The following is a 57,671-nucleotide window of genomic DNA, read 5'->3' on the forward strand; positions in this document are numbered from 1 at the left end:
TTTCGGTGGTCATAGCGTGAGGGAAACGCCCGGTTACTTTCCGAACCCGGAAGCTAAGCCTTATTGCGCCGATGGTACTGCGAGGGGGACCTCGTGGGAGAGTAGGACGCCGCCGAACAATCATTGAGAGCCGTGGGCCCCGATTTTGGATCGGGGCCCACGGCTTTTTCGCGTTCCGTCACCCGGAGTTCACGTCCACACACCACCATGCCGGGCATGGGGAACGAACTGAGAGACGCCGGCGTCGCCGCCGGGGACGAGGTGATCCTCCCGGGGTTCGGCGGGGACCAGGCCGCCGAGCAGGTACGCCGCCTGGGCGCGGTACCCGTCGTCGTCGACATCGATCCGCACACCTACTGCATCGATCCGGAGAGCGTCGCAGGCGCGTTGACCTCACGCACCTGCGCTGTCGCCGCCGTCGACCTGTTCGGCCACCCGGCGCCCACGGCCCGGCTGGAGTCGGTCGTCGCCGACCACCGGGCCCGGCTCGTGCCCGTCGGCCGCGACGCCGCCGAGAGCGCCGGACCCACACCGCTCGAACTCGCCGCACGCCGCCGGAACGCGTCCCATCTGAACGCCCGCCTCCGCGGCGTCGTCACCCCCGTCACGGCTCGCGGCGCCCAGCACGCCTACACCACGTACGTCGTGCGCGTTCCGGGGAACGGGCGGCCGGACCGCGACGCCTACCTGCACGCCCTGCGGGCCAAGGGGGTGGAGTGCCACGTACCGGTGAAGGCGCCGGTGCATCGGACGCCGGGATTCCCTCCGGGCGTACGTCTGCCCGTGGCGGAGGAGGTGGCCGACACGTGTCTCGCCCTGCCCCTGCACGCCTCCCTGACGAAGCGTGAGCTCCATCGCATCGTCGCGGCCTGCAACGCGCTGGGCGGCTTGCTGCTGGATCCCGCCTGCTGACTCCAGCCGATCTCCGCGGCCCTCCTCCTGGTGCGGAGCACCCGGTGCCGTCAGGTATGATCGACGACGTCGACGCGCCCCAATAGCTCAGTCGGCAGAGCGTCTCCATGGTAAGGAGAAGGTCAACGGTTCGATTCCGTTTTGGGGCTCCACGACGAAGGGCCTTCACCGCGCGCGGTGAAGGCCCTTCGTCGTACTGGAGCGTCGGCGGCGCTCCCGCCCGTCAGCCGGGAGCGCGCATGGTCAGGATCGCCATGTCGTCCGAGAGCGGCACGCTGGCGAAGTGCTCGACGGTGCGCATGATGCGCGCCGCCACGGCGCCGGCCGTCAGTCCCGTGCACGTGGAGAGCGCGTCGGCGAGGCCGTCGTCACCGAGCATGCGGGTGCCCTCCCGACGTTCCGTCACCCCGTCGGTGACGCACAGCATCACGTCTCCCGGCTCCAGCACGACGTGCTGCTCGTACAGTTCCAGGTCTTCCATGACGCCGAGCAGCGGCTGCGGTTCGGCCGCCGGTTCGACCGTGCCGTCCGGCCGCAGGCGGAGCGGCAGCGGATGGCCCGCGCACACCACCTCGAGCCGGGCGCCGCCGTCCGGCTGCGGCCACAACTCGCCGTACAGCAGGGTGAGGAAGCGGCTGCGGGCGCCCTCGTCGAGGATCGCGGCGTTGAGACGTTCCAGCACGGCCGGGCCGGCGAAGCCCTCGCGGGCGAGGAGGCGCAGCGCATGCCGCGCGAGGCCGGTGACGGCGGCGGCCTCCGGGCCGGTGCCGCAGACGTCGCCGATGGCGAAGCCGTATCCGCCGTCGCGGATCTCGAACAGGTCGTAGAAGTCGCCGCCGACTTCGTTGCCCTCGCCCGCGGCGCGGTAGATGACCTCGACCTCCATGCCGGGGACCTCGGGGAGACCCGGGGGGAGCAGGCTGCGCTGCAGGGACTGGCTGATCGCGGTCCGCTCGGAGTAGAGGCGCGCGTTGTCCAGTGCGAGCGCGGCGCGGCGGGACAGATCCTCCGCCAGCTCGATGATCTCCTGGCGGAACCGCTCGTCGGTCGGCTTGCCGAGGACGAGCATGCCGATGACCCGGTTGCGGGCGACCAGCGGCATCACCACGGTCTCACCGCCCACGGCGGCGGCGGTGGCGAGCCCGGAGCCCGGGGCGGGGTCGTCGTCCACGCCGAGCGTCGCGCTGCGCAGCGAGGTGCGCAGCGCGGAGCCGTGCGCGGTGTCGGTGGGGGCGGTCCAGAGCCGGGCGCCGGGCGCGGGCACCGGGTCCGGGGGATCGACCTTGCCGAGGAGAGCCTTGAGGCTGTCGATGCGCTCCTCGTCCTCGTGCAGCACGTAGGAGAGTGCGGGTTCCGAGCCCGGTTCGGCCACCGTGTAGACGGCGCACCAGGACGCCAGAGTGGGCACGGTCATCTGTGCCATCAGGGCGAGCGTCTGGTTGCGGTCCAGGGTGCCGGCCAGCAGGTCGGAGGCCTCCACGAGGAAGGACAACGAACCCCGGCGCAGCCGTTCCAGTTCGGTCAGCCGGGCGCGTTCCACGGCGAGGGCGATGCGGTCGGCGGCGAACTGGAGACGCAGCGCCTCCTCGTTGGTGTACCGGCCGGGTGACTCGGTGGCGACACCCAGCGAGCCGGTGAGTCGGCCCTCGACCTTGAGCGGGACGATGACCACCGACCGCATGCCGGTGCCCTCCAGCAGCGGCACGGCGCCGGGGACGACCGTCAGGTCCTCGTGCACCGAGGGCATCCGGGCCGAGCCGTAGCGGCCGCTGCCCGCCTCGACGGGGACGCGGGCGAACCGCTGCCGCGCGGAGGGCAGGCCGGTCGAGGCGCGCACCTCGAGTTCGGTCTCGTCGTCGGTGGCCAGCAGCAGGTAGGCGGCGTCACCGTCGAGCATGTCGCGGGCGCGCTCCACGGTGCGCTGGAGCAGGCCGTCCAGGTCGTCCGGGGCAGGCGAGCCGATGAACACCTCGAACGGGTCCGCGGTCTGGCCCTCCCGCCCGTTCTGGCGGTCGCCGTCCCCGCCGTGTCCGCGCGGCGGGGACTGGAGCACGGCCCGTTCGTGGTCCCGCACGAGCAGGCACACGGTGGACGGTTCGCCGTCGCTGTCGCGCACGCGCAGGTGCGAGGCGTAGACGGCGACCGTCCGGCCGTCGGTGTCCCGCATGCCGTACGACCCCTCCCAGCGGGAGAGCTGGAGGGCCTCGGCGATGCCGGTGCCCGTGCCGGGGGTGTGCGGCCACGCGGCCAGGTCGGTGAGCGGCTTGCCCACGACCTGTTCGGCGGTGTAGCCGAAGAGTTCCGTCGCGTCCTCGTTCCAGGAGCCGACGGCTCCGCCGCGGTCGACCTGGATGACCGCGACGTGTACGCGGTGTGCGGCGACCGGCAGGGCGGCGTCGGGGAGGGCGGGGCCGGCGGCGCGGGTGCCGACGGGACGCTCCGGCAGGTCGAGGCGGAACCAGACGCGCTTGTCGGCCGCCGTGTAGTCGACGCCCCAGCGGGAGGCGAGCGCGGCGCACAGCAGCAGGCCGCGACCGCCCTCGCGGTCGGGGTTGCCGTGCGGCTGGCCGGCGTCGTGCAGCGGCAGCTCCCGCTCGGGGTAGTGGTCGACGACCTCGACGCGCACGGTGTCCTCCTCACGGAGGCAGATCACCTCGGCGGAGGTGCCGGCGTGGATGACGGCGTTGGTGACCAGCTCGCTGGTGAGGACGACCGCGTCGTCCACGATCTCTCCGAGGCCCCAGCCCTGGAGGGTGTCCCGTACGAAGCCGCGGGCCACCGCGACGGATCGGCCGACGGGCTCGAAGGTGGCCGCGGCTCGTGCGGTGATCACTGCTCTCCCTGAAGGTTTCTGTTCGCTGCCCGTGTCCGCGGGTGTGCGCTGCGCACCGATCGCCGCCGTCCGCCCCTGCTCGGCGCTCTGCTCTGGCATTCCCCGAGGCCCCTCCGTTGCCTTCCACTCACTCCACCGCCCCGGCCCGGTGCTGCGGGGCGTTGGACAGCCGGATGCCAGGTTACTTACGTTCACAGGGTGCGCGGGTGCCGGTCGGGGGTGTTTCCCCCCTACTCGGCGCCCGGGCCCGGTGGTGTGCCATGCTGCCGAACTGTTATCGCCTCGTTCCGGCAGGGTGAAACACTGGGAAGGTTCGGAGCACCAGCCCGTTTCGGCGGTCGACCCTCGGGAGGGACACGGTGGAGTCTGGCGCAGCGGCGCGTGGCACCAGCACACGCGCGAAAGGCGGACGCACACGGAAGAGCGGGACGCTCGAGGTGGACGCCGCGGCTGTCAACAGACTGTTGACCGCGTTGACCGCCATGCGGGACGGAAACTTCCGCAAGCGTCTCACCGTCACCGGGGACGGTCCGATGGCGGAGATCGCCGCCGTCTTCAACGAGGTGGCGGACCGCAACCTGCACCTCACCAGCGAGCTGGCTCGTGTCCGCCGGGTGGTGGGCCGTGAGGGCAAGCTCACCGAGCGGCTGGAGAGCGGCGCTTTCGAGGGAGCCTGGGGCTCGGCCGTCGACGCGTCGAACGCCCTGGTCGACGACCTGGTGCGTCCGGTGTCCGAGGTGGGCCGGGTGCTGACGGCGGTGGCCGAGGGCGACCTGGAGCAGCGGATGGACCTGCGGGTCCAGGGCTCCGACGGCCCGGCGCAGCCGCTGCGCGGCGAGTTCCTCAAGGTCGGCAAGACGGTGAACGGGCTGGTCGACCAGCTCTCGGCGTTCACCGACGAGGTCACCCGGGTGGCCAGCGAGGTGGGCACCGAGGGCAAACTGGGCGGCCAGGCGAAGGTGCGCGGCATGTCGGGGTCCTGGAAGGACCTCACCGACTCCGTCAACACGATGGCGTCCCGGCTCACCGCGCAGGTGCGGGACATCGCGCTGGTGACGACGGCGGTGGCGAAGGGCGACCTGTCGCGGAAGGTCACGGTGCACGTGGCCGGCGAGATGCTCGAGCTGAAGAACACCGTGAACACGATGGTGGACCAGCTGTCCTCGTTCCAGTCCGAGGTGACCCGGGTGGCCCGCGAAGTGGGCACCGAAGGTGAGCTGGGCGGCCAGGCGCGCGTGCAGGGCGTCGCGGGCGTGTGGAAGGACCTCACCGACTCGGTGAACCTGATGGCGGGCAACCTGACCTCCCAGGTCCGCGAGATCGCCCAGGTGACGACGGCGGTGGCGAACGGCGACCTGTCGCAGAAGATCACCGTGAACGCGCGGGGCGAGGTCGCGCAGCTCGCCGAGACGATCAACGCCATGACCGAGACGCTGCGGACGTTCGCGGACGAGGTCACGCGTGCGGCGAGCGAGGTCGGCACGGAGGGCGTGCTCGGCGGTCAGGCGCAGGTGCCGGGCGCGGCGGGGATCTGGAAGGACCTCACCGACTCGGTGAACAGCGCGTTCCGCAACCTGACCGCGCAGGTGCGGGACATCGCGCAGGTGACGACGGCGGTGGCGAACGGCGACCTGTCGCAGAAGGTCACCGTGGACGTCTCCGGCGAGATGCAGGAGCTGAAGAACACCGTCAACACGATGGTCGACCAGCTTCGCTCGTTCGGTGACGAGGTGACCCGTGTCGCCCGGGAGATCGGCGTCGAGGGCGAGCTGGGCGGTCAGGCCCGTGTGCCGGGCGCGGCGGGCACCTGGAAGGACCTCACCGACTCGGTGAACACCGCCTTCCGCAACCTCACCGGCCAGGTGCGGAACATCGCGCAGGTGACGACGGCGGTGGCGAACGGCGACCTGTCGCAGAAGGTCACCGTGGACGTCTCCGGCGAGATGCTCCAGCTGAAGAACACCGTGAACACGATGGTGGACCAGCTGTCCTCGTTCGCGGAGCAGGTCACCCGGATGGCCCGCGACGTGGGCACGGAGGGCCGGCTGGGTGGTCAGGCCCGGGTGGACGGGGTCTCCGGCACCTGGAAGGATCTGACGGACTCGGTCAACTTCATGGCGGGCAACCTGACCTCGCAGGTGCGCCAGATCGCGCAGGTGACCACGGCGGTCGCGCGGGGTGACCTGTCGCAGAAGATCGAGGTCGACGCCCGCGGCGAGATCCTGGAGCTGAAGAACACCATCAACACGATGGTCGACCAGCTGTCCGCGTTCGCCGACCAGGTGACCCGCGTGGCGCGTGAGGTGGGCACCGAGGGCCGGCTCGGCGGCCAGGCGCAGGTGCCGGGCGTCGCCGGGGTGTGGCGCGACCTGACGGACTCCGTGAACGGCATGGCGTCCAACCTCACCGGTCAGGTGCGGAACATCTCGCAGGTCGCCACGGCCGTGGCGCGGGGTGACCTGTCGCAGAAGATCGACGTCGACGCCCGCGGCGAGATCCTGGAGCTGAAGACGACCATCAACACGATGGTCGACCAGCTCTCCTCCTTCGCGGAGCAGGTGACGCGGGTGGCGCGCGAGGTGGGCACCGAGGGCATCCTCGGCGGCCAGGCGGAGGTCAAGGGCGTCTCCGGCACCTGGAAGGACCTCACCCAGTCGGTGAACTTCATGGCGAACAACCTGACCTCCCAGGTCCGGAACATCGCCGAGGTCACCACCGCCGTGGCGCAGGGCGACCTGTCGAAGAAGATCACCGTCGACGCCAAGGGGGAGATTCTCGCCCTGGTGACGACCGTGAACACGATGGTCGACCAGCTGTCGTCGTTCGCGGAGCAGGTCACGCGGGTGGCGCGCGAGGTGGGCACCGAGGGCATCCTCGGCGGCCAGGCCCGCGTGCGGGACGTCTCCGGCATCTGGAAGGACCTCACCGACAACGTCAACCTGATGGCGAACAACCTCACCGGCCAGGTGCGGAACATCTCGCAGGTCGCCACGGCGGTCGCCAACGGCGACCTGACCAAGAAGGTCACCGTCGAGGCCAGTGGCGAGGTCGCGCAGCTCGCCGACACCGTCAACACGATGGTGACGACGCTGTCGTCGTTCGCCGACCAGGTGACGCGGGTGGCCCGAGAGGTGGGCACGGACGGCGTCCTGGGCGGCCAGGCCCGGGTGGCCGGTGTGGCCGGTACCTGGAAGGACCTCACCGAGTCGGTGAACTCGATGGCGTCCAACCTGACCGGTCAGGTGCGCAACATCGCCATGGTCACCACCGCCATCGCCAAGGGCGATCTCACCAAGAAGATCGACATCGAGGCGAACGGCGAGATCCTGGAGCTCAAGACGACCATCAACACGATGGTCGACCAGCTGTCGCTGTTCGCGGAGCAGGTGACGCGGGTGGCCCGCGAGGTGGGCACCGAGGGGCAGCTCGGCGGCCAGGCGCGCGTGCGGGACGTGGCCGGCACCTGGCAGGACCTCACCGAATCGGTGAACGAGATGGCGGGGAACCTGACCCGTCAGGTGCGCGCGATCGCGGAGGTCGCCACCGCGGTGACCCGCGGCGACCACAACGTGCGCATCGACGTGGACGCCGCCGGGGAGATCCTGGAGCTCCAGGGCTACATCAACACCATGATCACCAACCTGCGCGAGACCACCCTGGCCAACACCGACCAGGACTGGCTCAAGGGCAACCTGGCCCGGATCTCCGCGCTGATGCAGGGCCGTCGCGACCTGAAGGACGTCGCCGGTCTGATCATGTCCGAGCTGACCCCGGTGGTCTCCGCGCAGCACGGCGCGTTCTTCGTCGCGGTGCCCGGCAGCGACCCGGAGGACGCCCGGATCGGCGCCGACCGCATCGGCGCCGGCGACATCGGCGCCTCGGAAGGCGGCCAGGCCTCCTACGAGCTGCGGATGCTGGGCGGCTACGGCTATTCCATGGGCGGCATGCCCACCACCTTCGGGCCGGGCGAGTCGCTCATCGGCACCGCCGCCGAGGAGAAGCGCACCATCCTGGTGGAGAACGCGCCGCCCGGCTACCTGAAGATCTCCTCCGGGCTCGGCGAGGCGCCGCCCGCGCACGTGATCGTGCTGCCGGTCATCTTCGAGGGCCTGGTGCTCGGCGTCGTGGAGCTGGCCGCGTTCCAGCCGTTCACTCAGATCCAGAAGGACTTCCTCAGCCAGATCGCCGAGGTCATCGCGACCAGCGTCAACACCATCAGCGTCAACACCAAGACCGAGGTGCTGCTGCGCCAGTCGCAGGAGCTGACGGAGCAGCTCAAGGAGCGCTCGGGCGAGCTGGAGAGCCGGCAGAAGGCACTGGAGGAGTCCAACAGCCAGCTCGAGGAGAAGGCGGCGCAGCTCGCGCAGACCAACAGCGACATCGAGATCAAGAACCGGGAGATCGAGGAGGCCCGGCAGGTCCTCGAGGAGCGCGCCGAGCAGCTGTCGGTCTCCATGCGCTACAAGTCCGAGTTCCTGGCGAACATGTCGCACGAGCTGCGCACTCCGCTGAACTCGCTGCTGATCCTCGCCAAGCTGCTCGCCGACAACGCGGAGGGCAACCTCTCCCCGAAGCAGGTCGAGTTCGCCGAGACCATCCACGGGGCCGGCTCCGACCTTCTGCAGCTCATCAACGACATCCTGGACCTGTCGAAGGTCGAGGCGGGCAAGATGGACGTCAGCCCGACGCGCATCGCGCTGGTCCAGCTCGTCGACTACGTCGAGGCCACCTTCCGGCCGCTGACCGCGGAGAAGGGGCTCGACTTCTCCGTCCGGGTGTCCCCCGAACTACCCGCGACGCTGCACACCGACGAGCAGCGGCTGCTCCAGGTGCTGCGGAACCTGCTGTCGAACGCGGTGAAGTTCACCGACGCGGGTGCCGTGGAGCTGGTGATCCGCTCCGCGCGGGAAGACGTGCCGAACGCCATCCGGGAACAGATGCTGGAACACGGCGCGCTGCGCGACGCGGACGCGGAGCTGATCGCGTTCTCCGTGACGGACACCGGCATCGGCATCGCGGCCGGCAAGATGCGCGTCATCTTCGAGGCGTTCAAGCAGGCGGACGGCACCACCAGCCGCAAGTACGGCGGCACCGGCCTGGGCCTGTCGATCAGCCGGGAGATCGCCCGCCTCCTCGGCGGCGAGATCTACGCCGCCAGCGAGCCCGGCCGCGGCTCCACGTTCACCCTGTACCTGCCGCTCCACCCGCTGGAGCTGCCCCCGCAGGGGTACGCGCAGATCGACGCGGCCCTCGCGCTCACCGCGGCGCCGGAGCCGGTGTCCGTGGAACCTGCCGGGCCCTCACCGGCGCAGGGCACCGCCGAGGGAGCCGAGGGCTCCAGGGCCACCGAGGACCCCGCGGGACGCGAGGCCGCCGAGGCGCCTGCCGAGGGACCGGGGTCCGCGGAGGGCGCGCCGGCCCGGTCGGCGGAGGACGCGGCCGCCGTCGAGGCGGAGCGGGCCGCGGCATCCCTGGTCCGGCGACGGCGTGAGGCGGCGGCCGCGAAGGCCTCGCCGCGGGCGCTGCCGGCCGGAGAGGCGGCCGAGACGGCGGGCGGCCCCGGGGCGGACGAGCAGGGCACCGTGCCTGCGGAGGACGGCGCCGGGACCGGGGACGGCTGGCGCCACAACGGCCAGGACCTGGTCGCCGCCGGACCGAAAGCGGACTTCCACGGCGAGAAGGTGCTCATCGTGGACGACGACATCCGCAACGTCTTCGCCCTCACCAGCGTGCTGGAGCAGAACGGTCTCCAGGTGCTGTACGCGGAGAACGGCCGCGAGGGCATCGAGGTGCTCGAACAGCACGACGACGTCACCGTGGTGCTGATGGACATCATGATGCCGGAGATGGACGGATACGCGACGACGGCGGCGATCCGGCGGATGCCGCAGTTCGCCGGGCTGCCCATCATCGCGCTCACCGCGAAGGCGATGAAGGGCGACCGGGAGAAGAGCATCGAGTCCGGAGCGTCGGACTACGTGACCAAGCCCGTGGACACCGACCACCTCCTTCAGGTCATGGCGCAGTGGATGAACGCGCGTTGATGTGACACGGTGCGGGGTGGCGGGCCCGGTGCGGGACCCGTCCCGCACCGGGCGGGGCCGTTGTGAAGTGGTCGGCCATGTGTGGGAACGTGTAAAGCTGGGGAACCTTCCGGTCCCCCCGCGCGTTCTTGCTGGCGTGCACAGTGACATCACGGTGACAGGGTGTGGTGGCCGCCCGGCTGCGGCTACCATGACCGGCACAAGGACGGGCGGCAGAACGGAGCCGCTCCGTGGGGCGGAGACCGGTGGGCTGCCGGGACGAGGAGGACGGGCCATGGTGCAGAAGGCCAAGATCCTCCTGGTCGATGACCGGCCGGAGAATCTGCTGGCGCTGGAGGCCATCCTCTCGGCGCTCGATCAGACGCTCGTGCGGGCATCGTCAGGGGAGGAAGCGCTCAAGGCGCTGTTGACGGACGACTTCGCGGTCATCCTGCTGGACGTGCAGATGCCCGGCATGGACGGCTTCGAGACCGCCGCGCACATCAAGCGCCGGGAGCGCACCCGGGACATCCCCATCATCTTCCTCACCGCCATCAACCACGGCCCCCACCACACCTTCCGCGGCTACGCGGCAGGCGCGGTGGACTACATCTCCAAGCCCTTCGATCCGTGGGTGCTGCGCGCCAAGGTCTCCGTGTTCGTCGAGCTGTACATGAAGAACGTGCAGCTCCGCGAGCAGGCCTCGCTGCTGCGCCTTCAGCTCGACAACGGCGGCGGCCGCGCGGCGGCCAACGGCGGCGGCGCGGCGGAGGAGGGCGGCCGGACCGGCCTGCTGACCGAACTCTCCGCCCGGCTGGCGTCCGTGGAGGAGCAGGCCGAGGCCCTGTCCAAGCAGCTCGACGACTCGGCGGATGCCGCCGCCGTCGCGACCGCCGCCCACCTGGAACGCAAACTCACCGGCCTGCGCAGGGCACTTGACGCCCTGGAACCGGGCTCCGGGGGTTCCAGCGCCCAGCTCCCCTCGCAGAACTGACCGCCTCCGCCGCCGTGCGGACCCGCGGGCTCCCGTACGGCTGAGGCGCCGTCACGGTGCCCGAGGGCCCGCCCGGTCGGCGTCCCGCGGCCCTCCCGGGCGTCCGTGCCCCGGACCGGCAACTTCTGTAACCTCACCACCATGGCCTCACGTACGCCCGGCAAGGCTGCCGCCGGAAAGGCGCCCGCGAAGAAGCCCGCAGCCAAGAAGGCGGCGGCAGCGGGGAAGAAGGCCGCACCCCGGAAGGCTCCGGCGAAGAAGGCGTCCGCCGGACGCCCCGCGCCGAAGCCCGCTCCGTCACCCACCGGTGGTGTCTACCGCCTCGCGCGCGCCTGCTGGCTGGGCGTCGCCCACACCGTCGGCGCGCTGCTGCGCGGTATAGGGAGAGGCGCCCGAGGCCTGGACCCGGCGCACCGCAAGGACGGCCTGGCGCTGCTGCTGCTCGGTGTGTCACTGGTGGTTGCCGCGGGCACCTGGTCGAACCTGCAGGGGCCCGTCGGTGAACTGGTGGAGATGCTGGTGACCGGCGCCTTCGGCCGCCTGGACCTGCTGGTGCCGCTGTTGGTCGGCGGCATGGCCGTACGGCTGATCCGGCACCCGGAGAAGCCGGAGGCCAACGGGCGGATCGTCATCGGCCTCTCGGCACTCGTCGCCGGCGTCCTCGGTCTGGTGCACGCCGCGTGCGGTGCGCCGGCCCGGGGCGACGGCTCCGAGGCGCTCCGCGACGCCGGCGGTCTCATCGGCTGGGGGTCCTTCACTCCGCTCGGGTTCACCGTGGGCGGGGTGCTGGCCGTGCCGCTGCTGGTGCTGCTCACGGTATTCGGTCTGCTGGTGGTCACGGCCACGCCGGTCAACGCGATCCCGCAGCGGCTGCGCGCGCTGGGCGTGCGGCTGGGGGTCGTCACTCCGCGGCCGGAGGACGGCGAGGGGGACGCCGCGGAGGAGGGCCACGGGTCCGTGTCCGGCCGCCGCGCGGGCCTGGCGCAGGATCTGCGCAAGGACCTGCCGCCCGACCTGGCGGAGCAGGAGGCGCTGGACGGGCGCCGCCGCCGCAGGCGTCCCGCGGCGGCGGCGCGGGACGCCGACGCCGCCGGACGGGATACGCCGTCCGGCGCGGACGAGGACGCCGGCTCGTCGGCCGCGTGGGACGTCGCCGCCGCTGCCGCCGCCTCACTGGACGGGGCCGTGCTGCACGGCGTGCAGCCCTCGCCGCTGGTCGCCGACCTCAGCCACGAGGTGTCCGACCGGCGGCGGCGCAGACAGCAGGAGTCCTTCGCCGGTGACGCCGGCTCCGGTGACGGGCGCTCCGGCGACGGGCGCTCCGAGGCGCGGGGCGCCGTCGTGCCCGGCGCGCGGGGCACTCCGCGCGAGGACTCCGGACGGACCGCCGTGCCGGACCTCACCAAGGACCCCGAGCCGCCGCGTGCGGAGGAGGGTCTGCCCACCCGCGCCGAGCAGCTCCAGCTCTCCGGCGACATCAGCTACGCGCTGCCCTCCCTCGACCTGCTCGAACGCGGCGGCCCCGGCCGCACCCGCAGCGCCGCGAACGACCACGTGGTGGACTCGCTGACCACCGTCTTCACCGAGTTCAAGGTCGACGCCTCGGTCACCGGCTTCACCCGCGGGCCGACCGTCACCCGCTACGAGATCGAGCTGGGCCCGGCGGTCAAGGTCGAGAAGATCACCGCGCTGACCAAGAACATCGCCTACGCCGTCGCCAGCCCCGACGTGCGGATCATCTCGCCCATCCCCGGCAAGTCGGCGGTCGGCATCGAGATCCCGAACAGCGACCGGGAGATGGTCAACCTCGGCGACGTGCTGCGCTCGGCGCAGGCGAGCGGCGAGGAGGCGCCGCTGCTCGTCGCGCTCGGCAAGGACGTCGAGGGCGGCTACGTGACCCACGACCTGGCGACCATGCCGCACGTGCTGGTGGCCGGCGCCACCGGCTCCGGCAAGTCGTCCTGCATCAACTGCCTGATCTCCTCGGTGCTGGCCCGCGCCACTCCGGAGGAGGTCCGGATGGTGCTGATCGACCCCAAGCGGGTCGAGCTGACCGCCTACGAGGGCATCCCGCACCTGATCACGCCGATCATCACGAACCCCAAGAAGGCCGCCGAGGCGCTGCAGTGGGTCGTGCGGGAGATGGACCTGCGCTACGACGACCTCGCCGCCTTCGGCTACCGCCACATCGACGACTTCAACGCGGCCGTGCGCAGCGGGAAGGCCCGGACACCGGAGGGCAGCGAACGGGAGCTGGCGCCGTACCCCTACCTGATGGTCATCGTGGACGAGCTGGCCGACCTGATGATGGTGGCGCCGCGCGACGTGGAGGACGCGATCGTGCGGATCACCCAGCTGGCGCGTGCGGCCGGCATCCACCTGGTGCTGGCCACCCAGCGGCCGTCGGTCGACGTGGTCACCGGGCTCATCAAGGCGAACGTGCCCTCGCGGCTCGCCTTCTCCACCTCCTCGCTGGCCGACAGCCGGGTCATCCTGGACCAGGCGGGTGCGGAGAAGCTGATCGGCAAGGGCGACGGGCTGTTCCTGCCGATGGGGGCGAGCAAGCCGACGCGTATGCAGGGCGCCTTCGTCACCGAGGACGAGGTCCGCGGCCTGGTCGACCACTGCAAGGCGCAGATGACCCCGGTCTTCCGCGACGACGTGCTCGTCGGGCAGTCGAAGAAGAAGGAGATCGACGAGGAGATCGGCGACGACATGGATCTGCTCTGCCAGGCGGCGGAGCTGGTCGTCTCGACCCAGTTCGGGTCGACGTCGATGCTTCAGCGGAAGCTGCGCGTCGGCTTCGCCAAAGCGGGCCGGCTGATGGATCTGATGGAGTCACGTGGCGTGGTGGGGCCCAGTGAGGGGTCCAAAGCTCGGGATGTTCTGGTAAAACCGGATGAACTGGACGGAGTGCTGGCCCTCATCCGCGGGGAGACTGACTCGTAAGGGTGATTCGGGCAACCGTTTCCCGCGTTGATACGTCAAAGCGGAAAGAGGGACGGCTGCATGTTCCACCATCAGGTGGTATGCCCATCCTGATGGCGGACACCGTCCGCCCGCCCGCTTGCCCGACCCGAATGCAGCACCCCTAGACTGAACCTCCAGCAGGTGGCTACACGCTCGAAAGGCTCCCCCGTGTCCATCGGCAACGCTCCCGAAGCCCCCGAAGAGGACCGGCCCTCGGTCGGTCGAGCCCTCCAGAAGGCCCGTATCGACGCCCGGCTGACCGTGGAAGAGGTCAGTACGTCGACCCGCGTGCGGGTGCCCATCGTCCACGCGATCGAGGACGACGACTTCTCCCGCTGCGGCGGCGACGTCTACGCCCGCGGCCACGTCCGAACACTCGCCCGTGCCGTCGGGCTGGACGCGGACGCCCTGGTCGCCCAGTACGACGCCGAGCACGGCGGGCGTCCCGAACCCACTCCGGCCGCGACCCTGTTCGAGGCCGAACGCATCCGACCCGAACCCCGCCGCCCCAACTGGACCGCGGCCATGGTCGCCGCCATCGTGGCCGTCGTCGGCTTCGTCGGCTTCACCCTGTTCACGGGGGAGGAGGGCGGCAACGGGAGCCAGGTCGCCCAGGAGGAGCCGGCCGAGAAACCCGACGGCGACAAGCCCGACGCCAAGCCGGAGCAGAAGAAGCCGTCCAAGCCCGAGCCCAAGCCGTCCGAGAGCGCCATCGCCGGCGTCCCGGCCGACAAGGTGACGGTGCGGATGGAGGCCGACGACGGCAACAGCTGGATCTCCGCCACCGACCACACCGGCAAGCTGATCTTCGAGGGTGTCCTCAACGAGGGCGACACCAAGACCTTCACCGACGACGAGCAGCTCGACCTGGTCTTCGGCAACGCCGGCGCCGTCAAGCTGTGGGTCAACGGCAAGGAGGTCGACCGGCTCGGCGAGGTCGGCACGGTGGAGCGCGTCACCTACACCCGCGGCGACCCCGAGCAGGGCTGACGCACCGCGGCCGCCCGCACCCGGCCACGACCGGGTGCGCGCCGCCGCGAGGGCGCGGCCGGAGCCGTGCCCCGGACGACGTAGGCTGAGTCCATGCCCGAACGCCGTACCGTCGCCCTTGTCACGCTCGGATGCGCCCGTAACGAGGTGGACTCCGAGGAACTCGCCGGCCGCCTGGCGGCGGACGGCTGGGACCTCGTCGAGGAAGCCGAGAACGCGGACGTCGCCGTCGTCAACACCTGTGGTTTCGTCGAGGCCGCCAAGAAGGACAGCGTCGACGCGCTGCTGGAGGCCAACGATCTGAAGGACCACGGCCGTACACAGGCGGTCGTCGCCGTCGGCTGCATGGCGGAACGGTACGGCAGGGAACTCGCGGACGCCCTCCCGGAGGCGGACGGCGTCCTCGGCTTCGACGACTACACCGACATCTCCGACCGGCTGAGCACCATCCTCGCCGGCGGCGTCCACGCCGCCCATGTGCCGCGCGACCGCCGCAAGCTGCTGCCCGTCAGCCCCGCCGCACGCCAGCAGGCCGGTGCCGGGGTCGCGCTGCCCGGGCACGGCGACGCGGCCGCCCCCGCCGACGAGGTCGACGGCGCCGACGCCGCGGCCGCCGCACCCTCGGACCTCCCCGACGGCCTCGCGCCGGCATCCGGCCCGCGGGCCCCGCTGCGCCGCCGCCTCGGCAGCAGCCCGGTGGCCTCGGTGAAGCTCGCGTCCGGCTGCGACCGGCGCTGCTCGTTCTGCGCCATCCCCTCCTTCCGCGGCTCGTTCATCTCCCGCCGCCCCTCCGACGTGCTCGCCGAGACCCGCTGGCTCGCGGAGCAGGGCGTCCGCGAGGTCATGCTCGTCTCCGAGAACAACACCTCCTACGGCAAGGACCTGGGCGACATCCGGCTGCTCGAGACGCTGCTGCCCGAGCTGGCCGCGGTCGACGGGATCGAACGCGTCCGGGTGAGCTACCTCCAGCCCGCCGAGATGCGTCCCGACCTCGTCGACGTGCTCACCGGCACCGACAAGGTCGCCCCCTACTTCGACCTGTCCTTCCAGCACTCCGCCCCCGGCGTGCTGCGCGCCATGCGCCGCTTCGGCGACACCGACTCCTTCCTCGCGCTGCTGGATTCCATCCGGGCCAAGGCCCCGAACGCGGGTGCCCGCTCCAACTTCATCGTCGGCTTCCCCGGCGAGACCGAGGCCGACGTCGACGAACTGGAACGCTTCCTGTCCGCCGCCCGGCTCGACGCCGTCGGCGTCTTCGGCTACTCCGACGAGGACGGCACCGAGGCCGCCGGATACCAGGAGAAGCACGACCCCGACGTGGTCGCCGCACGCCTGGAGCGGCTCTCCCGCCTCGCCGAGGAACTGACCGCGCAGCGCGCCGAGGAACGGCTGGGCGAGACCGTCCGGGTGCTGGTGGAGGACCTCGGCGACGGCCCGGAGGGTGACGGCCCGGTCGGCCGCGCCGCCCACCAGGCCCCCGAGACCGACGGGCAGGTGCTGCTCACCGGCGCGTCGTGCCACGGCCTGGCGGTCGGACGTATGGTCGAGGCGAAGGTGGTGGCGACCGAGGGAGTGGACCTGGTCGCCGAGCCCCTGGCGAGCGAGAGCGAGGAGGCGACCGGATGACCGGAGTGCCCGCCTCCGCCGCCGGCGGTGGTCCCGTGGCGAAACCCAGGCCGGCGACGCCGGTGCCCAAGGCCGGTCTCTGGAACATCGCCAACATCCTGACCATGCTGCGCCTGGTGCTGGTGCCCGCCTTCGTGCTGCTGATGCTCGCGGACGGCGGGCACGATCCCGCGTGGCGCTCGTTCGCCTGGGCGGCCTTCACCGTCGCCATGATCACCGACCTGTTCGACGGTGAGCTGGCCCGCCGCCACAACCTCATCACCGACTTCGGCAAGCTCGCCGACCCGATCGCCGACAAGGCGATCATGGGTGCGGCGCTGATCTGCCTCTCGGCGCTCGGCGACCTGCCGTGGTGGGTGACCGTGGTCATCCTGGCCCGGGAGCTCGGCATCACCCTGATGCGCTTCCTGGTCATCCGGCACGGGATCATCCCGGCCAGCCGCGGCGGCAAGATGAAGACGCTCGCCCAGGGCGTCGCCGTCGGCATGTACGTCCTGGAACTGACCGGGCCGCTGGCCTCGGTGCGCTGGTGGGTGATGGGTCTGGCGGTGGTGCTGACCGTCGGCACCGGCCTCGACTACGTGCGGCAGGCCCTCGTCCTGCGCCGGGCCGGCATCGAGGCGGAGAAGGCGGGACAGGGCGATCACGGCGGCGCCGCACCGGTGGCGGAGTCCCCTGCCACGGGGCGGGAACAGAACCGATGACCGCACCGGCGGGGTCCGGGTCCGCGCCCGAGGTCGCCGCCCGGCTGCTGGAGGAGCTGGTCCGGAGGGGAGAGACCGTGGCCGTCGCAGAGTCCCTGACCGGCGGCCTGGTCGCGGGCCGCCTCACAGCCGTCCCGGGGGCCTCCCGCGCCTTCCGCGGCGCGGTCACGGCGTACGCGACGGACGTCAAGCGCGACGTGCTGGGTGTGGACGGCGGCCTGCTCGACGAGCGGGGCGCGGTCGACGCGGAGGTGGCACGCCGCATGGCGGAGGGCGTACGGCGCGTGCTGTGCGCCGACTGGGGCGTGGCCACGACCGGTGTGGCGGGACCGGACCCGCAGGACGGCAAGCCGGTCGGACTGGTCTACGTGGCGGTGGCCGGTCCCGGCCACCCCCGTGCGCCGGAGCCGCCCGGGGCCGGGACACGCGTCCGTGCCCGGGAGTGCCGGCTGGACGGGGACCGGGCGGACGTCCGGGAGGGCGCCGTCCTCGCCGCGCTGGAGCTGCTGCGCGAGGAGACGGGCGGCCCCTGACCGGGTGGATCCGGACCGTCGGGAAAGCGGGCCGGCACAGATCCACCGGCCGGATTCGGCGTGCCGACGGCCCCGCAGGGTACGGAACATCCGGGAGCTGCGGGATGTTTGCAGCCCTGAGTGAACACGACATCGCTCCCCGCACGGCCACAGGCCGAGGGGGTACGGTGGAGGCTGAAGGGTGTGGGCCGCCCGGCCGTGTACACGGCAGCCGGACGGCCCGCGACATGGGGAACGCAGAAGACGGCACGCGTTGTAGAGGGAGGAGCACCGATGATTCTGCTCCGTCGCCTGTTGGGTGACGTGCTGCGTCGGCAGCGCCAACGCCAGGGCCGTACCCTGCGCGAGGTCTCGTCGTCCGCCCGGGTGTCGCTCGGTTACCTCTCCGAGGTGGAGCGAGGCCAGAAGGAAGCGTCCTCCGAGCTGTTGTCGTCCATCTGCGACGCGCTCGAGCTGCGGATGTCCGAGGTCATGCGCGCGGTCAGCGACGAGCTGGCGCTCGCCGAGCTTGCCGAGTCCGCCGCCAGCGACACGGTACCGGCGCCGATGCGTCCGATGCTGGGCCCGGTCGAGCGGATGCCGTCCGTCACCTCGGTGACGGGCGTGCCGGAGGAGCGCGTCACGATCAAGGCGCCCACGGAGGCCGTGGACGTCGTCGCCGCCTGACCACACCGGCCGGCGCCCGCCGCACCGGCCGCGGCGCCGGGATGTGCGGGACCGTGCGCCGTGAGGCGCGTACCAGCCCCAGCGGGGTCGGTGCGCGCCTCACGGCTTTCCGGGGCGGGCCTCGGGCGCCGGCCGGACCGTCCGGGGCCGCGTCGGGAACGCCGCCGCTGTGGTCGCGCGAGCGCCGGCCGTGGGGGACCATCGGTGGCGCGGCCGACGATCGCCGGGCGGCCGTGAGCCGTGCGGAAGGCGGACGTGCATGGGCATACGGGCGTCGCACCTGCTCCGCGGCCTGTGGTGGCTGGCCTGCGGAACCTGCGCACTCGTGTGGGGGTACGCGGTCTGGCGGCTGGCCGTACGCCCGGAGGACTGCGGGCCACTGGAGGCGTCCGTCGCAGCGGGCGGCTGGGGCCTGAGCGTGGTGCCGGTGCACGTCACCGAACGCCGCCCGGCGCGGCGGTCCGCCCGTGGCCGCCTGTCGCCGGCCGGGAGCCGTCCCTCCGCTCAGGCGGAAGGGTCGGGCTGGCAGCGGGGGCACCAGTAGGCGATGCGCTTCTCGCCGGACGGGCCGAGCTCCGCCGCTCGCACGGGGGCGCCGCAGCGGCGGCACGGTTCTCCCGCCCGGCCGTACACGTAGAGCAGCCGGCCCCGCGACCGGTTCCCCGTGGTGCTGCGGGCGCCGTAGGTCTTGTTCGCGTCCAGAAGCCGGCGGGCGACCTCCACCAGACGGTGCGGGTCCGGGCCGAGGCGCACCGGCGTCCACGGCGCCGTGCGAGCCAGGAAGCACAGCTCCGAGCGGTACACGTTGCCGATCCCGGCCAGGTTGCGCTGGTCGAGAAGCGCCTCGCCGAGCGGGCGGTCCGGGTCGGCGGACAGGCGGCGTGCCGCCTCGTCCGCGTCCCAGTCCGGCCCCAGCAGGTCGGGACCCAGATGGCCGACCACCTGCGGCTCGTCGGCCGTGCGGAGCAGTTCGAGCAGAGGAAGCGCGTAGCCCACCGCCGAGACGCCCTCGGTGCCCAGCACCGCGCGGATCCGGTGGCCGGGGCCCCCGGTCCAGCGGGCACCGGAGCGGTAGAGACGCCAGGAACCCTCCATACCGAGGTGCGAGTGCAGGGTCAGGCCGCCGTCCAGCCTGGTCAGGAGGTGCTTGCCGCGCGGCACGACCCCCAGGACCCGCCGCCCGGTGAGGTCCACGGTGGCCAGCCGCGGCACCCGAAGGTCGCTGCGCACGACCATGGCGCCGGCCAGCGCCGTGTGCAGCGACCGCGCCGTGCGCCAGACGGTGTCTCCCTCGGGCATGCGTCCATGCTCCCAGCGTTCACCCCGGACGGGCGGGTCACGCGGCGCGGATGCGCAGGCCGCGCGGCGTGGCGTGGAAGCCCGCGTCCTCCAGCACGCCGCCCAGCGGCGACGACAGCGCGGCGCCACCGTTCACCCGTTCGACGGTGAGCGTGCCCACGGCGCCGCGTCGTGCCGCGTCCCCGAGCGCGGAGGCCGCGGTACGCAGCCGCTCCGTCGCCTCCGGCGGTGCGTCGGGCCCCGCCGGCCAGGCGAGCAGGGTCCGCCCGCCGCGCTCCATGTACAGCTGGAGCTCCCCGTCGACGAGGACCACCAGCGATCCCGCCTTGCGGCCGGGCTTGTGGGTGGCTCCGTCGGGAGGCTCCGGCCACGGCAGCGCCGCGCCGTACGCGTTCGCCGGGTCGGCCGCCGCGAGCACCACGGCCCGCGCGTCGTCACCACGCCGGCGCGTCGAGGGTGCCTCGCCCCAGGGCGCCGCCGTGCCGTGCGGCTCCGCCCCGCGCTCCCGCGCCTGGTGGACGGCACGCAGCCGGTCCACCGCGCCGTCCATGGCGAACTGCGCCGCGCCGAGCCCTTCCACCACGTAGCCGCGGCGGGCCTGCCCGTTGTCCTCGAACGCGGACAGCACCCGGTACGCGGCGGCGAAGCCGCCCTCCACGCCCTCGGCCTGCACGGCGCCGCGGGTCACCACGCCGTGGCGGTCCAGCAGCGTGTGCGCCAGGGCGTGCGCGCGGTGCGTCGCGTCGGTCTCCGCCGGCGGGAGCAGCGCCCAGCGTCCGGCCACGGTGGGCGGCCCGCCGCGGGGCGCCCCGGCCGCCCGTGCGGCGGCCCGCACGCTGCCGCCCAGACCGCCGTACCGGCCGCGCGGCACCGCCCGCTTGGCGCGGTGCGCGGTCGCGCCCGCCGTACGGCCGGAGCCGAGGTGCGCGCGCAGCGGGGCGAGGGTGTCGTTGGTGAGCGACCCGGACCAGGCCAGATCCCAGACGGCGGTGACCAGCTCCGTCTCGCCGCACTCCGGCAGCACGGCCCGTACCCGGTCGGCGATCTGACGGAAGAACAGGCCGAAGCCCCCCTCCAACGTGTCCAGCACGGCCTGGTGGACCGGTGAGGTCTCCAGCGGCAGCGGTGGCCGGCGCAGCAGGGGAGCCGTGTCCGCGAGGTGCAGACAGACCCAGCCGTCCTTGCCGGGCAGCGCGCCCGCACCCGCCCACAGCACCTCCCCGGACGTGGTGAGCTGGTCCAGGAGGACCGGGGAGTAGTCCCGCACCCGGCTCGGCAGCACCAGCTTCTCCAGTGCGGAGGCCGGGACCGGTGCTCCCTGGAGCTGTTCGACGGCGCGGACCACCCCGTCGAGACCGCGCAGGTCTCCGCCGCCGACGTGCTGCCAGCGCGGGAGGAACGCGGCCAGCGCCGGAGGCGGAACAGGCTCCAGCTCCTCCCGCAGGGCGGCCAGCGACCGCCGCCGCAGCCGTCGCAGCACGGCCGGGTCGCACCACTCCTGGCCGATGCCGGAGGGGTGGAACTCGCCCTGCACCAGCCGCCCGGCGGCGGCGAGCCGGTGCAGGGCGCCGTCGGCCACGGCCGTGCCGAGACCGAAGCGTGCGGCGGCCTCGGTGGAGGTGAACGGGCCGTGCGTGCGGGCGTACCGGGACAGCAGGTCGCCCAGCGGGTCGGGCACCGGTTCGGTGAACGCCTCGGGCACGCCCACCGGAAGGGCGGCGCCCAGGGCGTCCCGCAGCCGGCCGGCGTCCTCGACCGCCGCCCAGTGCTCCCGGCCCGCCACACGCACCCGGATGGCGCGGCGCGCGCGCCCGAGCTCCGCGGCCCCGCCGGGGTCGGCTCCGCGCTCCGTCAGCTCGTCGTCGGTGAGCGGGCCGAGGACGCGCAGCGCGTCCGCGACGGCCTCGGCGTCCTTGAGCCGGCGCTCCGGGGTGCGCCACTGCAGCTCCTCCTCGAGCCCGGCCAGCACCTCGGGGTCGAGCAGCTCGCGCAGCTCGGCCCGGCCCAGCAGCTCCGACAACAGGCGGGAGTCCAGAGACAGCGCGGCGGCCCGCCGTTCGGCGAGCGGGGAGTCCCCCTCGTACAGGAACTGGGCGACGTAGCCGAAGAGCAGCGACCGGGCGAACGGCGACGGCTCGGGTGTGGTGACCTCGACGACCCGGACCCGCCGTGCCTCGATGTCGCCCATCAGCGTGCCCAGACCGGGCACGTCGAAGACGTCCTGGAGGCATTCGCGGACGGCCTCCAGCACGATCGGGAAGGACCCGAACTCGCTCGCGACCTGGAGGAGTTGCGAGGCGCGCTGCCGCTGCTGCCACAGCGGGGTGCGCTTGCCCGGATTCCGGCGGGGGAGCAGCAGCGCGCGGGCGGCGCACTCGCGGAACCGCGCCGCGAACAGCGCCGACCCGCCGACCTGGTCGGTGACGAGCTGGTCCACCTCGCCCTTGTCGAAGAGCACGTCCTGCGCGCCGAGCGGGGGCTTCTCCGGGTCGTCCCCGAACCCTGCATCCGCTGCGTCCGCGCCCGCTGCGTCCGCGCCCGGCTCGAACAGGTCCAGGCCCATCAGGCCCGCGTCCGGCAGACGCAGCACGATGCCGTCGTCGGCGTGCATCACCTGCGCGTCCATGCCGTACCGCTCGGTGAGACGTGCCCCCAGCGCCAGCGCCCACGGCGCGTGCACCTGCGCCCCGAAGGGGGAGTGCACCACGACCCGCCAGTCGCCCAGCTCGTCGCGGAACCGTTCGACCACGACGGTGCGGTCGTCGGGGACGTGGCCGCAGGCGGTGCGCTGCTCGTCCAGGTAGGCCAGCACGTTCCCGGCGGCGAACGCGTCGAGGCCGGCGCTCGTGAGCCGGGCACGGGCGTCCTCGGCGGACAGGCCGCCGATCTCGCGGAGGAACGCGCCCAGGGCGCGGCCGAGTTCCAGCGGACGGCCGAGCTGGTCGCCCTTCCAGAACGGCAGTCGGCCGGCCTGGCCGGGCGCCGGGGTGACCAGCACCCGGTCGCGGGTGATGTCCTCGATGCGCCACGTCGTGGTGCCGAGGGTGAAGACGTCGCCGACGCGGGACTCGTACACCATCTCCTCGTCCAGCTCCCCGACCCGGCCGCCGCCCTTCTTCGGGTCGGCGCCCGCCAGGAACACGCCGAACAGGCCGCGGTCCGGGATGGTGCCCCCGGAGGTGACGGCGAGCCGCTGCGCACCGGGCCGCCCGGTGATCGTGCGGGCGACCCGGTCCCACACCAGGCGCGGCCGCAATTCGGCGAAGGCGTCGGACGGGTACCGGCCGGCGAGCATGTCGAGCACCCCGGTGTATGCCGACTCCGGGAGCGAGGAGAACGGCGCGGCACGGCGGACCACGGCGAGCAGGGCGTCCACGTCCCAGGAGTCGACGGCCGTCATGGCGACGATCTGCTGGGCCAGCACGTCGAGAGGGTTGGCGGGGACGCGCAGCGCCTCGATGGCGCCCTCACGCATCCGCTCGGTCACCACGGCCGCCTGCACCAGATCCCCCCGGTACTTGGGGAAGACCACCCCGGCGGAGACGGCTCCCACCTGGTGGCCGGCGCGTCCGACCCGCTGGAGGCCGGAGGCCACCGACGGCGGCGACTCCACCTGGATCACCAGGTCGACGGCGCCCATGTCGATGCCCAGCTCCAGGCTGGAGGTGGCCACCACGGCGGGCAGCCGCCCCGCCTTGAGGTCCTCCTCGACCTGGGCGCGCTGTTCCTTGGACACCGAGCCGTGGTGGGCGCGGGCCAGCAGCGGGGGCGCGCCGCGGCCCGCTCCGGCCTGCGCCATGACCTCGGCGGGGGAGTGCTCCTCGGGGAGCGGTTCACCGGTCGCGCGCTCGTACGCGATCTCGTTGAGCCGGTTGCAGAGCCGTTCGGCGAGGCGGCGCGAGTTGGCGAAGACGATGGTGGAGCGGTGCGCCTGGACCAGATCGGCGATGCGTTCCTCGACGGACGGCCAGATCGACGGCTTCTCCCCGCCGCCCGGCCCGCCCGATCCGGCCGACCCGTCCTGCACCGGGGAGCCGCCCAGCTCGCCCATGTCCTCCACCGGCACCACGACCGAGAGGTCGAAGCGCTTCTCCGACGGCGGCTGCACGATCGTCGCCCGCCGCCGTGGGGAGAGGAAGCGGGCCACCTCGTCCACCGGCCGCACCGTGGCGGAGAGCCCGATCCGGCGGGCCGGCCGGTCCAGCAGCTCGTCGAGGCGCTCCAGGGACAGCGCCAGATGCGCGCCCCGCTTGGTGCCGGCCACCGCGTGCACCTCGTCCACGATCACGGTCTCCACGCCGGACAGCGCGTCGCGGGCGGCGGAGGTGAGCATGAGGAACAGCGATTCGGGCGTGGTGATGAGGATGTCCGGCGGCCGGCGCGCCAGCGCCCGCCGGTCCGCCGCCGGGGTGTCGCCGGAGCGGATGGCGACCTGTACCTCGGGCTCGGGCAGGCCCAGCCGGGCCGATTCGTGGCGGATGCCGGTGAGCGGGCTGCGCAGGTTCCGCTCGACGTCGACCGCGAGTGCCTTCAGCGGCGAGACGTACAGCACGCGGCAGCGCTTGAGGCGGTCCGCGGGCGGCGGAACGGAGGCCAGCCGGTCGAGGGCGGCCAGGAACGCGGCGAGCGTCTTGCCGGAGCCGGTGGGGGCGACCACCAGCGCGTCGGACTCCTCGGCCAGCGCCCGCCACGCGCCCTCCTGCGCGGCGGTGGGCGCGCGGAACGCTCCGGCGAACCACGCGCGGGTCGCCGGGGAGAACGCGTCGAGGACGGACGCCGACTTTCCCTGAGCCATGTCACCCATCGTGCACCCCGGGTACGACAACGGCGTCCGGCCCGGGCCGGGGTGCGGGATACTCGCGGTATGCGGTTGACGGACTTCTGGCAGCGGATGGCGGACCACTTCGGGGCGGCGTACGCCGACTCCTTCGCGCGGGACCACGTGATGTCCGAGCTGGGCGGGCGCACCGTCCACGAGGCGCTCGAGGCGGGCTGGAACACCAAGGACGTGTGGCGGGTGGTCTGCCGGACGATGGAGGTGCCGGCGGAGAACAGGTGACCCGTTCGGGGGTCATTTCTCTCCCGTGGGGCCTGCTCCGCGCTCCTGCCGAGCGCCGAAAGACCTTTTTGACCTGCGAATTCTCCGTCGTCCACAGGGAGATGGCGGCACTTGACACAAAATTCGAACAACCATTCTCATGGAGTGGTCGGGCCGCTGCGGTACGCGGTCGGGACGGGATTGTCAGTGGCAGGCGCTAGCGTCTGACGACGTGAAGCGATCGACTCAAGCGAGCAACCGGGTGGCACCCATGGCTGGTACGGACCGCGAGAAGGCGCTGGACGCCGCACTCGCGCAGATTGAACGGCAATTCGGCAAGGGCGCCGTGATGCGCCTCGGCGAGCGGCCGAACGAGCCCGTCGAGGTGATCCCCACCGGCTCGACCGCTCTCGACGTCGCCCTCGGCGTCGGCGGGCTGCCGCGCGGCCGCGTGGTCGAGGTGTACGGCCCGGAGTCCTCCGGCAAGACCACGCTCACGCTGCACGCGGTGGCCAACGCGCAGCGTGCCGGCGGCACCGTCGCGTTCGTCGACGCGGAGCACGCCCTCGACCCGGAGTACGCGAAGAAGCTCGGCGTGGACGTCGACTCCCTCATCCTCTCCCAGCCGGACAACGGCGAGCAGGCGCTCGAGATCACCGACATGCTCATCCGCTCCGGTGCCCTCGACCTGATCGTGGTCGACTCGGTCGCCGCCCTGGTGCCCCGCGCCGAGATCGAGGGCGAGATGGGCGACTCGCACGTCGGTCTCCAGGCCCGCCTGATGAGCCAGGCGCTGCGGAAGATCACCGGTGCGCTCAACCAGTCGAAGACCACGGCGATCTTCATCAATCAGCTCCGCGAGAAGGTCGGCGTCATGTTCGGATCGCCTGAGACGACCACCGGTGGCCGGGCGCTGAAGTTCTACTCCTCGGTCCGGCTCGACATCCGCCGCATCGAGACCCTCAAGGACGGCACGGACGCGGTCGGCAACCGCACCCGCGTCAAGGTCGTCAAGAACAAGGTCGCCCCGCCCTTCAAGCAGGCCGAGTTCGACATCCTCTACGGCGTGGGCATCAGCCGTGAGGGCGGTCTGATCGACATGGGCGTGGAGCACGGCTTCATCCGCAAGTCCGGTGCCTGGTACACCTACGAGGGCGACCAGCTCGGTCAGGGCAAGGAGAACGCCCGCACGTTCCTCCGTGACAACCCCGACCTCGCCAACGAGATCGAGAAGAAGATCAAGGAGAAGCTGGGTATCGGCGTGAAGCCCCAGGACCCTGCCGGCGAGCCGCCCGCCGACGCGGCGGTCACGGCTGCGGATCCCGCTCCGGCGGCCGAAGGCAAGACGGTTCCGGCACCGGCGTCGAAGGCCAAGTCGGCCAAGGCCGCGACGGCCAAGAGCTAGTCCGTGACACGGCGCAGCCACTGGCCGGTGTCCGAAGACAGCGACGGCCCCGCCCCGTCGAGGGCCGGGGCGGAGCCGTCGCGCCGTGCCGGGGAACCGACCGCGGAACCGAAGGACCCGGTGGAACGGGCACGGGCGATCTGCCTGCGCCTGCTCACCGGCACCCCGCGGACCCGTCGGCAGCTCGCCGACGCCCTCCGCAGGCGGGAGATCCCGGACGAGGCGGCGCAGCAGGTGCTGGACCGCTTCGAAGAGGTCGGACTGATCGACGACGCGGCGTTCGCCGACGCCTGGGTGGACTCCCGCCACCACAGCCGCGGCCTCGCCCGCCGCGCCCTCGCCCGCGAGCTGCGCACCAAGGGCGTGGACGCGGCCACCGTCGACGAGGCCGTCGGCCGCCTCGATTCCGACCAGGAGGCGGAGACGGCCCGCGCCCTGGTCGACCGGAAACTGCGCACCACCCGCGGCCTGCCCCGGGAGAAGCGCATCCGCCGCCTGGCCGGGATGCTCGCCCGCAGGGGGTACGCGGAAGGCCTCGCCCTCCGCGTGGTGCGGCAGGCACTGGAAGAGGAGGGCGAGGACCCGGAGCTGCTGGAGGAGCACCTCCCCGAAGCCTGAACCGCGGGAGCGCCGGCGCTGCGGCCCCTGCGGCCTGGCGGCGGCGACCCTGCTCTCCGCCCGTGCGCGGCCGGCGTCCGGGCTCGTCAGCCTCCGGGCCGGTTGCGGGGCACGGTGACGATCACCCGGAGTCCGCGCGGCCGGTTCGGCGCGTACGTGATCTCCGCCCCGCCCGCCGCCAGCAGCGCGCGCGTGATGGACAGCCCGAGACCGGAGCCCGCGACGTTCTGGTGCCGATTGCTGCGCCAGAAGCGGTCGCCGATCCGCTCGAACTCCTCCTCCGACAACCCCGGCCCTTCGTCCGCCACCTCCAGCCGCACGTCCGGGCCCGCCGACGAGGCGCGTACCGTCACCGCGCCGCCGTCCGGCGAGAACTTGACCGCGTTGTCCACCACCGCGTCCAGCGCGCTCGACAGGGTCACCGGGTCGGCCCACCCCGTCAGCGCGGCGGCACCGGTGACCCGGAGCGTCACCCCGCGCCGCGCCGCCGCCGGTTCCCACGCCGCTACGCGCTCCGCCGCCAGCTCCGCCACGTCCGTCAGCCGCAGGTCGGCGGGCGAGTGCTCGGCCGACGCCAGGTCCAGCAGCCCGTCCAGCACCTCCGCCAGCCGCTTCCCCTCCGCCCGCACCGAGGCGAACTCCTCGTTGCCCTCCGGTAGCTCCAGCCCGAGCAGTTCGATGCGAAGCAGTAGTGCGGCCAGCGGGTTGCGCAACTGGTGGGAGGCGTCCGCCACGAAGGCGCGCTGCTGCTCCAGCACGTCCTCGACGTGGTCGGCCATCTCGTTGAACGACCGCGTCAGCCGTTGCAGCTCCGGTGGCCCCCAGGAGGCCGCCACCCTGGACTTGAACCGTCCGGTGGCGATCTCGTGCGTCGCCCGGTCCAGGATGCCCACCGGCCGCAGCACCCAGCGGGTCAGCACCAGCGCGGCCGCCACCGCCAGCAGCATCGCCGCGGCCTCGCCGATCACGATCGGCATCCAGCTCTCCACGATGCGGGACCGCAGCGGACCGGTGGGGGAGTCGATGTAGACGACCGCGGCCACATCACCGTCGCGGATCACCGGGGAGGCCACCGCGACACGGCCGTCCTGCCACGGCCACACCTGTGCCGGGTCGTGACTGCGGCGTCCCGCGAGGGCCTCCTGGAACGCCTGGCGCCCCGGCCCCGAGACCGGAACCCGCGACTCCGCGGGGGCGGTGGCCATCGCCTCGCCGTCCCGGTAGAAGACGCCCGCCCTGATGCCGTACAGCTCGTGATACCGGTCCAGTTCGCTGCGCAGCGTGTCCAGCCGTTCGCCGGGTTCGCTCTGCGCGGTGACGAACTGCGCCAGTGACGCGAACCGCGCCGTGTCGTCGATCCGGTCGACCACCAGCCGCTGCTGCTCCGCTGCCGCCATGCTCGCGGCCAGCGGAAAACCGAGCGCGAGCAGCACGCCGGCGAACAGCACGATGAGGAGGGGGAGCAGACGGGTGCGCATCAGGTGGGTCCGTGAGGGTCCTTGGTCGGGTGGCCTTCAGGCGGTCCAGTCGCCGGGTACGGCGAGCCGGTAGCCGACGCCGCGCACCGTCTCGATCAGGCTGGGCTGCTTGAGCTTGGAACGCAGCGACGCCACGTGGACCTCCAGCGTCCGGCCCGTGCCCTCCCAGTTGGTCCGCCACACCTCGCTGATGATCTGTTCGCGCCGGAAGACGACCCCCGGCCGCTGCGCCAGCAGCGCCAGCAGGTCGAACTCCTTGCGGGTCAGCGGGACCGGTTCGCCGTCCACCGACACCTGCCGGGTGGGCAGCTCCACCGCAACGTCCCCCAGCCGCAGCACGTCGTCCGCCGTGGCCGGCTCGGCGGCGGGCTCCTCCGCGGCGCTGCGCCGGGCGACCGCGTGAATGCGGGCCAGCAGCTCCCCGGTGTCGTACGGCTTCACCACGTAGTCGTCCGCGCCCAGGTTCAGCCCATGGATCCGGGACCGCACGTCGGACCGCGCGGTCACCATGATCACCGGCGTGGAGGTGAGCGCGCGGATGCGGCCGCACACCTCGAAGCCGTCCAGCCCGGGCAGCCCCAGGTCCAGCAGGACCACCGAGAACGGCGCCCCGTCCGGGTCCGGCACCAGCTCGCGCAGCGCGTCCTCCCCGTCACGGGCGTGCACCACGCTGAAACCGTGCCGCCGCAGCACCGCGGAGAGCGCCGCGGCGACGTGGTCGTCGTCCTCGACGAGCAGCAGCCTCATCGACGTCCTCTCCGTGGTGGTTTCAGCGGGCGTGGATTTCCGGTCCAGCACTGCATCCATGCGGATGCGCGCAGGTGAGTCAAGGGGCGTTCGCGTTGCCACCGATGTCCGTTATCCAGTCGGTACGCCACCGGAATGTCCCCTGTCACCTGTTTCACGTAGAGTGCTGGAAAGTGGCCGTATCGTTATGCTCAATTTCCCCTCAGATGTAATGACGCTGGTGGCGGCGGGTCACTAAGGTCCTCGCAACCGACGAGGACGGAGCTACACGCCGATGAGCAAACTATCGGTGACCAAGGACGGAGACGCCGGACGCCCGGAGTCGGCGCCGAGCGGCCTGGTCGTCATGGACAACGTCAACAAGCACTTCGGTGCGCTGCACGTGCTCCAGGACATCGACCTGACCATCGAACGCGGCGAGGTCGTCGTCGTCATCGGCCCCTCGGGATCCGGCAAGTCCACGCTGTGCCGCACGATCAACCGCCTGGAGACCATCGACTCGGGCTACATCGCCATCGACGGCAAGCCGCTGCCCCAGGAGGGCAAGGAGCTGGCCAAGCTGCGCGCGGACGTGGGCATGGTGTTCCAGTCCTTCAACCTCTTCGCGCACAAGACGGTGCTGGAGAACGTGACGCTGGGCCAGCTGAAGGTCCGCAAGACGGACAAGAAGGCCGCCGACGAGCAGGCGCGCCGCCTGCTGGACCGTGTGGGCGTCGCCAACCAGGCCGACAAGTACCCGGCGCAGCTGTCCGGCGGTCAGCAGCAGCGCGTGGCCATCGCCCGCGCCCTGGCCATGGACCCCAAGGTGATGCTCTTCGACGAGCCCACCTCCGCACTCGACCCCGAGATGATCAACGAGGTCCTCGAGGTCATGCAGCAGCTCGCCCGTGAGGGGATGACCATGGTCGTCGTCACCCACGAGATGGGCTTCGCGCGCTCCGCGGCGAACCGCGTGGTCTTCATGGCCGACGGCAAGATCGTCGAGGAGGCCACCCCCGACCAGTTCTTCAGCAACCCGCGCAGCGAACGCGCCAAGGACTTCCTGTCGAAGATCCTGCACCACTGAGCGGCGGCGCTCACCGCACGGTCACCTGCAACGACGCAACCCCAAGGATGTTCACCATGACCCTCCGCAAGACCAGCATCGCGGCTGCCGCCGCAGTCGTCCTCGCCCTCACCGCGACCGCCTGCGGCGGCGGTGGCGGCAGCGAGTCCGAAGACGGCATCACCATCGGTATCAAGGTCGACCAGCCCGGCCTGGGGCTGAAGACCCCCGACGGCGACTACGTCGGATTCGACGTCGATGTCGCCACCTACGTGGCCAAGGAGCTCGGCTACAAGGAGAGCGACATCACCTGGAAGGAGGCTCCCAGCGCCGACCGGGAGAACCTCATCGCCAACGGTGACGTCGACATGATCGCGGCCACCTACTCCATCACTCCGGAGCGCAAGGAGCGCGTCTCCTTCGCCGGCCCGTACCTTGTCGCGCACCAGGACCTGCTGGTGCGGAAGGACTACAACGACGTCAAGTCCAAGGGCGACCTCAACGACGCAGAGCTCAAGCTCTGCTCGGTGACCGGTTCGACGTCCGCTGTCAACGTAAAGAAGGACTTCGCTCCCAAGGCGGACCTGCAGGAGTACGGCACCTACTCGGAGTGCCTCACCGGTCTGCAGAACGGCAACGTCGACGCGCTCACCACCGACGACAGCATTCTGGCCGGCTACGCGTCCCAGGACGTGCACCAGGGCAAGTTCAAGCTGCTCGGACTCAACCTGAGCGATGAGCCCTACGGTGTCGGCGTCAAGAAGGGCGACACCGAGATGCAGAAGAAGGTCAACGACGCGATCACGAAGATGATCGAGGACGGCTCCTGGAAGAAGTTCGCCGAGAAGCACTTCGGCCCGGCCGACTACGACTACGGCCAGGCGCCGGAGATCACCGAAGGCAGCTGACGAAACACGCGGCCGGGTGGCGCGCCGTCCTGACATGGGCGGCGCGCCACCTCCGCAACGGCGAGAGCGCGGGAGAACGTGTTCGACTTTCTCAATGAGTACGACGTATTGGGGGCTTTCTGGGTCACGGTCCAGCTGACCCTCTGGTCGGCGATAGGTTCCCTGATCTGGGGAACCATGCTCGCCGCCATGCGCGTGAGTCCGGTGCCGGTGATGCGCACCTTCGGCACGGTGTACATCAACACCGTGCGGAACACGCCGCTGACCCTGATCATCGTCGGGACATCGCTGGCGCTGTACCAGACGCTCGGCATCGAACTGGGCGGCGGCACCTCGAAGGAGATCAGCTTCAAGCTGGCCATCCTCGGCCTGATCGCCTATCACGCGTGCTTCGTCTGTGAGTCGCTGCGCTCCGGCATCAACACCGTGCCGGTGGGGCAGGCCGAGGCGGCGCGCGCCCTGGGGCTGAAGTTCAGCCAGGTCCTGAGCCTGATCGTGCTGCCGCAGGCGTTCCGCTCGGTGGTGGCCCCGCTGGCCAACGTCCTGATCGCGCTCACCAAGAACACCACGGTGGCAGCCGCGATCGGAGTGGCCGAGGCGGCCCTCCTGATGAAGGAGATGGTCGAGTTCGAGAGTGACAAGATCTTCTTGATCTTCGCCGTATTCGCCTTCGGCTTCGTGGTTCTCACCCTTCCGACGGGGCTGTTCCTCGGCTGGGTGGGCAAGCGTGTGGCGGTGAAGCGATGAGCAACCTGTCCGTTCTGTACGACGCGCCGGGCCCCAAGGCGAAGGCGCGCAACGTCCTCTACACCCTCCTCTTCCTCGCGGTGTTCGCGCTGGTGGTCTGGTGGGGGGTCGACACCCTCAACGCCAAGAACCAGCTCAGCGCCGACAAGTGGGGGCCCTTCGTCACCGACTCCCGCGTGTGGACCACCTACCTGCTTCCGGGGCTGGTGGAAACGCTGAAGGCGGCGGCGCTCTCCATCGTGTTGGCTCTGCCTCTGGGTGCGCTGCTCGGTATCGCCCGGCTGTCCGACCACGCGTGGGTCAGCAAGCCTGCCGGCTTCGTGGTGGAGATCTTCCGGGCCATCCCCGTGCTGCTGATGATGGTCTTCGCCAGCCAGGTGTACGTCATGTACACGGACATCGAGTCCGAGGTGCGCCCGCTCTACGCGGTCGTCACCGGCCTGGTGCTCTACAACGGCTCCGTCATCGCGGAGATCGTGCGCGCCGGGATCCTGTCGCTGCCGAGCGGTCAGACCGACGCGGCCAAGGCGATCGGCATGCGCAAGTGGCAGTTGATGGTCTTCGTGCTGCTGCCGCAGGCAGTCACCGCGATGCTGCCGGCGTTGGTCAGCCAGCTCGTGGTGATCGTGAAGGACACCGCGCTGGGTGGTGCGATCCTCGGCTTCGGCGACCTGATGAACCAGACCAGCACGATCTCGGCTAACTACGCCAACGTGATCGCGACGTTCACGGCGGTCGCCATCGTGTACATCGTGCTCAACCTCGTGCTCACCTGGATCGCCGGCTGGATCGAGGCGCGTATCCGGCGTGGCAAGCGCACCACCGGTGCCGTCGTGCACGGCGGGGCGACGGAGGACATGGAGTACGAGGAGCCCACGCCCGGCACGAAGGCCTGACTCCACGGCTTCCCCGGCCGACGGCAACACCACTGCCCGTTCCCCCGCTTGACGGGGGGACGGGCAGTGGGTTGCATACCTGAGGTGATCGTGCACCGGGCTCCGTCAGCGTCAACTCCGCTCGTCTCCGTGGACCGTGAGGGCCGCACGCTGTGGAACCGGTGATCGTCGCCGGCGCGGGCCCGGTCGGGCTGGCGCTGGCCCTGGCGCTCGCGCGCCGTTCCGTTCCGTCCGTCGTGCTCGACTCCGGGGACGGCGAGGTCGTGCGGCGGGCCGCTCGCACCTGTGTGCTGCGCCCGCAGACGGCGGCGCTCCTGCCGGGTGTGGAGACCGCCCGCTGGCGCGTCTGGCGGACCGAACGACGCCGCCAGTGCGTCGAACGGGTGGAACTGGACGACGAGACGTCCCCGCTGCACGTCGAGCAGTACCGGCTGGAGCACGCCCTCCGCGAGGCCCTCGCCGACGAGAAGCTGGTGCGGATCGCCACCGGAAGCCGGCTCGACACCCTCGAGCAGGACGCCGAGGGCGTCACCGCCCACACCCGCGGCCCCGGCGGCACGTGGTGGCGCGGCAGCTATCTGGTCGGCTGTGACGGTGCCCGCTCCACGGTGCGCAAGCTGCTCGGCATCGGGTTCGCCGGCCGGACGTCCGTCGAGCGGTACGCCGTCGCCGCCGTCCGTACCCGGCTGCCCCGGCCGGACGAGGCGCTGCTGCACCGGGACCCCGGCGGCCGGGGCGGGGAGCTGACCGCCCGGCCGCTGCCGCACGCCGCCTGGCGCCTGGACTGGCTGCTGCCGCCCCGGGGCGACCTGGTCACACCGGAGGAGATGCTCGACCGGGTGCACGCCACGCTGGCGCTGCTGCATCAGGGGTCGGCCGACGACGCGCCCCCGGCGTACGAACTCCTCGACACCGGGGTGTACGCGACCCACCAGCGTCTCGCGCGCAGGTGGCGGGTGCAACGGGCCTTCCTCGCCGGGGACGCCGCCCACCTGGCCGGTGCGCTGGGCGTGCAGAACGTCGACGAGGGGCTGCGGGACGCGGCCAACCTGGCGTGGAAGCTGGCGCTCGCCTGGCACCACGGCGCGCGCGAAACGGACGCGGACGAGGCTCTCCTCGACAGCTACTCCGCCGAACGCCGCGCCGCCGTGGGCGCCCGGCTGCGCGCGGTCGACCAGGCGCTGCCGTTCGTACGGCGAGGCGGGGGTGGGCTGCGCACGCTGCTGCCCGGGGGCGGCGCGGGCGGCCCTCTGGGACTGCTGACGGACGGTCATCTCGGCCGCGGACCGCTCGGCTGCGCCCCCGTGTACGACCGTTCGCCGCTCGCCGTGGACGGCAAGCACGCCGTGCGTACGGACACCGCGCCCGGTGAACCGGTCCGGGACGTGCCGGTGGTCCTGCTGGACGGCACCCGCGCCCGGCTGCGGGAGCGGCTGGGCGGCCGCGGCGGCGACCTGGTGGTGGCGCTCGTCGCGCCGGGGACGGGGGTGTGGGCCAGCCGGCACTGGCTGCGGGCCGGGCTGATGCCCGAACTGGCGGCGGCGGTCGAGGCGTTGCCGCTGGCGGCGGAGCTGGTGGTCATGGAGGAGTACCCGGGGGCGACGGCGCACACCGTGCTCGCGGTACGCCCGGACGGCCACCTGGCCGGTGCGTTCCACGGGGCGCGGCCCGAGGCGCTGCGCGCCTGCGCGCGCGCCCTCACGGCGGCGGACGCCTGACCGCCGCCCGCCGCCGGGCGGGCTTCTCCGGAAGCCCGCCCGGCGGCCGAGTGGCGTCAGCTCGACGGCCGACGACGCAGCCGTCAGCGCATAGCCGTCAACCCGCTGCCGTCAGCCGTAGCGTGACGATCTGGAACGGCCGCAGCGTCAGCTCCACCGTGCCGTCGCCGACGAGAGGACCCACGTCGGCGAGCGGCGGGTCCAGGGGCCGTTCGAGCAGGTCGGTCTCGGTCACCGACCGCACCGGGAAGCCCGCCGTCAGCGCTGTCCGCGCCCGCCCACCGTGCGCCTCGTACAGTCGCACGATCACGTCGCCGCTGCGGTCCTCCGCGAGTTTCACCGCCTCCACCACGACCTGCTCGCCGTCGACGGCGACCAGGGGCCGCACGGACGCGCCGGAGCCGCGCACCACACGCTCCGGCAGGTTGATCCAGTGGCCCTCGCGCACGGCGGCGGGCTCGTCCGCGCCGACCGCGAGGGCGTACCGCAGACGGTGGCCGCCCTGGTCGGTCTCCGGGTCCGGGTAGCGGGGCGCGCGCAGCAGCGACAGCCGTACGGTCGTGGTCTGGCCGCCGTCCGCACGGATGTCCCGGGTGACGTCGTGTCCGTACGTCGAGTCGTTGACCAGCGCCACACCCCACACGGGTTCGGCGACGTGGATCCAGCGGTGCGCGCAGATCTCGAACTTGGCCGCCTCCCACGAGGTGTTGGTGTGGGTCGGCCGGTAGACGTGCCCGAACTGGGTCTCCGCGGCGGACCGCTCGGCCTTGAGGTCCAGCGGGAACGCGGCCTTGAGGAAGGTCTCCGACTCGTGCCAGTCCACCTCCGTGTCGATGTCCAGCCGCCGTTCGCCGGCCCGCAGGGTGAGCAGCTGCACCACCGACGAGCCGTTGCCGAAGCTGCGCGCCACCCGCACCGTCGCCTCACCCGGGTCGTTCGCGGACAGCGACACCTCGTCGGCCTCGGTGAGGTCGGTGACGTTGTTGCGGTAGTAGGAGTCGACGTCCCAGGCGTCCCAGGCGGTGGGGAAGTCCGGGTGGAGCTGGAGCAGGTTCGCCGCCCCTCCCGGCGGCACGGCGTCGCGCAGCGCGGCCAGGTAGTCGGCGGCGGAGACGACCAGGCCCCGGTCGTCGATCTCGACACGCAGCAGCCCGTTGTCCAGCACCCAGCCGCCGCCGTCCCGCTCCCGGGCGGTCACCGGCTCGCCGGCGCGGACCGGCAGGGCCGCCCCGCCGCCGGGGACGCCGTTGCGGGCGTGCGGAGCCCCGTTGAAGACGACGTCCTCGGTGCCCTCCCCGGCCAGGGCCCGCTGCGCGGCGTCGATCAGCGCCTCCAGCTCGGCCCTGACACGCGCGTACGTCTCCCGCGCCTCCCGGTGCACCCAGGCAATGGACGAACCGGGCAGGATGTCGTGGAACTGGTGCAGCAGCACCGTCTTCCAGATCCGCTCCAGTTCGTCGTACGGGTAGCCGAAGCCGGGGACGCGCAGCGCCGCGGTGGCCGACCACAGCTCGGCCTCGCGCAGCAGCGACTCGCTGTGCCGGTTGCCCTGCTTGGTCTTCGCCTGCGAGGTGTACGTGCCGCGGTGCAGCTCCAGATACAGCTCGCCCGCCCACACCGGGGCGTCCGGGTACTCCTCGTGGGCCTTCTCGAAGAACGCCGACGGCCGTTCCACGGTCACCCGCGGCGAGCCCTCCAGGTCCGCCAGCCGGGCCGCACGGGCCAGCATCTCGCGGGTCGCGCCACCCCCGCCGTCACCCCAGCCGAACGGGGCGAGCGAACGCGTGCCGCCGCCCTTGTCGCGGTAGTTGCGGGCCGCGTGCGCCATCTCCCGGCCGCTCAGATCGGAGTTGTAGGTGTCGACCGGAGGGAAGTGGGTGAACACCCGGGTGCCGTCGATGCCCTCCCACCAGAAGGTGTGGTGCGGGAAGGGGTTCGTGCGGCTCCAGGAGATCTTCTGCGTCAGGAACCAGCGGCAGCCGGCCAGGTGCACGATCTGCGGCATCGCCGCCGTGTAGCCGAAGGAGTCCGGCAGCCACACCTCCTTCGTCTCCACCCCGAACTCCTCGAGGAAGAACCGCTTCCCGTAGAGGAACTGGCGCGCCATGGCCTCGCCGCCGACCATGTTGGTGTCCGACTCCACCCACATCCCGCCGACCGGCACGAACTGCCCGTCCGCCACCTTCTTCCGCACCCGGGCGTACACCTCGGGCCGGTGCTCCTTGAGCCAGGCGTACTGCTGGGCCTGCGACATCGCGAAGACGTACTCGGGATGATCCTCCATCAGCGCCACCGTGTTGGACGCGGTGCGCGCGACCTTCCGCACGGTCTCCCGCAGCGGCCACAGCCAGGCCGAGTCGATGTGCGCGTGCCCCACCGCGCTGATCCGGTGCGCGGACGGCCGGGCCGGCGTCGCCAGCACGCCGGCGAGTCGTTCCCGGCCCCGTGCGGCGGTGCCGGAGACGTCCGCCAGGTCCACGGCGTCCAGCGCCTCGCCGAGGGCGCGCAGCAGCTCCCAGCGCCGGGCGTCCTCCAGCGGCAGTTCACGCATCAGCGCATCCGCCACCTCCAGGTCGTGGACCAGCTCCCACACCTCGGGGCGGAACACCGCCAGGTCCATCCGCCCGAGCCGGTACAGCGGGCCGCCGCCCGCGGTGAGCCGGTCGCCCTGGTACGTCGGCGTCTGCGGCGTGTTGAGGACCGGGTTGGACGCCGCCTCGACGTACAGCTCGACCTCCTCGCCGCCCGCGGCCGGCGCGGCGACGGGCGCCCAGGCGTTCCGCGGACTGAGGCCCTTCACCACCTCGCCGTCCGCGCGGTGCACCAGGCCCTCGCACTGGAAGCCCGGCATGTCCCGGTCGAAACCGAGGTCGAGCAGCGCCTCGACCCGCTGTCCGGCCCACTTTGCGGGCACCCGCCCGGTCAGCCGGAACCAAGTGGTGCCCCAGGCGGGCCCCCATTCCTCGCCCACGGCCGCCGGTCCGTACGTCGCCGCCAGCCCCTCGGACACCGGCACCGGTTCACCCGGCGCCTCCCAGCGCTCCACCGTCAGCGGCACCGGCGAGCCGTGCACGGCGGGCCTGATCCGTTCGTCCAGTACGCGACGCAGGCGGGCTTCGACGGTGCTGCGTTCGTCGTGCATGTCGGCGGCTCCTTCGCTCGGGCGGGAGGGACGCGCGGGCCGGCGGGCACCGGCCCCCAGCGGGGTCGTTCGGCGGGCGGCCCCACGCCATCCGTACCCGTCACCGCCCGGTGCCGGAACCCCCGTGCGCGTCCCGCGGCGCCGCCGTCACGGTTTGACGGCCCGGTAGTAGCGCTGCGCCCCGGTGTGCAGGCGGAGCGGGTCGGTGTAGATCGCGGTCCGCAGGTCGACCTTCTGGGCCGCGTGCACCCGCTGCCCGATGGTGTCCCGGCTGCGGATCAGCGAACGGGTCAGGGCCTCGGTCACCGCCGGGTCCGCGTCCGCGGTGGTGACCAGCAGGTTGCTCACCGCGATGGTGTCCACCGGCTCGCCCTGCTGCACGCTCGGATAGGCGTCGCCCGGCATCACCGCCGCCCGGTAGTGCCGGGTCTCGGGCTCCATCCGGTGCAGGCGCGACATGAGTGCGCCGAGCGGCACCAGGCGGATGTGGTCCACGACGGCGAGGTCCTCGATGGCGCCCGTGGGCAGACCGCCGGACCAGAAGAACGCGTCCAGCTCCCCGCTCTCCAGCATGCCGGGCATGACGTCGATGCCCGCCGGGACCGCGTCGATGTCCTGCTCCCGGTCCAGACCGGCCGCCTCCAGGAGCCGCCCGGCGACCAGGCTGACCCCGGAACGCTCCTCGCCCATCCCGACCCGCAGTCCCCGCAGGTCGCGTGCCTCCCGGACCGGAGACTCGGCCGGGACCACGAGCTGCATGTAGTCGTCGTAGAGCCGCGCGACCGCCCGCAGCCCGTCCCCACCCTCGCCGCCCTGCTTCAGATGGGCGGCCACGGCGTCGGACTGGGCGATGGTGAAGTCGGCCTCCCCGGAGACCAGCATGTCGATGTTCTGCACCGACCCCTGGCTCGGCACCAGCTCCATGCTCAGTCCGGGCACGTCCCGCGCCAGGCGCTGCTTCAGCAGCGAGCCGTACTGCTGGTACACCCCGGTGGGCACGCCGGTGGCGAACGTGAGCGTGCCGCGCGGCTGGGCCGGGCCCGCGGGCACCAGCCACCACGCGAGCAGCCCGAGCACCACGAGCAGGGCGGCGCCGCCGAGCGCGCGGCCCCCCGGGACGCCGGGGCGGGGAGCGAGGAAGCGGAATGCGGTCATGACCGCCGCATCCTGCCATCGGTGGGCCGCCGCGGGGGAGTGCGGGACGGGAGGAGGTGCGTCACAGCGGACGGCGTACCCTGGTCGACTGAGATGAGTGCGAAGACTTATGAGCTGCGGACGTTCGGCTGCCAGATGAACGTTCACGACAGCGAGCGGATGGCGGGCCTGCTGGAGGACGCCGGTTACGAGCGTGCCCCCGAGGGCGCCGACGGCGCCGACGTCGTGGTGTTCAACACCTGTGCGGTGCGCGAGAACGCCGACAACCGGCTGTACGGCAACCTCGGGCAGCTGGCGCCCAGGAAGGCCGCCCGCCCCGGGATGCAGATCGCCGTCGGCGGCTGCCTGGCGCAGAAGGACCGGGACACCATCGTCCGGCGCGCCCCGTGGGTGGACGTCGTCTTCGGCACGCACAACGTCGGCAAGCTGCCGGTGCTGCTGGAGCGGGCCCGCGTCGAGCAGGAGGCGCAGGTCGAGATCGCCGAGTCGCTGGAGGCGTTCCCCTCCACCCTGCCGACCCGTCGCGAGAGCCCGTACGCCGCCTGGGTCTCGGTCTCCGTCGGCTGCAACAACACCTGCACCTTCTGCATCGTGCCGCAGCTGCGCGGCAAGGAGAAGGACCGTCGGCCCGGCGACATCCTGGCCGAGGTGGAGGCGCTGGTGGCCGAGGGCGTCAGCGAGATCACCCTGCTCGGGCAGAACGTCAACGCCTACGGCAGCGACATCGGTGACCGCGAGGCGTTCGGCAAGCTGCTGCGTGCCTGCGGACGGATCGACGGGCTGGAGCGCGTCCGTTTCACCTCCCCGCACCCGCGCGACTTCACCGACGACGTGATCGCGGCGATGGCCGAGACGCCGAACGTGATGCCGCAGCTGCACATGCCGCTGCAGTCCGGCTCGTCCCGGGTGCTGAAGGCCATGCGCCGCAGCTACCGGCAGGACCGCTTCCTCGGCATCATCGAGAAGGTCCGCGCGTCGATCCCGGAGGCGGCGATCTCCACCGACATCATCGTGGGCTTCCCCGGCGAGACCGAGGAGGACTTCGAGGAGACGCTGCACGTCGTGCGCGAGTCCCGCTTCGCGCAGGCGTTCACCTTCCAGTACAGCAAGCGCCCCGGCACGCCGGCCGCCGAGATGGACGACCAGATCCCCAAGGCCGTCGTCCAGCAACGCTACGAGCGGCTGGTCGCGCTCCAGGAGGAGATCTCCTGGGAGGAGAACAGGAAGCAGGTCGGGCGCACCCTGGAGGTCATGGTCGCCGAGGGCGAGGGCCGGAAGGACGACGCCACCCGGCGGCTGTCCGGCCGTGCCCGGGACAACCGGCTGGTGCACTTCGCCCGCCCCGAGGAGCCGGTACGCCCCGGCGACGTGGTCGAGACCGAGGTCACCTACGCCGCCCCGCACCACCTGCTCGCCGAGGGCCCGGCGCGGGCCGTGCGCCGCACCCGCGCGGGCGACGCCTGGGAGCGGCGCAACGCCGAGCCCGAGCCGGCTTCCGCGGGCGGCGGCGTCATGCTCGGCCTGCCCACCGTCGGCGCTCCCGCGCCGCAGCCGGCGTCCGCGGGCGGCGGCTGCAGCGTCTGCTGAGCCTTCGCGCCACGCCTCCCTGCTGCCGGCCGGTCCGCTCGTACGGGCCGCCGGGCCGTGCCGGGTGACCCGTCCGCGGCGCCGTGCGTCTCACGAGCCGCACGGCGCGCGGGTCGTAAGCTGCCGTCATGCTTGTCGCCGCCGCCGTGTGCCCGTGTCCGCCGCTGCTGGTGCCCGAGGTCGCGGGGGGCGCCGCGCCCGAGATGGACGACGCGCGCGCCGCCTGTTTCGACGCGCTCGCGGTGCTGGCCGCCGCCCGGTCCGACCGGCTGGTCGTCGTCGGGCCGGCGGAGCCTTCCGCGCGGGGCCCGTACCCGCAGGGGTCGCGCGGCTCGTTCCGCGGTTTCGGGGTCGACCTGGACGTGACGCTGGGCCCCGCCTCCGAAGTGGCTCCGCAGGCGCACGAGCTCCCGCCCTCGCTGGCTGTCGGCGGCTGGCTGCTCGAGCGCACCGCGTGGGCCGGCGTGCCGGTGGAGGGCCTGGGCGTGGGCGAGCCGCTCGCCGGGGCGCGGTGTGCGGAGACCGGGCGGCGGATCGCCGGATCGGCGCCCCGTGTGGCCCTTCTCGTCATGGGCGACGGCACCACGTGCCGCACGCTGAAGGCGCCGGGCTACTTCGACCCGCGCGCCGCCGACTTCGACGCGTCGGTGGCGAGGGCGCTGGGAGCCGCCGACGTGTCCGCGCTCCTCGCGCTCGACGAGGAGCAGGCGTACGAACTGGGCGCGTCCGGCCGCGCCGGATGGCAGGTCCTGGCCGGGGCGGCGGAGGACGCCGGGCTCACCGGGCGGCTCCTGTACGACGCCGCTCCGTACGGCGTGGGTTACCTGGTCGCCGGCTGGTCCTGAGACCGGGTGGGGTCCGGTCGTGGCCTACACACGTACGAGAGCGGGGGCGGCCCGCCGGCCGCCCCCGCTCCGCTGCCCCGTCGCCCCCGTTGCGCGACGGATCAGGCCGCGCTGCCGCCGCCGCGGCCTCCGGGCTGGTCGCCGCCCTTGCCCCCTTCCTGCGTCCAGCGGTCCATCGCCTCCTGGCCCTTCTGCGTGCCGGTGTCGATCTTGTCGCTGTGCTTCCCGCCGGTGCGCTCGTCCAGAGTGTTCCCGGCCTTCTCCATGCCCTGGTCGGCCTTGTCGCCGTGCTGGCCGAGCATGCCCTTGACCTTGTCCATGAAGCTCATGGCGGTCACCTTTCCTGTGGACTGCTGAGAGTGTGGGGCGCTCACGATGAAGCGGGCGAAATCGCCCATATCCACCCTGGGTCATATCCGGGCATGTGACAACTCGCCCGCCGTGAGCGAGCCGCCGCGCGTTTGCGAGACTGGCGCTGTGACAGCTCCATCCCGCACCCCCGAAGCACTGCCGTCGTGCCAGGTCGTGGCCGTCGTCGGCGCCACCGCCGCCGGCAAGTCGGATCTCGCCGTCGAGCTGGCCCGCAGGCTGGGGGGCGAGATCGTCAACGCCGACTCCATGCAGCTCTACCGCGGCATGGACATCGGCACGGCCAAGCTGACCGGGCCGGAGCGGCGAGGCGTTCCGCACCATCTCCTGGACGTCTGGGACGTCACCGAGGCGGCCAGTGTGGCCGAGTACCAGCGGCTGGCCCGGGCGGAGATCGAGCGGCTGCTTTCCGCAGGCCGCGTGCCGGTGCTGGTCGGCGGCTCGGGTCTGTACGTGCGCGGCGCCATCGACGTGATGGAGTTCCCCGGCACCGACCCGGACGTCCGGGCCCGCCTGGAGGCCGAACTCGCCGAGGGCGGGTCCGGTCCGCTGCACGCCCGCCTCGCGGCCGCGGACCCGCAGGCGGCGCGCGCCATCCTGCCCAGCAACGGCAGGCGCGTGGTGCGGGCGCTGGAGGTCATCGAGATCACCGGCCGCCCCTTCACCGCGAACCTCCCCGGCCACGAGTCCGTCTACGACACGCTGCAGATCGGCGTCGAGGTGCCGCGTCCCGAACTGGACGGGCGGATCGCCCGCAGGGTCGACCGGATGTGGGAGGCCGGCCTGGTCGACGAGGTCCGCGCGCTGGAACGGGAAGGGCTGCGGGAGGGCCGCACGGCGTCCCGCGCTCTCGGCTACCAGCAGGTGCTGGCGGCCCTCGCGGGCGACTGCACGGAGGACGCGGCCCGCGCGGAGACCGTACGGGCCACCAAGCGCTTCGCCCGCCGCCAGGACTCCTGGTTCCGGCGGGACCCGCGGGTGCACTGGCTCAGCGGTGCGGACACCGCGCGGGACGACCTGACGGGCGCGGCACTGGCCTTGCTCGAACGACCGGTCACAGCCTGATCACGTGATGGCATCGGGACGTCCTGAGCGTGCTGGACGGCCCTTCCGGCGTGCCATCATCGACCATCGTTCGAGTTGTTCAGCAGGAGTGGAGGGCACGTGGCGATGGCAGCCGGCCCTCGTGACGACGAAGAGTCCGCAGTGGAGTACGGGGTCTACCTGGACTACTCCCCGACCCCCGCGGTCCGGGACGAGATCGGCGACGAGGACCTTCCCGACCAGGACCCGCCGGTCGAGCCGCACGAACTGCGGCCCCCGCGCCGGCTACGGCTCTGGCAGCTCGCGCCCATCGTGATATTGGGCGCCCTCGGCTCGCTCATGTTCGCCTTCCCGCTGGCCTTCGAGCCCGGCGGCCGTTCCGGCGCCGTGGTGGCCATGCTCGGCCTGCTGATCTGCTGCTGCGCCGCGGGATGGGGCGTGATCGCCGCCCGGCGCGTCGGGCACGTCTGGCCGGGCCTGCCCGCGCCGGGGTCCGGTGAGAGAGCGAACTGGCGGGTGGTGCTCGCCTACACCGCCGTGGTCGGCACCCTCGCCGCGCTCGCCCTGTGGCGGGTCGCCCGCCTCTCCGGCTGAGCGCTGCGCCGTAGCTCGGGCCCCGGGCCGTCAGTACTCCCCGGGCCCCGGCGCCCCGGGCGCGCCGCGCCCGCGGGCCACGTCTGCCGATACGATCGATGCCGTGAGCACCGCGCAGCCCGTGCCGTTCCTCAAGGGCCATGGCACCGAGAACGACTTCGTGATCGTCCCCGACCCGGACGGCGCCCTCGCTCTGGACGCCGCCGCCGTGCGGCGCCTGTGCGACCGCCGGGCCGGAGTGGGCGGCGACGGCCTGCTCCGCGTCGTGCGCTCCGCCGCGCACCCCGAGGCCCGGGAGACGGCGGGCGACGCCGAGTGGTTCATGGACTACCGCAACGCCGACGGCAGCATCGCCGAGATGTGCGGCAACGGCGTCCGCGTGTTCGCCCGCTACCTGCACCGTGCCGGTCTGGTGCCGCCCGGCGATCTCGTCGTGGCCACCCGCGCCGGGCTGCGGCGGGTCCACCTCGCCAAGGACGCACCCACCGGGGCGTTCGGGGCCCTCGCCGCCGGACCCGTCACCGTCGGCATGGGCCGTGCCGCGCTGCCCGAGGGCGACGTCACGGTGACCGTCGGCGACCGCAGCCGGCCCGCCCGGCACGTCGGCATGGGCAACCCGCACGCCGTCGTCTTCGTCGACGACCTGGCCCACGCCGGGCGCCTGCTCGACCCCCCGCTGGTCACCCCGGCGACGGCCTACCCCGACGGCGTCAACGTCGAGTTCGTCGTCGACCGCGGGCCGCGCCACGTCGCTCTCCGCGTGCACGAACGCGGCTCCGGCGAGACCCGTTCCTGCGGTACGGGCGCCTGCGCGGTGATGGTCGCCGCCGCACGCCGCGACGGTGCCGACCCGGCCGCCGACGGAGCACCCGTCACCTACACCGTCGACGTCCCCGGCGGACGTCTGGTCATCACCGAACGCCCCGACGGGGAGATCGAGATGACGGGCCCGGCGGTGATCGTGGCCGAGGGTGTCCTCGACCCGGCCTGGCTCGCCGGCTGAAGCTCCGTCACGCCAGGCTGAAGCCCCGTCACGCCGGCCTGAATCCCCGTCACCCCTCGCCGCCGCACTCCCGGGTGTCGCTCCGACAGCCGTGTCCGCCGTTCACTTCCGCACAAACGTCGCTCGACCGGGTGATCCCTCTCACTGCCGCCGGGAGGCGGTGAGCAGCACGTGATGGGCTCGGTAGAGTCGGACCCCGGGACGAAACCGGGGTTCACGAGCGGGAGGTGCCCATGGACGCGGTGCGAAACCTACGGAAGCTCAGCCGTGCCGCCCTCCTGAGGTCTGCCACCCGCGGCACGCTGCCGGACGCGATCGAGCACGTCGCGCAGGTGCACCGCGCCCACCATCCCCGCGCCGACCTGGACGCACTGCGCCGCGCCTACGTCCTCGCCGAGTCCTCGCACCGCGGTCAGACCCGCAAGAGCGGCGACCCGTACATCACGCACCCGCTGGCCGTGACGCTGATTCTCGCTCAACTCGGCGCCGAGACCACGACACTGACGGCCTCCCTGCTGCACGACACCGTCGAGGACACCGAGGTGACGTTGGCTCAGGTACGGGACGGCTTCGGCGACGAGGTGGCCCACCTGGTCGACGGCGTCACCAAACTGGAGAAGGTCGACTACGGCGCCGCCGCCGAGCCCGAGACGTTCCGCAAGATGCTCGTCGCCACCGGCAGCGACGTCCGCGTGATGTCCATCAAGCTCGCCGACCGGCTGCACAACATGCGCACCCTCGGCGTGATGCGGCCGGAGAAGCAGGCCCGGATCGCCCGCGTCACCGGCGACGTGCTCATCCCGCTCGCCGAACGGCTCGGCGTGCAGGCGCTGAAGCGGGAGCTGGAGGACCTGGTCTTCGCCGTGCTCCACCCCGAGGACCACCGCCGCGCACAGCACCTGGTGCGCGAGCACACCGCGCGGCCCGACCCGCTGACCGCCGTCGCCGCCTCGGTACGCGAGGTGCTGCGGGCGGCCTCCGTCGAGGCGCAGGTGCTGATCCGGCCGCGGCACCTGCTCTCCGTGCACCGGCTGCGCCACAAGCGGGGCACGCTCGGGCCGAGCGACTTCGGGCGGCTGCTGCTGCTGGTCGAGGGGGACGCCGACTGCTACGCGGCACTCGGCGAACTGCACACCTGCTTCGTCCCGGTGATGTCGGAGTTCAAGGACTTCATCGCCGCGCCCAAGTTCAACCTCTACCAGTCGCTGCACACCGCGTTCGCCGACGCCGACGGCAGGGTCGCGGAGGTGCTGGTGCGCACGCACCGCATGCACCGCGTCGCCGAAGCGGGCGTCATCGCCCTCGGCGACCCGCACCGCGCCGCGGGCGCCGCCGACACGACGGCCGACGCCGTGGCGGCGGAGTGCGCCGACGCGGAACGCGCCGACCCCACCCGTCCCGGCTGGCTGTCCCGCCTGCTGGCCTGGCAGAGCCAGGCCGCCGACCCGGACACCTTCTGGACCGAGCTGCGGGACGAGCTCGCCGAGGACCGCGAGATCACCGTCTACCCGGCCGGAGACGCCGCGGGCGGCACCCCCGCACTGCCTCTGCCCGCCGGCGCGAGCTGCGTGGACGCCGCCTACGTCCTGCACGGCGAGGCCGCCCACCGCTGCATCGGCGCCCGGGTCAACGGCCGTCTCGCCGCGCTGAGCACGGCCCTCCGGGACGGCGACACCGTGCAGCTCTTCCTCGCGCCCCCGCACACACCCGGCGCGCACGCCCCGGCTCGCGAGTGGCTCACCCACGCCCGTACGCCCGCCGCACGCATCGCCATCCGCCAGTGGCTCGCCGGGCATCCCGCCGAGCCGCCCGCCCCGCCACGGCCCGCCCCCTCGGGCGCGCCCGAGGCCCCCGGCCGCCCCGACCGTCCCCGCCGCCGGGGTGGGCCCGCCGCCGAAGGCCCCAGCGTCGTCACCGGCCACCCGGAGACCCCGGTACGCCTCGCACGCTGCTGCACGCCCGTCCCGCCCGACGCCGTCACCGGCTTCCCGGTCCGGGGCGGAGCCGTCACCGTGCACCGCGACAGCTGCCAGACGGTGGTACGGATGGCCGCCGCCGGGCGCCGCCCCGTCGCCGTCCGCTGGGACAAGCGCACCGCGGGCTGCCGCGTCACTCTTCTGGCGGAGGCCTTCGGCCGTCCCCAGCTGCTCGCCGATCTCACCGAGACCATCGCCGCCCAGGGCGCCGCGGTGATCTCCGCCGCGGTCGAGCCGCCGTGCGAGCAGCGTGTACGGCACACCTACACGCTCCAGCTCCCCGACGCCGCGGGGCTGCCCGCGCTGATGCGTGCCATGCGGCGGGTGGCGGGCGTCTACGACGTGTCCCGGGCCGTCCACCGGCTCCCGGCGGGCTGACCGCCGCGCCCGCCCCGCCGCCGCTCCGCCCCGCCGCCGCCCGGTCGTCCGGCAGGCGGCCGGGCCGCGGTAATCCTGGTGACGCGGGGACGGCGGCGTGTCACTATCGACAGCGACGGCCGGTCACCCGGTTTCCGGGGAATCATCCCGGCATCGCGGGCGTTCCTCCGGACAGAACGGCGGAAGCGCACCGTCCGTCGGCCCACCCGCCTCGACGTAAGGATCCAATGACCCCCTCTTCCTCCCTTCCTGAACCCGGCCAGCGCCTCGCCGAGTCGAACCGCCGCGCCGACGCCCTGATGGAGGAGGACGTCGCCTGGGGTGACGGCGTGGACGCCGCACGTGACGGGGAGCAGCAGGACCGCTCCGACCGTGCCGCACTGCGCCGGGTCGCCGGCCTCTCCACCGAGCTGGAGGACGTCACCGAGGTCGAGTACCGGCAACTCCGCCTGGAGCGCGTGGTGCTCGTCGGCGTGTGGACCTCCGGCACCGCGCAGGACGCGGACAACTCCCTCGCGGAACTGGCCGCACTCGCCGAGACCGCCGGCGCCGAGGTCCTCGACGGCGTCGTCCAGCGGCGCGACAAGCCCGACCCGGCCACGTACATCGGCTCCGGCAAGGCCGAGGAGCTGCGCGACATCGTGATCGCCTCCGGCGCCGACACCGTCGTCTGCGACGGTGAACTCAGCCCCGGACAGCTCATCCACCTCGAGGACGTCGTCAAGGTCAAGGTGGTCGACCGGACCGCGGTGATCCTGGACATCTTCGCCCAGCACGCCAAGTCCCGGGAGGGCAAGGCGCAGGTGGCGCTGGCCCAGATGCAGTACATGCTGCCCAGGCTGCGCGGCTGGGGCCAGTCGCTGTCCCGGCAGATGGGTGGTGGCGGTTCCGGCTCGGCCGGCGGCGGCATGGCCACCCGTGGTCCGGGTGAGACCAAGATCGAGACCGACCGGCGGCGCATCCGCGAGAAGATGGCGAAGGCGCGCCGGGAGATCGCGGAGATGAAGACCAGCCGCGACATCCAGCGGCAGGACCGCCGACGGCACAAGGTGCCCTCGGTCGCCATCGCCGGCTACACCAACGCCGGCAAGTCCTCTCTGCTCAACCGCCTCACCGGCGCGGGCGTGCTGGTGGAGAACGCGCTGTTCGCCACCCTCGACCCGACGGTACGGCGGGCCGAGACGCCCAGCGGGCGGCTGTACACCCTGGCGGACACCGTCGGGTTCGTGCGCCACCTGCCGCACCACCTGGTCGAGGCGTTCCGCTCCACCATGGAGGAGGTCGCCGACTCGGACCTCGTCCTGCACGTGGTGGACGGCTCGCACCCCGCTCCGGAGGAGCAGCTCGCCTCGGTCCGCGAGGTGATCCGCGACGTCGGCGCCACCGAGGTGCCCGAGATCGTCGTGGTCAACAAGGCGGACGCGGCGGACCCGCTCGTCCTGCAGCGCCTGCTCCGCCAGGAGAAGCGCGCCCTGGTGGTGTCCGCGCGCACCGGGCAGGGCGTCGACGAGCTGCTGGCCCTGATCGACGAGGAGCTGCCGCGCCCGTCGGTCGAGCTGGAGGTGCTGGTGCCCTACACGCACGGAGCCCTCGTCGCCCGCGCCTACGCCGAGGGCGAGGTGCTCTCCGAGGCGCACACCGAGGAGGGCACGCTGCTCAAGGTGCGGGTGCACGAGGAACTGGCCGCCGAACTCCGCGCGTTCGAACCGGCAGGCCAGGCCTGACCGCACCCGCCCGGGTGCCGCACTCACGCTGAAGGCCCGGTTCCGGGAGGCCGAACCGGCCTCCCGGAACCGGGCCTTCACGCTGCGTGAGCCGCTGCGGGCCGCTCTGCGGCCCGCAGCGCGTCCCGTCAGCTCAGCGAACTGACCGCGTCGAACACCCCTTCGGCCTCGTCGCCCAGGCGGGGGCCCGCCAGCCAGTCGTGGGTGAGCGGCCCGATCGAGGTCACCGACAGCAGACGCTCGCCGTCCGCGCTCAGCCAGCCGCCGCCCGACGAACCGCCGGTCATGGTGCAGCCGATCCGGTACATCGTGGGCTGCGACGGGTCCAGGGTGAGCCGGCCCGGCCCGTCCGTGCAGCGGAACATGCGCTCGCCACTGAACGGCGGGGCGGCCGGGTAGCCGTTCGCCGTCAGGCTCTCGATGCTCTGCACGCCCGGCGTGCCGAAGTCGATCTCCACGGCGCCACCGACGGTCTCCTCCAGGCTCCTGCCGCCGTTGGCGCTCTTGTTCTCCGGCTGCACCTTCAGCATGGCGAAGTCCTGGGGCGCGCCGGCGCCGCCGGTGCTCGCGCCGCTCTCGATCCAGTGCGTGGTGGTGCGGGCGTGCTTGGCCCACCAGATGCCGTGCGGGGAGACCTGGTCCGGGGTCCCCTTGCCCAGCTCGGCGGGTGCCAGGCCGCCGTTGTTGTAGTGCGGCACGAAGACCACGTTGCGGAACCAGCCGCCCTTCCCACCGGCGTGCACGCAGTGGCCCGCGGTCGCCACCAGGTTGGACTTGCCGGGGTTCGCCGGGTCCTTCACCACGGTGCCCGAGCAGACCATCGGGCCCTGCGGGGTCTCCATCAGTACCTTGCCGACGGGCGGCGCCTTCTCCGTGTACGGCAGCGGCACCTCCTCCGCCTCGACCGCGGCGGGCTCCGGGTCGGTGACGCCCTCGTCGATCTCGGACTCGTCGACGTCCCGTTCGCTCTCCTCGGCGTCCTTCATCCGGTCCGGGTCCCAGTAGTCCTCGATGATCGGGTTGATGAACTCCCGCGCCTCGCGCAGCCAGTCCTCCCGGTCCCAGTTCTTCCAGGCCCCGTTGCGCCACTTGTCCAGGTCCTGCAGCGCGGCCGGCAGGTCCTCGGGCAGCTTGTCCGGCAGCCCCAGTTCCTCGCGCAGGTCCTGGCCGGGCTGTTCCGCGGTCGCGCTGGGCTTCGGATCGACCGGAGCCTCCTCCGGGCCGCAGGCGGTCGCGGTCAGCGCGAGTGCGGCGGCTGCCGCCGCCCCCGCGAGCACGCCCCGCCGACGGCGTGCCGGACTACCCGTGGATGACATGCGTGAACTCCCCCTGAAAATCGCTTCGCTGTCGCGTGACGCGCCGTCACTGACGGGTCACGGCCCTCGCCGGAGCGGGGCGGCCCCCACTATGCCCGGTCAACGGGGGGACGGTGGACACAGGGTCCCCGGTTCCGCACGAGGCGCGGCCGTTTCGCCGGCCGGCGGACGATCTCGTCCCCGGCCGTGATCCGACGCCCTCTCGGTCGTTGACAGTCAGGGGACCAGTGGCTCGCGCGCGGGCCGAAGCGACAGCACGGGAGACACCAGTGAACGCGAGCTCCGGACCTGAGCCCACGACGGCCGAGGGCGGCCCTGCCGGCGGTGTGCGGATCGCCGGGCTCGACCGGCCCGAAGTACCGCGCCAGCCACGGCGGTTCGCCGACGACGCGCGGCACGGGGACGTCCTGGCGACGTCCGACCCGCTGGAACAGTCCGACCCGGCCGCCGTCGCCGACGCCGCCGGGGCGGAGAGCCTCCTGCGGTGCTGGGTCCGGGAGAACGACCTGCCGGAACCCGCCGACCGTACGCTCCGTATCGCCCTGGAGGCGACCGGAACCGCCCTGTGCGTGCCCGTGCTGCACTGGTCGGCGACCGGGTGGCACCGCTTCGGGCCCGCCCGTCTGGAGGGCGTGCCGGCGGACGCCGAACCGGTCGACGCCGTGCTCCTGGCCGCGCTCCTCGGCCGTGAGGGCGCACACCGCGCCGGCGGCCGCACGGTCGTCCCCACCGGGGAGAGCGCGGCGCTGGTCGCCCGGGTCGCGGACTCGGTGCGGCGCAGCACGGAGTTCCTCGCCGGCCGCCGTGCCGAGCCGGGACCGGCAGCGGACGGCGACCTCTTCCTCGAGGCCGAACAGTCCCTCGTCCTGGGCCACCCCGTGCACCCCACGCCGAAAAGCCGCGAGGGCCTGTCCGACTCCGAGGCGCAGGCCTATTCCCCCGAGCTGCGGGGCTCCTTCCCGCTGCACTGGATGGCCGTCGACGCCTCCGTGCTCGCCACCGACTCGGCCTGGTACCAGGACGGGCCGGGCGACCCGGACCGCGGCGGCGCCGCGCCCGTGCCCGCCTCCCGGCTCGTCGAACTCCTCGCCGGTGAGGACGTGGCGGCCGCCCTGCCGGAGGGGTGCGCGCTGCTGCCCCTGCACCCCTGGCAGGCCCGGGAGCTGCGGTACCGGCCCGAGGCGGCCCGCCTGCTGGACGCCGGGCTCCTGCGCGACCTCGGCCCCGCCGGCGAGCCCTGGTTCCCGACCTCCTCCGTCCGCACGGTCCACCGGCCCGGAGCGGACGCCATGCTCAAGCTCTCGCTGGGCCTGCGCATCACCAACTCCCGGCGGGAGAACCTCCGCAAGGAGGCGCTGCGCGGGGTGGAGATCCACCGCCTGCTGCGCACCGGGCTGGCCGCCCGCTGGCGCAAGGCCCACCCGGGCTTCGACATCGTCCGCGACCCGGCCTGGCTGGGTGTCGACGACCCCGCCGGACGTCCCGTGCCCGGCCTGGACACCGTCATCCGGCACAATCCGTTCGGCCCGCACGACGACGCCGTGTGCATCGCCGCACTCACCTCCCCGCGGCCCTGGCCCGGCCTGCCGGGCGACCGGCTGCGCTCGCGGCTCGCCGACGTCGTCGAGGGCCTCGCCGCGCGAACCGACCGGCCGGTGGCGGCGGTCGCCGCCGAGTGGTTCCTGCGCTACCTGGAACGGGTGGTGCGGCCCGTGCTGTGGCTCGACGCCCACGCCGGCATCGCCCTGGAGGCCCACCAGCAGAACACCCTGGTGCTGCTGGACAGGGACGGCTGGCCGTGCGGCGGCCGCTACCGCGACAACCAGGGCTACTACTTCCGCGCCTCCCGGCGCGAGGAGATCCAGCGGCGGCTTCCGGGCGCCGGGGTGGCGAGCGACTCCTTCGTGGCCGACGACGTCACCGACGAGCGCTTCGCGTACTACCTCGGCATCAACAACGTGCTCGGCCTCATCGGCGCCTTCGGCTCCCAGGGCCTGGCGGGAGAACCGTTGCTGCTCGCCGCGTTCCGGCAGTTCCTCCAGGGCGAGGCGTCCCCCTCCGGAGGCGGCCCGGTGTCCCCGCTGCCCGCACTGCTGCTCGGCACGCCCACCCTGCGCTGCAAGGCCAACCTCCTCACCCGCCTGCACGGCATGGACGAACTGGTCGGGCCGGTGGACACGCAGTCCGTCTACGTCACCGTCGCCAACCCGCTCGCCCTCTGAGCGCCGGCCGGCCCCGGACCCCCGAGGAACCCCATGGAACTTCCGGCTCCGCATCCGTCGCGGGCAGCGGACTCCGGCCGCGACCAGGTCGCGGACCCGGAGGCCGACACCGTGGACGTCGACCTGTCCGGAGGGCTGGCCGCGCTGGTAGCCGAGCGCAACGCGGGTGCCGGGGCGCCGCCCGCGGGCGCGCCGGGCTCCGGAAACCGCTGCCCGGCCCCGGCCGGCACCCGGGCGGAGCCGTTCGGCGGGCGCGACCCGCTCGGCGGATCCGACCTGCTCGACGACCTCCCGGGCTGGGCGGCCGCGCACACCGCCGCGGGCACCTTCCAACTGGTCCCGGTCCGGCTGGAGCGGGACCTGCCGCTGATCGCCGCCTGGATGAACGATCCGGCAGTGGCCGCGTTCTGGGACCTCGCCGGGCCCGTCGGGACGACCGCCTCGCACCTGCGGGCCCAACTCGACGGCGACGGCCGCAGCGCCCCCTGCCTGGGCGTCCTCGACGGCGTCCCGATGAGCTACTGGGAGGTCTACCGCGCCGACCTGGACCCCCTCGCGCGCCACTACCCCGCCCGTCCCCACGACACGGGCGTCCACCTCCTCGTCGGCGGCGTGACCGACCGCGGCCGCGGCCTGGGAACCACCCTCCTGCGGGCCGTCGGGGACCTGGTCCTGGCGCACCGGCCGTCCTGCCGGCGGGTCCTCGCCGAACCCGACCTCCGCAACGTGCCCTCCGTGGCCGCCTTCCTCGGCGCGGGCTTCCGCTTCTCCGCCGAGGTCGACCTGCCCGACAAGCGCGCCGCGCTGATGATCCGCGACCGCTGACCGTCACCCCGCGAACACTTCCCGAGAAGGAGACCCTCCGGTGCCCCAGCACCCCTCCGCCCTGCGACTGCCCCACGGCCTCGATCAGGACACGTGGGAGCGAGCCGCACGGCGGCTGCTGACGAAGATGCTCGCCGAATTCGCCTACGAGCGGATCATCCGCCCGCACGCCGAGGAGGACGGCACCCACAGCGTCGCCGTCGACCCCGACCTCACGCTGCGCTTCCACGCCCGCAGAGGCGCCTACGGGCACTGGATCATCGACCCGGACAGCGTCACCCCGGCCCTCGACCCGGTCGACTTCGTCGCCCGCGCCCACGACGGCCTGCTCGGCCTGTCCGGCGACACCACCGGCCACCTCATCCGCGAACTCACCGCCACCCTGGCCGCCGACGCCCGCCTCGACGCCACCGCGCTCCCCGCAGCAGACCTCGCCGACCTGGGCTACGCCGAACTCGAAGGGCACCAGACGGGCCACCCCTGGCTGGTCGCCAACAAGGGACGCGTCGGCTTCTCCGCCTCGGACACCGCCGACTGGGCACCGGAAGCCCGCACACCGCGCCGCCTCCCGTGGATCGCCGTGCACCGCTCGCTCGCCGTCTACCGCGGCGTACGGGCGCTGGCCGACCCCGCCCGCCTCTACGCGGACGAACTCGGCGCCGCCACCCGGGGCCGCTTCGACGCCATCCTCCGCGCCAGGGGCCTCGTACCCGGCGAGCACCTGCTGCTCCCCGTCCACCCCTGGCAGTGGGAGGAGACCGTCGCGCCCCTCTTCGCCGCCGAGATCGCCCGCGGCACGATCGTCCCTCTGGAGACCGACGACGACGTACGCCTGCCGCAGCAGTCCGTACGCACCTTCCTCAACGCCGCCCACCCCGAGCGGCACACCGTCAAACTGCCGCTGTCCGTCCTCAACACCCTCGTCTGGCGCGGCCTGCCCACCGAACGGACCCTGGCGGCCCCCGCCGTCACCGCCTGGGTGCACGGGCTGCGGGACGGTGACCCCTTCCTGCGCGACGAGTGCCGGGTGATCCTGCTCGGCGAGGTCGCGTCGGTGACGGTCCCGCATCCCGTGTACGACGCGCTGCCCCAGGTGCCGTACCAGTACCGCGAGTTGCTCGGCTGCATCTGGCGCGAGCCGCTGCCGCCCCGCCTCGACGGCGGCGAACGCGCCCGCACGCTCGCCGCGTTGCTGCACACCGACCCGGCCGGCCGCGCCCTGACCGCCGAACTCGTCGCCCGCTCCGGCCTGGAGCCCACCGCGTGGCTGCAGAACCTCTTCGCCGCGCTGCTCCCGCCGCTGCTGCACTTCCTCTACCGCTACGGCACGGTCTTCTCCCCGCACGGCGAGAACGCCATCGTGGTCTTCGACGGGGACGACGTGCCGGTGCGCCTCGCGGTCAAGGACTTCGTCGACGACGTCAACGTCAGCGCTCTGCGCCTGCCCGAGCACGCGTCGATGCCGGCGGACGTCCGCGAGGTGCTGCTCACCGAGGAGCCGTCCTTCCTGCCGCAGTTCATCCACGCGGGTCTGCTCGTCGGCGTCTTCCGCTACCTGGCGCCGCTGTGCGAGGACCAGCTCGGCGTGCCCGAACACGTCTTCTGGGCACTCGTGCGGGACGAGGTGCGGCGCTACCACCGCCGTTTCCCCGAGCTGAAGGAGCGCTTCGAGACGTTCGACATGCTCACCCCGCGCATCGAGCGGCTCTGCCTCAACCGCAACCGGCTGCACGCGGACGGTTACCGGGACCGCAGCGAACGGCCGCACGCCGCGGTGCACGGCACGGTGCCCAACCCGCTGCACGGCCCGTGACCGGGGGGACGCACCGCCCGTGCCCCGGGGCCACGCACCGCCCCGTGCCCCGGGCGGCGGCGTGGCCGGATCGCCCCGGACCGGAGCCCCGATGTCAGCGGCGCCGCGTAGGCTGTCAGCCCTATGAGCAAGCCTGACCTCTCCGATCTCCTGCACGCCGCCGTCGAAGCCGTCGGGGGCACGGAGCGCCCCGGTCAGGTCGCCATGGCACGCGCCGTCGCGGACGCCGTCGAAGACGGCAGCCACCTGCTGGTCCAGGCCGGGACGGGCACCGGGAAGTCCCTGGGCTACCTGGTGCCCGTGCTCGCCCAGGGCGACCGCGCGGTGATCGCCACGGCCACCCTGGCGCTGCAGCGGCAGCTCGTCGAACGCGACCTGCCGCGCACCGTGGACGCCCTGCACCCCGAGCTGCGCAGGCGCCCCGAGTTCGCGATGCTCAAGGGCCGGTCCAACTATCTCTGCCTGCACCGACTGCACGAGGGCGTCCCGCAGGACGAGGAGGAGGGCCTCTTCGACCCGTTCGAGGCCGCCGCACCGACCAGCAAGCTGGGCAAGGACCTGCTCCGGCTGCGCGACTGGTCGGACGACACCGAGACCGGCGACCGCGACGACCTCACCCCGGGCGTCTCCGACCGCGCCTGGGCGCAGGTGTCGGTGTCCGCCCGCGAGTGCCTCGGCGCGAGCCGCTGCGCCTACGGCGCCGAGTGCTTCGCCGAGGCCGCCCGGGAACGCGCCAAGCTCGCCGAGGTCGTCGTCACCAACCACGCGCTGCTCGCCATCGACGCCATCGAGGGCGCACCCGTCCTGCCGAACCACGACGTGCTGGTGGTCGACGAGGCGCACGAGCTGGTCTCCCGCGTCACCGGCGTGGCCACGGGCGAGCTGACGCCCGGCGGTGTGAACCGCGCGGTGCGCCGCGTCGCCAAGCTCGTCGACGAGAAGGCCGCCGACCGGCTGCAGACCGCCTCCGAGGGATTCGAGCGGCTGATGGAGCTCGCGCTGCCCGGCCGGCTGGAGGAGATCCCCGAGGACCTGGGCTACGTGCTGGCGGCCCTCCGGGACGCCGCACGGTTGTGCATCACCGCGCTCGGCGACACCCGCGACCGCTCGGTCCAGGACGAGGACGCCGTCCGCAAGCAGGCGATGGCCTCCATCGAGAGCGTCCACGACGTCGCCGAACGCCTCACGCACGGCTCGGAGTACGACGTGGTCTGGTGCGAGCGCCACGACCGCTGGGGCGCCTCCCTGAAGGTGGCGCCGCTGTCCGTGTCCGGGCTGCTGCGGGAGAAGCTCTTCGAGGACCGCTCCGTCGTGCTCACCTCGGCCACGCTGAAACTCGGCGGCGACTTCGACGGCGTCGGGGCCTCGCTCGGTCTGGCCCCCGAGGGGCGGCAGGCGCGGCAGGCGCAGGAGGCCCAGGAGAGCGAGGAGGAGTCGGTCGAGGACGCCGAACTCCCGCGCTGGCGCGGACTGGACGTCGGCTCGCCGTTCGACTACCGCAAGCAGGGCATCCTGTACGTCGCCAAGCACCTGTCCCCGCCCGGACGGGAGGGGTCCCGGAGCGACATGCTCGACGAGCTGTCCGAACTGGTGGAGGCCGCGGGTGGCCGTACGCTCGGGTTGTTCTCCTCGATGCGAGGCGCACAGGCGGCGGCCGAGGCGCTGCGCGGCCGGCTGGAGATGCCGGTCCTGCTCCAGGGCGAGGAGACCCTCGGCGAGCTCATCCGCACCTTCGCCGAGGACCCGGAGACCTGCCTGTTCGGGACGCTGTCGCTCTGGCAGGGCGTGGACGTACCCGGCGTCAACTGCCAGCTGGTGGTGATGGACCGCATCCCCTTCCCGCGCCCGGACGACCCGCTGATGAGCGCCCGCCAGAAGGCGGTCGAGGAAGGCGGGGGCAACGGCTTCATGGCCGTCGCGGCGACGCACGCGGCGCTGCTGATGGCCCAGGGCGCCGGGCGGCTGGTCCGCGCGGCGGGGGACCGCGGCGTGGTGGCGGTGCTGGACCCCCGGCTGGAGCGGGCCCGCTACGGGTCGTTCCTGCGGGCGTCGATGCCGGACTTCTGGTACACCACCGACCGCAACCAGGTGCGCCGGTCGCTGGCCGCCATCGACGCGGCGGCCCGGGCCGAAGGCTGAGGGCGGGCGGCGCAGCGGTGCGCGTGTCGGCGGGGCGACGTGGACACCCGCCGCGCCACACTGCGCTCCGTCGCCGGAGCGGTCCCGTCGTGCGGGCGCAGCAGAGCCCCGGAACCGGCGCAGGTGTTCCGGGGCTCGTTCAGGGAGTGAGGCTGCGGGCCGTCAGACGCGGCGCAGGACCGCGACGACCTTTCCGAGGATGGTCGCCTCGTCGCCGGGGATCGGCTGGTAGGAGGCGTTGTGCGGGAGCAGCCACACGTGTCCGTCCTCCCGCTTGAAGCGCTTGACGGTCGCTTCGCCGTCCAGCATCGCGGCGACGATGTCGCCGTTCTCCGCCACCGGCTGGCGGCGCACGGTGACCCAGTCGCCGTCGCAGATCGCGGCGTCGACCATCGAGTCGCCGACGACCTTGAGCACGAACAGCTCTCCGTCGCCGACGAGTTGACGCGGCAGCGGGAAGACGTCCTCGACGGACTCCTCGGCGAGGATCGGACCGCCGGCGGCAATCCGGCCGACCAGCGGCACGTACGAGGCGGACGGTTTGCCCGTGGTGTCCGCGGTCTGGGTGCTGGGGGTGTCGGAGCCGCGGACCTCGTACGCCCGGGGGCGGTGCGGGTCGCGGCGCAGGAAGCCCTTCCGCTCCAGCGCCATGAGCTGGTGCGCCACCGAGGAGGTGCTGGACAGGCCGACCGCCTGCCCGATCTCCCGCATCGACGGTGGGTACCCGCGTCGCTGCACGGAGTCGCGGATCACCTCGATCACCCGGCGCTGCCGGTCGGTGAGACCGGAGCTGTCGGCCCGGACGCCGGGTGGCCTGCCCGGCAAGGAGCGTGTGGCCGGGGGGGCCGGCCGATCGGCGCCCGTGCCGTCGCGGTCGGCCGCCGCGTCCTCGCCGTCGCCGAGTACGGCGCGGTCGTCGGCGGTGATGGTCGCGGTGTCTGCGGTGGTCATGACGGCCCCTCTCGTGCGGTTCTCCCTGTGGCTCAACGGTAGTTGGTTTCGAAAGGTTGCGCCAAACACACGTTCGAGTGAAATATCGGCATTCACCTTTCGTGATCATGCGCCTGCGTGTATTGCGAGGTGCGCCGCCCGCCCCTGGGGCGGGTTCTCCCGTGGCGCGCCGCGACACGCCGTGGCCGCTTCGCCGCGCCCGCCCCGCTGCGGGCGCCCTGCTCGCCGCAGCGTACGCTCGACGCCGTCGCGCGCCACGACACGCGTACCGCCGGGTAGTGCAGCGGGCACCAGATCTAGTGGTTAGATTGGCGTCGGCCACCACAAGTTGTGGTCCCGCCGCCTCTCTTGGGGTGAGCGTGGACTATGCTGGTGGCACGTCCCGAGGGGTCCCGCGCGGTCTCCTCAGGGTGTTCCAGGCATGCACGGCGAGGGTTC

At 72.9% G+C, this 57,671-nt stretch carries 39 protein-coding genes, 1 tRNA gene and 1 rRNA gene; 31 read left to right on the top strand and 10 right to left on the bottom strand.

Annotation, left to right across the window (positions count from 1 at the left end; translation table 11 throughout):
* Position 1 precedes the first annotated feature (1 nt).
* From rrf to RM572_RS26130, 3 genes are all read left to right on the top strand, one after another.
* Positions 2-118, top strand: a 5S ribosomal RNA gene (gene rrf / locus RM572_RS26120).
* A gap of 98 nt (positions 119-216) precedes the next feature.
* Entirely contained in the window at positions 217-912 is a 696-nt protein-coding gene (locus RM572_RS26125; protein WP_311675842.1) for a DegT/DnrJ/EryC1/StrS family aminotransferase, read from the top strand.
* A 76-nt stretch (positions 913-988) separates the two neighbouring features.
* Positions 989-1,064, top strand: a tRNA-Thr gene (locus RM572_RS26130).
* 71 nt (positions 1,065-1,135) lie between these two features.
* Here the strand turns inward: RM572_RS26130 and RM572_RS26135 are convergent.
* On the bottom strand, positions 1,136-3,844 hold the full coding sequence (locus RM572_RS26135; protein WP_394813709.1) for a SpoIIE family protein phosphatase: 2,709 nt from the start codon (positions 3,842-3,844) through the stop codon (positions 1,136-1,138).
* A 260-nt stretch (positions 3,845-4,104) separates the two neighbouring features.
* Between RM572_RS26135 and RM572_RS26140 the strand changes: the two genes are divergently transcribed.
* The 9 genes from RM572_RS26140 to RM572_RS26180 all read left to right on the top strand — a co-directional run bounded on the left by RM572_RS26140 (position 4,105) and on the right by RM572_RS26180 (position 18,795).
* Entirely contained in the window at positions 4,105-9,789 is a 5,685-nt protein-coding gene (locus RM572_RS26140) for a HAMP domain-containing protein (protein WP_311675844.1), read from the top strand.
* Positions 9,790-10,063: 274 nt separating this feature from the next.
* Entirely contained in the window at positions 10,064-10,762 is a 699-nt protein-coding gene (locus tag RM572_RS26145) for a response regulator (protein ID WP_311675845.1), read from the top strand.
* 141 nt (positions 10,763-10,903) lie between these two features.
* Positions 10,904-13,711, top strand: coding sequence for a DNA translocase FtsK (locus RM572_RS26150; RefSeq protein WP_311675846.1), 2,808 nt, complete (start codon positions 10,904-10,906; stop codon positions 13,709-13,711).
* 189 nt (positions 13,712-13,900) lie between these two features.
* The gene (locus RM572_RS26155) at positions 13,901-14,722 is read left to right on the top strand and encodes a helix-turn-helix domain-containing protein (protein WP_311675847.1); all 822 of its coding nucleotides are present in this window, start codon (positions 13,901-13,903) and stop codon (positions 14,720-14,722) included.
* Positions 14,723-14,815: 93 nt separating this feature from the next.
* Complete coding sequence (rimO, locus tag RM572_RS26160) at positions 14,816-16,348, top strand: 30S ribosomal protein S12 methylthiotransferase RimO (protein ID WP_311675848.1); 1,533 nt, start codon at positions 14,816-14,818, stop codon at positions 16,346-16,348.
* Complete coding sequence (gene pgsA, locus RM572_RS26165) at positions 16,345-17,052, top strand: CDP-diacylglycerol--glycerol-3-phosphate 3-phosphatidyltransferase (protein WP_311675849.1); 708 nt, start codon at positions 16,345-16,347, stop codon at positions 17,050-17,052. The genes rimO and pgsA overlap by 4 nt, the downstream gene beginning before the upstream one ends.
* The gene (locus tag RM572_RS26170) at positions 17,049-17,585 is read left to right on the top strand and encodes a CinA family protein (RefSeq protein ID WP_311675850.1); all 537 of its coding nucleotides are present in this window, start codon (positions 17,049-17,051) and stop codon (positions 17,583-17,585) included. Before pgsA ends, RM572_RS26170 begins: the two co-directional genes overlap by 4 nt.
* Positions 17,586-17,858: 273 nt before the next feature.
* Entirely contained in the window at positions 17,859-18,251 is a 393-nt protein-coding gene (locus RM572_RS26175) for a helix-turn-helix domain-containing protein (RefSeq protein WP_027763109.1), read from the top strand.
* Positions 18,252-18,510: 259 nt separating this feature from the next.
* The gene (locus RM572_RS26180; RefSeq protein ID WP_311675851.1) at positions 18,511-18,795 is read left to right on the top strand and encodes a hypothetical protein; all 285 of its coding nucleotides are present in this window, start codon (positions 18,511-18,513) and stop codon (positions 18,793-18,795) included.
* On the opposite strand, the gene RM572_RS26185 is transcribed toward RM572_RS26180, so the two are convergent.
* Complete coding sequence (locus RM572_RS26185) at positions 18,756-19,550, bottom strand: Fpg/Nei family DNA glycosylase (protein ID WP_311675852.1); 795 nt, start codon at positions 19,548-19,550, stop codon at positions 18,756-18,758. The genes RM572_RS26180 and RM572_RS26185 overlap by 40 nt on opposite strands.
* 37 nt (positions 19,551-19,587) lie before the next feature.
* Positions 19,588-24,345 carry an Lhr family ATP-dependent helicase gene (locus RM572_RS26190; protein ID WP_311675853.1) on the bottom strand — a complete coding sequence of 1,586 codons (4,758 nt, stop codon included), beginning with the start codon at positions 24,343-24,345 and terminating at the stop codon, positions 19,588-19,590.
* 69 nt (positions 24,346-24,414) lie between these two features.
* Between RM572_RS26190 and RM572_RS26195 the strand changes: the two genes are divergently transcribed.
* The 3 genes from RM572_RS26195 to recX all read left to right on the top strand — a co-directional run bounded on the left by RM572_RS26195 (position 24,415) and on the right by recX (position 26,611).
* Complete coding sequence (locus RM572_RS26195; protein ID WP_311675854.1) at positions 24,415-24,609, top strand: DUF3046 domain-containing protein; 195 nt, start codon at positions 24,415-24,417, stop codon at positions 24,607-24,609.
* A gap of 250 nt (positions 24,610-24,859) precedes the next feature.
* Positions 24,860-25,993: a recombinase RecA gene (gene recA, locus RM572_RS26200; RefSeq protein WP_311675855.1), complete on the top strand. Its 1,134-nt coding sequence runs from the start codon at positions 24,860-24,862 to the stop codon at positions 25,991-25,993.
* Between the two features lie 3 nt (positions 25,994-25,996).
* Complete coding sequence (recX, locus tag RM572_RS26205; RefSeq protein ID WP_394813710.1) at positions 25,997-26,611, top strand: recombination regulator RecX; 615 nt, start codon at positions 25,997-25,999, stop codon at positions 26,609-26,611.
* A gap of 86 nt (positions 26,612-26,697) precedes the next feature.
* Here recX and RM572_RS26210 read toward each other — a convergent pair whose 3' ends face one another.
* Positions 26,698-28,089 (bottom strand): sensor histidine kinase, encoded by a 1,392-nt coding sequence (locus RM572_RS26210; protein WP_311675857.1) that lies wholly within the window; start codon positions 28,087-28,089, stop codon positions 26,698-26,700.
* A 36-nt stretch (positions 28,090-28,125) separates the two neighbouring features.
* Positions 28,126-28,836: a response regulator transcription factor gene (locus RM572_RS26215; RefSeq protein ID WP_311675858.1), complete on the bottom strand. Its 711-nt coding sequence runs from the start codon at positions 28,834-28,836 to the stop codon at positions 28,126-28,128.
* A 274-nt stretch (positions 28,837-29,110) separates the two neighbouring features.
* Here RM572_RS26215 and RM572_RS26220 point away from each other — a divergent pair, with 274 nt between their 5' ends.
* The 5 genes from RM572_RS26220 (at position 29,111) to RM572_RS26240 (ending at position 34,150) form a co-directional block, all read left to right on the top strand.
* Positions 29,111-29,902: an amino acid ABC transporter ATP-binding protein gene (locus tag RM572_RS26220; RefSeq protein WP_136182089.1), complete on the top strand. Its 792-nt coding sequence runs from the start codon at positions 29,111-29,113 to the stop codon at positions 29,900-29,902.
* Between the two features lie 56 nt (positions 29,903-29,958).
* Positions 29,959-30,789: a glutamate ABC transporter substrate-binding protein gene (locus RM572_RS26225; protein ID WP_311675859.1), complete on the top strand. Its 831-nt coding sequence runs from the start codon at positions 29,959-29,961 to the stop codon at positions 30,787-30,789.
* Positions 30,790-30,867: 78 nt separating this feature from the next.
* Complete coding sequence (locus RM572_RS26230) at positions 30,868-31,536, top strand: amino acid ABC transporter permease (RefSeq protein ID WP_311675860.1); 669 nt, start codon at positions 30,868-30,870, stop codon at positions 31,534-31,536.
* Positions 31,533-32,432, top strand: coding sequence for an amino acid ABC transporter permease (locus tag RM572_RS26235; RefSeq protein ID WP_311675861.1), 900 nt, complete (start codon positions 31,533-31,535; stop codon positions 32,430-32,432). Before RM572_RS26230 ends, RM572_RS26235 begins: the two co-directional genes overlap by 4 nt.
* 152 nt (positions 32,433-32,584) lie before the next feature.
* Positions 32,585-34,150 carry an FAD-dependent monooxygenase gene (locus RM572_RS26240; protein ID WP_311675862.1) on the top strand — a complete coding sequence of 522 codons (1,566 nt, stop codon included), beginning with the start codon at positions 32,585-32,587 and terminating at the stop codon, positions 34,148-34,150.
* Between the two features lie 97 nt (positions 34,151-34,247).
* Here RM572_RS26240 and RM572_RS26245 read toward each other — a convergent pair whose 3' ends face one another.
* Positions 34,248-37,292 (bottom strand): alpha-mannosidase, encoded by a 3,045-nt coding sequence (locus tag RM572_RS26245; protein WP_311675863.1) that lies wholly within the window; start codon positions 37,290-37,292, stop codon positions 34,248-34,250.
* A 147-nt stretch (positions 37,293-37,439) separates the two neighbouring features.
* Complete coding sequence (locus tag RM572_RS26250; protein ID WP_311675864.1) at positions 37,440-38,447, bottom strand: TAXI family TRAP transporter solute-binding subunit; 1,008 nt, start codon at positions 38,445-38,447, stop codon at positions 37,440-37,442.
* Positions 38,448-38,540: 93 nt separating this feature from the next.
* On the opposite strand from RM572_RS26250, the gene miaB reads away from it, so the two are divergent.
* Together miaB and RM572_RS26260 are read left to right on the top strand one after the other, a co-directional pair.
* Positions 38,541-40,034: a tRNA (N6-isopentenyl adenosine(37)-C2)-methylthiotransferase MiaB gene (gene miaB / locus RM572_RS26255; protein ID WP_311675865.1), complete on the top strand. Its 1,494-nt coding sequence runs from the start codon at positions 38,541-38,543 to the stop codon at positions 40,032-40,034.
* A 128-nt stretch (positions 40,035-40,162) separates the two neighbouring features.
* Positions 40,163-40,879: a class III extradiol dioxygenase subunit B-like domain-containing protein gene (locus RM572_RS26260; protein ID WP_311675866.1), complete on the top strand. Its 717-nt coding sequence runs from the start codon at positions 40,163-40,165 to the stop codon at positions 40,877-40,879.
* 101 nt (positions 40,880-40,980) lie between these two features.
* Here the strand turns inward: RM572_RS26260 and RM572_RS26265 are convergent, their stop codons facing one another.
* The gene (locus RM572_RS26265; protein ID WP_311675867.1) at positions 40,981-41,208 is read right to left on the bottom strand and encodes an antitoxin; all 228 of its coding nucleotides are present in this window, start codon (positions 41,206-41,208) and stop codon (positions 40,981-40,983) included.
* 148 nt (positions 41,209-41,356) lie between these two features.
* Between RM572_RS26265 and miaA the strand changes: the two genes are divergently transcribed.
* From miaA to hflX, 5 genes are all read left to right on the top strand, one after another.
* Entirely contained in the window at positions 41,357-42,313 is a 957-nt protein-coding gene (gene miaA, locus RM572_RS26270) for a tRNA (adenosine(37)-N6)-dimethylallyltransferase MiaA (RefSeq protein WP_311675868.1), read from the top strand.
* A 99-nt stretch (positions 42,314-42,412) separates the two neighbouring features.
* Positions 42,413-42,886 (top strand): hypothetical protein, encoded by a 474-nt coding sequence (locus tag RM572_RS26275; RefSeq protein ID WP_394813711.1) that lies wholly within the window; start codon positions 42,413-42,415, stop codon positions 42,884-42,886.
* Positions 42,887-42,989: 103 nt separating this feature from the next.
* Entirely contained in the window at positions 42,990-43,889 is a 900-nt protein-coding gene (gene dapF, locus RM572_RS26280) for a diaminopimelate epimerase (RefSeq protein ID WP_311675869.1), read from the top strand.
* Between the two features lie 233 nt (positions 43,890-44,122).
* Positions 44,123-46,243 carry a RelA/SpoT family protein gene (locus tag RM572_RS26285; RefSeq protein ID WP_311675870.1) on the top strand — a complete coding sequence of 707 codons (2,121 nt, stop codon included), beginning with the start codon at positions 44,123-44,125 and terminating at the stop codon, positions 46,241-46,243.
* Positions 46,244-46,470: 227 nt separating this feature from the next.
* Positions 46,471-47,967: a GTPase HflX gene (gene hflX, locus RM572_RS26290; RefSeq protein ID WP_311675871.1), complete on the top strand. Its 1,497-nt coding sequence runs from the start codon at positions 46,471-46,473 to the stop codon at positions 47,965-47,967.
* A 128-nt stretch (positions 47,968-48,095) separates the two neighbouring features.
* Here hflX and RM572_RS26295 read toward each other — a convergent pair whose 3' ends face one another.
* Positions 48,096-49,283, bottom strand: coding sequence for a trypsin-like serine peptidase (locus RM572_RS26295; protein WP_311675872.1), 1,188 nt, complete (start codon positions 49,281-49,283; stop codon positions 48,096-48,098).
* 269 nt (positions 49,284-49,552) lie between these two features.
* Here RM572_RS26295 and RM572_RS26300 point away from each other — a divergent pair, with 269 nt between their 5' ends.
* The 4 genes from RM572_RS26300 (at position 49,553) to RM572_RS26315 (ending at position 56,282) form a co-directional block, all read left to right on the top strand.
* The gene (locus RM572_RS26300) at positions 49,553-51,505 is read left to right on the top strand and encodes an IucA/IucC family protein (protein WP_311675873.1); all 1,953 of its coding nucleotides are present in this window, start codon (positions 49,553-49,555) and stop codon (positions 51,503-51,505) included.
* 33 nt (positions 51,506-51,538) lie between these two features.
* Positions 51,539-52,330, top strand: coding sequence for a GNAT family N-acetyltransferase (locus RM572_RS26305; protein WP_311675874.1), 792 nt, complete (start codon positions 51,539-51,541; stop codon positions 52,328-52,330).
* A gap of 40 nt (positions 52,331-52,370) precedes the next feature.
* A complete protein-coding gene (locus tag RM572_RS26310) occupies positions 52,371-54,143 on the top strand; it encodes an IucA/IucC family protein (protein ID WP_311675875.1) in 1,773 nt (590 codons plus the stop codon).
* A gap of 123 nt (positions 54,144-54,266) precedes the next feature.
* Complete coding sequence (locus RM572_RS26315; protein ID WP_311675876.1) at positions 54,267-56,282, top strand: ATP-dependent DNA helicase; 2,016 nt, start codon at positions 54,267-54,269, stop codon at positions 56,280-56,282.
* A gap of 162 nt (positions 56,283-56,444) precedes the next feature.
* On the opposite strand, the gene lexA is transcribed toward RM572_RS26315, so the two are convergent.
* The gene (lexA, locus tag RM572_RS26320) at positions 56,445-57,233 is read right to left on the bottom strand and encodes a transcriptional repressor LexA (RefSeq protein WP_311675877.1); all 789 of its coding nucleotides are present in this window, start codon (positions 57,231-57,233) and stop codon (positions 56,445-56,447) included.
* Between the last annotated feature and the right edge of the window lie 438 nt (positions 57,234-57,671).

The sequence above is a fragment of the Streptomyces hazeniae genome (assembly GCF_031845485.1).
Lineage (GTDB): Bacteria > Actinomycetota > Actinomycetes > Streptomycetales > Streptomycetaceae > Streptomyces > Streptomyces hazeniae.

Coding starts and splice junctions, on each gene's coding strand:
- RM572_RS26175 (WP_027763109.1), top strand. CDS start 17,859: ATGATTCTGCTCCGTCGCCTGTTGGGTGACGTGCTGCGTCGGCAGCGC.
- RM572_RS26315 (WP_311675876.1), top strand. CDS start 54,267: ATGAGCAAGCCTGACCTCTCCGATCTCCTGCACGCCGCCGTCGAAGCC.
- lexA (WP_311675877.1), bottom strand. CDS start 57,233: ATGACCACCGCAGACACCGCGACCATCACCGCCGACGACCGCGCCGTA.
- rimO (WP_311675848.1), top strand. CDS start 14,816: ATGCCCGAACGCCGTACCGTCGCCCTTGTCACGCTCGGATGCGCCCGT.
- RM572_RS26215 (WP_311675858.1), bottom strand. CDS start 28,836: ATGAGGCTGCTGCTCGTCGAGGACGACGACCACGTCGCCGCGGCGCTC.
- RM572_RS26265 (WP_311675867.1), bottom strand. CDS start 41,208: ATGAGCTTCATGGACAAGGTCAAGGGCATGCTCGGCCAGCACGGCGAC.
- RM572_RS26180 (WP_311675851.1), top strand. CDS start 18,511: ATGGGCATACGGGCGTCGCACCTGCTCCGCGGCCTGTGGTGGCTGGCC.
- RM572_RS26295 (WP_311675872.1), bottom strand. CDS start 49,283: ATGTCATCCACGGGTAGTCCGGCACGCCGTCGGCGGGGCGTGCTCGCG.
- RM572_RS26305 (WP_311675874.1), top strand. CDS start 51,539: ATGGAACTTCCGGCTCCGCATCCGTCGCGGGCAGCGGACTCCGGCCGC.
- RM572_RS26220 (WP_136182089.1), top strand. CDS start 29,111: ATGAGCAAACTATCGGTGACCAAGGACGGAGACGCCGGACGCCCGGAG.
- RM572_RS26260 (WP_311675866.1), top strand. CDS start 40,163: ATGCTTGTCGCCGCCGCCGTGTGCCCGTGTCCGCCGCTGCTGGTGCCC.
- hflX (WP_311675871.1), top strand. CDS start 46,471: ATGACCCCCTCTTCCTCCCTTCCTGAACCCGGCCAGCGCCTCGCCGAG.
- RM572_RS26195 (WP_311675854.1), top strand. CDS start 24,415: ATGCGGTTGACGGACTTCTGGCAGCGGATGGCGGACCACTTCGGGGCG.
- RM572_RS26150 (WP_311675846.1), top strand. CDS start 10,904: ATGGCCTCACGTACGCCCGGCAAGGCTGCCGCCGGAAAGGCGCCCGCG.
- RM572_RS26285 (WP_311675870.1), top strand. CDS start 44,123: ATGGACGCGGTGCGAAACCTACGGAAGCTCAGCCGTGCCGCCCTCCTG.
- RM572_RS26125 (WP_311675842.1), top strand. CDS start 217: ATGGGGAACGAACTGAGAGACGCCGGCGTCGCCGCCGGGGACGAGGTG.
- RM572_RS26190 (WP_311675853.1), bottom strand. CDS start 24,345: ATGGCTCAGGGAAAGTCGGCGTCCGTCCTCGACGCGTTCTCCCCGGCG.
- RM572_RS26145 (WP_311675845.1), top strand. CDS start 10,064: ATGGTGCAGAAGGCCAAGATCCTCCTGGTCGATGACCGGCCGGAGAAT.
- miaB (WP_311675865.1), top strand. CDS start 38,541: ATGAGTGCGAAGACTTATGAGCTGCGGACGTTCGGCTGCCAGATGAAC.
- RM572_RS26135 (WP_394813709.1), bottom strand. CDS start 3,844: ATGCCAGAGCAGAGCGCCGAGCAGGGGCGGACGGCGGCGATCGGTGCG.
- RM572_RS26245 (WP_311675863.1), bottom strand. CDS start 37,292: ATGCACGACGAACGCAGCACCGTCGAAGCCCGCCTGCGTCGCGTACTG.
- RM572_RS26235 (WP_311675861.1), top strand. CDS start 31,533: ATGAGCAACCTGTCCGTTCTGTACGACGCGCCGGGCCCCAAGGCGAAG.
- RM572_RS26210 (WP_311675857.1), bottom strand. CDS start 28,089: ATGCGCACCCGTCTGCTCCCCCTCCTCATCGTGCTGTTCGCCGGCGTG.
- pgsA (WP_311675849.1), top strand. CDS start 16,345: ATGACCGGAGTGCCCGCCTCCGCCGCCGGCGGTGGTCCCGTGGCGAAA.
- RM572_RS26185 (WP_311675852.1), bottom strand. CDS start 19,550: ATGCCCGAGGGAGACACCGTCTGGCGCACGGCGCGGTCGCTGCACACG.
- recA (WP_311675855.1), top strand. CDS start 24,860: ATGGCTGGTACGGACCGCGAGAAGGCGCTGGACGCCGCACTCGCGCAG.
- RM572_RS26250 (WP_311675864.1), bottom strand. CDS start 38,447: ATGACCGCATTCCGCTTCCTCGCTCCCCGCCCCGGCGTCCCGGGGGGC.
- RM572_RS26225 (WP_311675859.1), top strand. CDS start 29,959: ATGACCCTCCGCAAGACCAGCATCGCGGCTGCCGCCGCAGTCGTCCTC.
- RM572_RS26170 (WP_311675850.1), top strand. CDS start 17,049: ATGACCGCACCGGCGGGGTCCGGGTCCGCGCCCGAGGTCGCCGCCCGG.